The organism is Boudabousia marimammalium, from assembly GCF_001936115.1.
Classification (GTDB): Bacteria; Actinomycetota; Actinomycetes; order Actinomycetales; family Actinomycetaceae; genus Boudabousia; species Boudabousia marimammalium.
In genome coordinates this window covers 386-58,056 of the sequence record NZ_MPDM01000003.1, presented here as the reverse complement: position 1 = coordinate 58,056, position 57,671 = coordinate 386, and the positions used below count along the sequence as shown (strand labels likewise).

The following is a 57,671-nucleotide window of genomic DNA, read 5'->3' as shown; positions in this document are numbered from 1 at the left end:
TGCTAAAGGCCGGGTTATTCCGAAAGCCCTGATTCCACAGATGCACCTGACGTAAGTCTGCGTAACCACCTTGGGTAAAAGCCCGGATCAGGTTCAAAGAAGTAGCGGAGCGCTGATACATTTCCAGTAGTCGTCGTGGATCCGGCTGACGTGATTGATGCGTGAAGGCGAATCCATTTACTGCGTCACCACGATACGAAGGCAAAGTTATGCCGTCTTTAGATTCTTGTGGGGCCGACCGGGGTTTCGAATATTGTCCCGCTATCCTGCCCATCTTCACAATCGGCATGGACGCTCCATAGCTCATTACTAAGGACATTTGCAAGATTGTCTGGACTTTAGCGCGAATCTTATCTGCAGTGGAGTCAGCAAAAGTCTCCGCGCAGTCACCACCGGTCAACACGAAGGCTTGGCCAGCGGCAGCCGCTGCCAGCTTGCGGGTGAGTTGATCGACTTCACCTGCAAAAACTAGCGGGGGCCTAGTTCGCAAGTCTTCAGTGATTTCGCGCAGCAACCTTTTGTCGGCGTAGCTGGGTTGCTGTTGTGCCGGATAGTTACGCCACTCGTTTAGCTTTGCAAAGGTTTGCGCGTCCATTAGTTCTACTACCTCTTTAAATGGTTCTTCCCCTGGCCCAAGATGTGCCAGGGGAAGAACCTACGTTCAAAACTACCGATTAGTGACCGGCAACGGTCTCAGCAGGTTCAACGGTCTGGCCGATATTTGCCATCATGTCCTGGAACCAAGGTTCCATGATGTTGAAGGGCTTGCCACCGGCGATGCGCTCAAAGGGCACGGCCTTGAGTCGGTTGTTATCTTCCTCGTCATGTCCGACAACGCCGGAAGTGCGTTCAAATGCGCACTGCACGGCAAGGTCGGTCATAGACTTAATCAGGCGGAGGTCATCAGCGTTGGCACGAGCGGAACGGGAGAAATAACCGGACTTCTGTACCATGACCTTCTCCGCACCAATCAGTTCAGCGAACTGGTTAGCGAACCACTGTCCGGGATTAATCCTATCGAGCTTCACATGACCAAAGGGGTCACGCGGAACTTCCATACCGCTTTCTTCCATCTCAGCAATGATTTCAGGCACGCCCGCACCCTCAGACAGGAAGATGTTAACGTTGCCCTGTGCATCCATGATGGCGCGCAGACGGGCAGCCTCAGCATCAATATCAATCTTCATTTCGGGAACGAATACGGCGTGAATATCCCAGCGTTCGCGTGAAAGACCAATTGAAGGGACCCATTCCTGGGTATCCAGCCACTTGCGATAGGCAAGAGAGGAAGCAGCGGTCAACCAGCCGCAGTTACGTCCCATAACTTCATGCACGATGAGCATACGCGGATTCGAGCGATGCTCACCAATCACATTCTGCGCGAAAACGGATGCCTGCTCGGCAGCAGTCCAAGCACCGAGGGATTGACGAATCGGAACCACATCGTTGTCGATAGTCTTGGGTAGGCCGACAACAGTCAGGTTGTAGTTGTGCTCAGCCAAATAGGCGGCCAGATCTGCTGCTGTCGTGTTGGTGTCATCGCCACCAATGGTATGCAGAACGTCGACACCGTCCTTCTCTAGCTGTTTTGCCGCAACCTCAAGCGGATTATCGCCTTCCTGTACCAGGCCGCGCTTAATCAAGTCTTCGGCGTTGGTCAGCTTAACACGTGAGTTACCGATGCAAGAACCACCGAAACGGTGTAGCACATCAGCATGCTTGCGGGCAGTCTCATCTACAACAACAAAGTTGCCGGTAAGTAGACCGTGGTAGCCGTTCTGATACGCGATAATCTCAACTTCAGGAGCGATTTCAGTGTAGCGCTCAATCAATCCGCCAATAGCGGATGAGAGACAGGGAGCGAAACCGCCGGCAGTAAGTAGAGCAACACGACGAACCGTCATTATTATGCCTTCCATTTTGGTCAACAGTCTACGCTGTTGAAGTAGGTGGGTGAGTTCCTCAACTATTGTACAAGCTATTTACTTTTGCGTCGAAGAAGTCCTTAAGCAGCGCGCTTATGCGAAACATCACTCAGCAGAGCGATCGCCTTGAGAGTCCTGGTTTTCTTCCGCGATAGTTTCAGCAGTTCGTGGCACTGGGCCAGCAAATTTACCCTCAGCAGCTAGACGTGCTTTCACAACGGAAGCATACTCATCAGAGTATTCCTGCTTCGAAAGGTTCATCAACGCATACATGATTTCATCAGTAACTGCGCGTAGAACAAAACGATCTTGTTCTAAACCGCTGTAACGTGAGAAGTCCAATGGCTCACCAACGACAATACCAACCCGGTGCAGACGCGGAATCCTAGTGCCAATAGGCTGCGCCACATTAGTCTCAATCATCGCTACTGGAATTACCGGAGCACCCGAGCGCAAAGCCAACTTAGCAACGCCGGTGCGCCCTCGGTATAGCTTACCGTCGGGACTACGGGTACCCTCCGGATAAATACCAAAAAGCTCCCCTTCAGATAGTCGCGCCAGACCCGCGTTCAACGCGGCCTCGGCTGCCTTACCGCCGGTACGGTCAACTGGAATTGTGCCCACCATACGCATGAATTTGGCGATAAACTTTCCCTTCAAACCCTTACCGGTGAAATAGTCGCCCTTACCCATAAAAACAATTGATCGTTTAACCATCAAGGGTAAGAAAACGGAGTCAAACACAGCAAGGTGGTTGGAAGCCATGATGGCTGGGCCGTCTTCGGGGATGTTCTCAGCCCCCTCAATCCAAGGGCGATAAATCAGCTTGAGAAACGGGCCACCAATCAATTTAAGTAGCTTATAGAACACGAGTCCTCCTTGGCTTCGATGCATGGCCGAATAACTACTGATTATATGCCTAAAACTTCCCAACTGCTACGATACTGCTATGTGGTTTCGTAGAAATGGACACGAGCAAGAAGAAATCGACGCTGAATTTCGGCGTTTGGTCGAGAATACTGAGATCGATGCGACTCTGGGTGGGCCACGCGATTACTCACTGGCGGAAGATCCCGATGATGGCAAATTTATGGCCCCCGAACCAGACCCGCTACCCAAGCTGAATTCCCTAAGACAGGTCAGCATCTTCCTCTTAATAATCCTGATAGCAGGATGGGCAGGTCTAGGCATAGCCCAGATAGTCTTGCCAGTCTGGGCGCGCGTTAGTGTACTCGTCGCTGGGGCTGTACTTTTCGCTGTGACGTTACTTCCTCTTGGAGGCAAGCCCTTTAGGAAGCGTTAGGTGGCCACACTCGGCTCACCCCAGGCAAAGAGTTACCGCTTAAGGAGCTGAGCCACTTGTTCTTGTAAAAGAATCGGTTCGACCGGCTGAGTTAGAATCAAACTTGCATGCGCGCCTCTGGCCAACCATTCGTCCTGCTGGCGCGCGACGATGAACACAATCGGCGGGATGGAGTCCTCCGGCAAAGTATCGTGCACGGTGTGGGCTACTGACATTGCTCCGTCTTTTTGTACCTCTCCATCGAAGATGGCAAGGTCCACATGGTTTTCTTCCAGTATGCTTGTTACTCCGAATGAGGTAGCAGCATCATGGAAAGTTACTTGTGGAGAGCCCACGTAGGGATGTAAACCGATAGCAGCTTTAATTTCTTCCCGAAAACTGCTGTCGTCACTGAAAACCAAAATATTCAGATGGTCTTTGTTGGCCATTTTGTCCTCCCTGTGGATCTAGTTGACTAGATCTCTATCTCCCACGCCCATAATATCAATGATCTGCACCAGAGTACGACCATCCCCCATCTCCACAACGCGTAGCAGACGGGTACCCACCGTGTAGTTTAGATAGGCGGCAGCATTCGGATCATCCCCAACTAGGTAACCCAGCTCCTCACCAGTTTGAGCCGGCTCTTTGTTGCCCGCATAAGTGTAGGTTTGCCGCGCAAAGAAAATTTTATCCTTGGAAAGCTGCTCACCCTTTCCCTTCAGCAGGACGTAGAACTTGTCGGGCGCTTCGCTGACCACTGAGGCTTCGGCTTTCAAAGTGGGATTTCCCTGCTGATTGTTATCCGTGGTGACACCAGCAGGTAGGCTTACGTTCTGCTTTTCCGCAGCTGCGATAGCAGCATTGCCCTGTTCCTTAATCTTTGGCATCAATGCTTCCAGCTTAGCTTGCTTTTCAGCAGCTTTTGCCTGCTGTTCTTGCGCTTTTGCGTCCGCTTGTTCTTTCGACATAGCTTCAATAATGTCCACGACAAAGACCAGTGTCGCTTTCCCCGGAATCGTCGGAGGATTGCCTTGATCTCCATAACCAAGATCAGAAGGAATCACCAACAGCACGCGGTCACCGACGTGCTTTCCTGCCAATCCTTTAGTCCAGCCCGCAATAACACCAGAGAGTGAGAAAGTGGCAGGCTGTCCCCTATCGAAAGAGGAATCAAAGGGCTTACCATCCCACAACTGACCGGCATAATTCACGGTCAAAGTATCGGTCTCTTTAACTTCCGGCCCATCACCCTTAACTAGCACCTCAGAAACAAGCTCAGTCGGTTCTTTCCCCGTAGCCGGATGGATAATGGGCTTTTCCCCAAATCCACCTTCAACTACCGGCATATCACCATCTACTGGGGTAGCAACGCCAGACGCAGTGGGCTCCGGAGTCCCATTAACTGGGGCGGAGTTGGAGCATCCTGCCAGCCCGAGGGATAGTGTCAAAATGGTTGCAGCTACTACACTGGCTTTGCGCATACGCATGCGTTTTCTCCTTGCCCTGAGGCTGGTCTTAACAACCTGAGGAAGTTGATTTGTTAATTAGTTGAATGATTCGCCACAGGCGCAAGAGCCGGCTGCGTTCGGGTTGTCGATAGTGAATCCCTGCTTTGAGATGGTGTCAGCAAAGTCGATGGTGGCTCCGTTAAGATAGACTGCAGAAGTCTCATCGACAACGACTTCTACCCCACCAAAATCGCGGGTTAGGTCACCATCAGTAAGGTGTTCATCAAAATAAAGCTCGTAAATTAAACCGGAGCAACCACCGGGAGCAACTGCAATGCGGAGACGAAGGTCATCACGGCCTTCTTGTTCGAGCAAACTTTTCACTTTTGCTGCCGCAACATCAGTCAGGTTTACACCATGGGTGACTACAGTATTCTCGGTCATGATTATTTCCTTGCTTTGGGAACCTTTACTGTCTATGAAGATTATATGGCTTTTCAGGCTATTGCTCATTTTATTTGTCAGAGGTTACCCCAAGTGCGAGCTAACCGCCCAAAAGTCTTTGCGACATCTGGTTCCTGCCAACTCTTTAACAAATAGCGAGCCTGCAAACCCAGTTCAGACATTTCCATTCTGTTCAAAGAAGAATACCTACTAATCAAAATGCATGGTATTGCTCTTAGATTCGCTGCTTCTACAATCTCGCGATGCAACCAGTTGTCTAAAGTCCAGGTGTTGAGCTCATCAACCAGCGAAATCACCAAATCGGATTTGTCTAAGGCCGCCTGCACTCGGCGATCTGTTGCGAGATGCTCACTGAGCCTCCAGCAGGGTGAACCTAGCATCGCATGCACCGCAGCGATTCCGCCCCCAGCTGCAGGGAGTGTTCCGTAGGTATAGGGTTTAGCTCCGGCGCTATCTTTCAGCTCCAAGAAAGAACCGGAAGGCTCATTCTGCTTCCCATAAATCCGGTACAGTTCCCGCAGACTACTGCTTGCGCCAGTTTCCTGTTCTGAACCTCTAGAGACAGCTACTGGCGGCGGAGGCACCGACAAAGTACGGGAGGTGCCCAAGATAACGGTGATTGGGCTTCCGGCTCGACCATAGCGCGAACGTATCTGGTTCCATACCTCGGTCTGACTATTGGCCTCCGTAAAACCAAGGGACTGCGAAAGAGCATGCCAATAAACAGTAGAGACATCCACGCCATAGGTTTCATGGCAAATCAGTTTCAGTCTTTTCCCGCTAGCGATGACTTCTCCTACCTGCGCACCAAGCCGGGATGCACCCTCGTCATTAATCTCCGAAGTGACCTCGTAAGAGTCTGCGCCACCCGAAATTGCGGCCCACTCTGGGATTGCTGCACGGGGTGGAAAACCCAGAATATCAGAGATGGCACCGCCACCTAACTCCCACGCGAAAGCGCAGATATCGGCAATAGAAGAGGCATCACCCAGGGCGGATTCTGCCGGCGTGCGTGACCGCGGCGGAGTATGAAGAAGTAGAGCTCCAGACATTTAGAGCTGCCCGGCAGTTCTCGCCAGCAGTAGCGCTTCCGCAATCATGGCATGACGCAAATCGCTCAGGTCTTGTGATTCATTTTCAGAATGCGCATTCGTCTGGGGGTCTTCAACTCCCGTGACCAGCACAGCCGCATTTGGGAACATCTCTTGGAACTGAGAAATGAATGGGATAGAACCGCCGACCCCAATATCCACGGGATCGATACCCCACGACTCTTTCAGAGCCCAGCGCAGATCGGCGATAGCTGAGGTGGAAAGATCCGCTTGGTAGGCAGGCCCGCACTCCCCTTCTTCAATCGTCAGCTGAGCACCAAAAGGCGCATGGCTACGTAGATGCTGCTCAAGGGCTGCTTTTGCCGCCTCACTAGACTGACCTGGAGCAACGCGCATAGAGAGAACGAAACGGCAGCCAGAGGCAATCGTATTGGAAGCTTCAGCAACGGAGGTAACATCCATCCCAATCACAGAGATAGCGGGCTTAGTCCACATACGTGCAGCCAAATCACCTGTACCAGCCAGCTGCAATCCTGGCACCGCACCCACCTCTTGACGCAGGTTCTCTTCCGGGTATTCCACGTCTGCCTCAGGGCTAGCAACCAATCCAGCAACCGCAACGTCTCCTTGCTCATCATGCAAAGTAGCGATCAAGCGCGCTGCCAAAGTATTCGCGTCCAGAATCGGACCACCGAACATTCCCGAATGCACGGCATGGTCCAAAACCTTAAGCTGTACCGTAAGTTGCACAACGCCGCGCAAACTGGTGGTGATCGCAGGATGCCCGACCTTCCAGTTATCGGAATCAGTCACGATAATCAAATCTGCGGCCAGCTTAGACTGGTTCTGCGCAACGAACTGCTGAAATGAAGGCGAGCCTATTTCTTCTTCACCCTCAATGAAAACAGTTACGTTCACACCCAGTTCATCACCCAGTGCAGAAACCGAAGCCAGATGGACCAAGATGCCCGCTTTATCGTCTGAGCTACCGCGACCGTACAATCGACCGTCACGAATCTCGGGTTCGAAAGGCTTTCCCTGCCAGGCAGAAAGATCCCCTGCGGGTTGCACATCGTGATGAGCATAGAGCAAAACTGTCGGCGCCTCCGAGGATACGTGCTTCCTCGCGATTACGGCCGGGCGACCTTGCCATCCATTCGGACCGGAGGCGGAAAGAATCTCGGTTTCAAAACCTCGCTCAGCAAATAAGCCGGCCACTGTTTTCGCAGACTCATGCAAAGGCGTTAAATCATAGGATGAAGAAGAGATCGACGGAATCCGTACCAAACTGCTCAATATATCTGTGTATCGTGCGAAATCTTTATCAATCCGTGCGGTAATTTGTTGCGCGCTTATCATGCACTTATTCTAGCTAGTGTTAGACGAATGAGTCTAACGGGGTGCAAAAGGGAGAAAAATAGAATAGGTTTATGACTGTGTTTGGTAAAAAGAAGGAATCTGCCTCAGAGTCGCCAGTTGAGGAAACTCAAAGCAGTAAAGTAGGTAAGGGCCGGCCCACTCCGAAACGGAAGGAAGCCGAAGCTGCCCGACGACGTCCCGTCATTGTAGGGGACCCGAAACAGCGCCGGAAACTCTCCAAGGAAGAGCGAAAGCGCGAACGCGAACGCCGCGACGCTATTTATGCACGTCAGCAAGAAGCCATGCGCGTGGGCGATGAGCGTTACCTGCCTGCACGGGACAAGGGAAAGCCGCGCAGATTCATGCGCGACTTTGTTGACTCGCGTTACACCGTAGCTGAGTGGATGATTCCCGTTGCGGTGCTCTCGCTCTTTGCTTCAATGCTTTTGGTGAATCGCCAAAACATCCACTTGTACGTTGTATACGGCACCTACTTGGTTTTCCTGTTTGCGATCTTGGAGAGCATTTTATACTGGAGCCGGGCAAAGAAACAGATGGAGACTAACCATCCAAAGTGGGAGATTCCCCCACACTCTTGGTGGTACATGTTTTCACGCATGTTGATGCCTCGTCGTTGGCGGCGGCCAAACGCCCTAGCCAATCGGGGTGAGAAACCCGAGTAGGCACTGTCGAGACTCACCCAATCAAGCGTTGACGGGTGTGAGAAGACTTTTTACAGGTCTTCTCACACCCGTTTTATTTCTTGCTGGTTAGTCCCACCACAATCTCCAGCCGACACCTTGTGGGTGCTCGCTAGAGACCTCTGTCAATTCGTCAGGAGTGGAAATAATAGCTTCACTCCAGTCGCATTCTTCGACAATATAGTCCCACAGCTCATCACAGGAGCAGGATTCGTCATGAAACCGTTTGATTTCCAGATCTGAATGGCGGTGATAGAGCATTCCCTCCACGCTGATACGTTCATCCCCTCTCTGTGGCCCCACATAGTACCCAAATAAGCTCACGTCATCAGGGTTTTTCAGGCATGCCCGCAAAAAGTCCAATAAAAGCGGAGCTTCGTTTTGCCTGTCTGCCAGCGCCCTCCCTGGTAAGCGCTCAATCAGTTCAAGCACCGTTTCTGCGGTTAGGTTTTTGAATCGGGCAAAGTCAGGCGGGCTGTTATCCCCGGCCTGTTCCACTTCGGATTCAGATTGAACAAGCCTGGAAAACTGTAAAAAGTCCTTCAGCTGGTCAGGAGAGATACACGGTTCAATCAGATCAAATATTCCGCTTTCAACAGTCCACCCCGATTCCAGTTCAGGAGACTCAAAACGCCTGCGATATCTTTGTTCTGCGGCCTCTATCTGCGCTTCTACCCTAGTGGCCGGTAAGTCTAGCGGGAGTGTGCCTTTCTGATTACTTTTGCGGCTTGTTACTTCCATTGTTTCTCCAGTTCGGACCCCATCTTGGTTACTCTCCTAAAGTAGCCCCGCAGAAAATCCCATTACATCTCCCTAAGTCGTCCGTGGTGGATACCTACAAGTGGCAAAATCTGTGAATTGTTTGGCGCCGTGAGAAGATAGCGATTGTGTTAGTTCCGATTGTTGATTTAGATGATTCCCGGCTAGAGATATACACTCAGCTGAAGGATGTGGCTTTACGCCGTTACGCAGAACCCGACTGGGGTATTTTTATGGCCGAGTCGTTTAACGTGATGGAAAGAGCGATGACCTCTGGTTGTGCGCCTGTATCTTTCCTAGTTTCCCCTCGTTGGCTTGCTACTTTGCGCCCATTATTGGCTCGCTTTTTGGGGGATGACGAGGGCGGGCCTGTTCCGGTGTACGTCGGCGAAGAAGCAGTCCTTTCGGAGCTCACTGGCTTCCATCTGCATCGCGGCGCGATTGCGGCAATGAAACGACCAGAGCTACCCTCCGTGTCCGAGTTGATCGGTAACCCGGATGTGCATCGTGTATTGGTACTGGAGGACCTTGTAGATCACACTAACGTCGGTGCCTGTTTCCGCTCAGCGGCAGCACTTGGGGTTGATGCCGTACTGATTACCCCTTCCTGCGCTGATCCGCTTTACCGCCGCAGCGTTCGCGTCTCAATGGGCGGAGTTTTTCAAGTTCCATGGACTCGGCTCCCGGTGTGGCCGCGCACCCAGCTGCTCACTGAACAGGGCTTTCATACTGCAGCATTGGCGCTTTCAGACGACTCTGTCAGCCTGGAAGAGTTCGCCTCCTCACCGACAGTTACTGACCGCGAATCGAAAATTGCACTGATTATGGGTACAGAGGGCGATGGTCTAAAGCCCTCTACCGTTGCTCACTCCGACACTGTCGTTCGGATTGAGATGAGCCATGGGGTTGACTCTCTTAATGTAGCTGCTGCCTCCGCAGTTGCGTTATGGGCTACTCAACGCAGGGTGGCTCAGTAACAGGTAATCTAATATTGGTAATGATGTAAACCAACAACGTAGGTTGGTACACAAATGATTGAAGGGAAAATAGTTAATGGCAACACCGCATATTAAAGCAGAGATGGGCGATTTTGCCCCTGCTGTACTGATGCCTGGCGACCCCAAGCGTGCTGAACGCATCGCACATTTACTGATGGACGACGCCAAACTGGTCAACGATGTTCGCGGCATGCTTGGTTTTACCGGAACCTATCAGGGGAAGCCGCTTTCGGTGATGGGGTCAGGTATGGGCCAGCCGTCTATTTCAATCTATGCGACAGAACTGTTCTCTCAGTTCGGTGTAGAGAGAATCATCCGGGTAGGAACCTGTGGTGGTATCGCCCCTCAGGTGAAGGTTGGAGACGCCGTTATCGGCTTGGGAGCTCACACGGACTCCGCCATGAACACGTATCGAATTCCCGGCGTTCATTTCTCAGCTACGGCTAGCTATGAGCTTGTTCGCGCCGCAGTTGATGCAGCTCCGGAGGGCAAGCAAGTCCACGTTGGCACGATTATCTCACGCGATCATTTCTATCTGCCTACTCAAACTCCAATTGATGTGCTCTCAAAATATGGCGTCTTGGGTGTTGAGATGGAGGCTGCTGCCCTTTACGGTGTCGCAGCTGAATACGGTAAGCAGGCACTGGCTGTTCTCACCGTGTCTGATCATTTAATGGACCACTCGGCAGACATGTCTGCTGAAGAACGTGAAACTAACTTCCACACGGCTTTAGACATGGCGGTAGCGGCAGCCCTGTCCTAACGATTTAACCAAGAAAAAACCGCCCTTTCGTGCAACGAAAGGGCGGTTTTTTGGGCATAATTTCAGGGCTTTTCAAGGCATCTAGTACTTTAATCCTAGATTCTTTACGAAAGCATAAGTTTATGGTTACAGCCGCAAAATTTTGGATTACCTGTAGTGCTTGTCACAAGTCACGGTGCCAAAATGGAACTATAAGCACTATTGACTTAACGAGGAGCAAAAATGTTGCTAGAAATTCCCCCCGTCGATTACCCAACCTTGTTCTTCTTTGAACGCGGCGAGTGGTACGACTATCTAATGTTACTGGTTGTCACTTTCGGACTGGCCTTCTGCGCTTGGCTAATCCAGCGAAGCAAAGCCGCCATCATCGTGTTCTTGGTAGTGATTCCAGTTGCATTAAGCATCTTCTGGTGGCCCTACTCAACGCCCGGCACGAACTCCGCAGGCTGGTTCCCGATTGTTAAACAGTATTCTGCATTAGCCGGCTCCTTGTCTTTGGTCGCCTTGCAGTTCGTTCCCAAACTACAGAGACAGAACTGGTACCTGGCTATCCCGGCACTGATTCTGGCAGTGAACATTATTGAAGCTGTCATCCGTGACTTCCAGTGCTACTTCATTCACGGCGTAGACCCCTCACAGGGTATGGTCACATGGGGCGGACCTTGGAACATAATGAACGGAATCGCCGGCATCTTGAACCTCTTGATGATTTCCGGATGGGTTGGCATCTACGTTGCCAAGGGAAAGAACAAAGCCATCATTTGGGGAGACCTCACCATTTGGTGGATTATCGGCTACGACTTGTGGAATATCGCCTACGTCTACAATTGCTTGGCTGACCGTGCTTGGTACTCCGGCGTCGCGCTACTGGCATCTTGCACAATTCCCGTACTGTTCAAGTTCGGTCAGGGATCATGGATTCAGTACCGCGCTTACACCTTGACCCTCTGGTCACAGGTGGTGCTGACCTTCCCGCACTTCATGCAAGACTCTGCTTTCGCGCACCGGTCTGCACACAACAGCACCGCTATGTTTATCATCTCTTTCGCAGCTTTGGCCTTTAACCTCGGTTTGGCTGTCTACCATGTCCGTCGGATCGCTAAGACCCGCCGCAACCCGCTCACTCAGGAATTGTACGCCGACACTCCTAGCTACCAGAAGATGCTAGTTGAAACGGCCACTGCAGAGCAGATTGAGCTTGTTTCACAGCGCATCGGCAAGCCGGTACTCAGCGGCACGAATTTTAGTGTGAAAGAAACCCGTAGTCGCGTCTCGTAGACCATCTACACAAGCTTTTCAAAGCTAAACAAGGTTTTGGCCTGGTCACTTCGACCAGGCCAAAACCTTTTGTAGATGCATCCTTATCAAAGCCCAACTTCTCTACCTCTAAGAAATGTACCGGCCCCGCTATCAGTTCACTTCCGGGTCACTTACGCAGCGCCAGCCTTCCGTAGAGAGCACTCCTCTGCCGGCCCCGGCACCGCAAACTCCCTCGGCACCCTTTTCGATAGATCGTGGCGACAACAGGTGGCGGACCGCCGAACGCACGCAGCTAACAGCCAAATTCTAAAACCCCACCGCTGAAATCAAAGCGAACATACTGCAGGGCGGACCCTCACTGACCTGTGAGAGCCCGCCCTGCAGTGGTCTTAGGCTAAGTCCTAGTTACCTTCCTTACCCCAGTTTGGCAGGTAGGTCTTTTCCATCTTCTGGCGAATCTGCTCTTCCCAGCTAAACTTCGGCTCAGTCCAACCTTCGAAGTACTGGTCATCAACCACATCAGCCCAGGGGCTTTCCGGACCGGTCGGCGGCCACTCCGGGTTGTCCGTAACGGGCTGACGGAAAGCCGTCACGGCAGGCTTTTGACGGCCATAACGCATCCACTGAGTCTCAGTCTCCTCAAACAACGGTGTGCCATCCCAGCGGCCGGCTGGGGTGCCAGAATTGAAGAAACGGCCGCCCAATACGCCACGCATGAACTTGCCGCTCTTCTGTGGCTTCTTCCTGAATTCACACAGACGCTTCACGTAGAGGTTCTGCAGGTGGGCCATGCAACCGCCAACAAATTCAATGTTGATCCAGTTGATGGTGCGGGTCCAGAAATTGTCAGGCTCATAACCGACGCGCCAGTGGTTCAGTAGTCGCGTGCGCCCATCCTTTAACGGCACCACATAGAAGCACCAAGCTGCGGCGTAGTGTTTCATTCCGGGGAAACGGAATGCGTAGGAACCGGGAGCTGCTGGCGGGTTCTTCGTATCAACCCACTGGGTCAGGTACTTTCCGGGCACTACGTCAGTCCACTTTATGCTCATACCGTGGAAATCGAAGGCGGCGATATCGCCGGGCATCAAGGAGTCAGGCTGCTGCCATTCTTCCTGCATTTCGTAGGAGTTAAAGAAAGGCAGACGGGCGAAGGTACGCTCTAGGAACTCAGAGCTAAAAGATCCGGTCTTCTCGGCACCAATCTGTTTGAATACGCGCCAAACAGCGTAGGCAGGGGCATCGATGTCAATTGCGTAAGTTGATGAGATCCCATTGTCATAGTTCTCATCAATCAAGTCATCTGACGGATACACCCAGTTATTTTCTTCCTCAGTGGCTTTACCGCTCAACTGGCTGAAGCTATACATTGTGCCGAAGATGCCTAGGGCACCCACTCCACCCAATGCCAGCAAACGCCCACGGGTTGAACTAGGCAAGAAACTCATCATTCACACCTCATTTAATCTAGTAAGAGTCGCAACTTTGCGAGTCACTTAATCTTATAGTGATTCAAGTCGCTTTTCCCGAACTATATGCGCACTGAAAAAGGGTGCACCGATCCGTTTTTGCAATGGACATTCGCATAGGACTTTTGTCTGAGATTCGGCGGGAAAAAGCTCATTCTTCAAGGTTCCCCCTGAACACTTATTCACCGCCCAGTTCATTATGAGCGAAAGGAGTAAAGTCTTTGCTGTAACTTCGTAAGTTTCGATGCAGAAACAAAGGTGATTTTAATGAGTTCTCTCTTCTTGTGGGAAGCAGGACCCGCCCGTGTCTACCTCATCTGGTTGGTTGTATTGCTTGCGCAGATTGCTGTCGCAGAAATTAACCGCCGTTGGAACTGGACTATTTTCGTGTTCTGGACCGCTGGCGGTATTGCTATGATTCCCTACGCCTACATCTATGGCCTACCGATTGTGGGCTGGTTCCCCTTCGGCAAGTATCTACTGATGGTGGCAACAGCAACCATGACCGGCTGGCTGCTGGTGCTCGGCAAGAAAGACCCTGTTAAGTTCCGTCGTTGGGCAATCTGGATGGGCGCTTTGCTCTGGCTAGGCCTAGTCGCGAACATCATGGAAGCGAACGTAAGAGATATCACCATCTACTTCAATGCTGACCGTTACTACCAGTGCGCCGCCGACTGGCAATGTTTGCAGGGAATCGCAAATAGCCAGGCTGAAGATATGCTCTCCGGCCTGCCGGAAGCTCGCGGACTCACCGCAGTGGTGAACACCCCGGAATGGTTCCAAGCTCTAGCCGCTAACTTCGAAGCTAACCACGTTGGTATTGACCCCGACACTGGTTTCCGCACCATTGGCGGCTACTGGAATATCATGTCTGCTGTTGCTGGTCTTTTGAACTGCATCACCGTCACTGGCCTAGGCAAGATCATCGTTACCACCAACAAGAAAGAAAAGGTCAAGGGCCTAATCTGGGTTGACATGATTTGGCCTTGGGTTATTGCTTACGACTTGTGGAACCACGCATTCTTGTACAACTCGCTGGCTGACTACACCTGGTACTGCACTTTAGCTTTGCTGCTTGCCTGCACCATTCCCGCCTTCACTTGGGCAAAGGGTCAGTGGATTTGGTTCCGCTGCTTCACTTTGATGTTCTGGATTGCCTTCAACAACCTGCTGGCCGACATTGCGGTTCCCCCGGGCGCAATGACCAACTTTGCAACCATGGATCCCAACGCCAACATCGTCAGCTCTGGCGCAGCCCTGATTTGGAACGTTGTCCTGTTCATCTGGTGGCTGTATCTGATTATCAAGACGAAGCGAAACCCGATCACCAATGCTCTGTTCTTCAATACCAAGGCATTCGCTAAGGTTGTTAAACTACACGCTGATGACGCTGACAAGTACTTCTTGACCGATATGATTCCGGAGACCCCGGCTGAGTTGGGCTACGAGCCCGAGTCCCTCACTCCCCCGGTTGATGGATTCGTTGGCTATATGCCGTGGTGGGGCAAGGAAGATCGTCGTTACCCGAAACTACGCACACCTGTGAGCGCAGATCCTGTTCTGGCACAGAAGGGTGTGCAGGGCGACCCCAAGTGGGAAGTCACTTCAAATACCGCTAAAGAGAGTTAACGAACTACTTTGACTCTCTAGTCCTTTCTGAATGGTTGCGCCAGGTGGGTTTATCGACTCACCTGGCGCAACTGTTTGCGTAGCTCTCTAGCTTGGGGTTCATGCTTCTCCACCAGAGTCCAGAACTCCGCTCCGTGATTTGCGTGGCGCAAATGCGCAAGTTCATGGATAACTATGTAGCGTAAGAACTTTTCATCATATCGGGCTAGTTCGGAGTTCAAACAGATGCGACCTGTCCTCGGGTTACAAGAGCCCCAACGACTTTTCATCTTCCTGACAGCTAAGTTACCGGGTTTTACTGCTATCTCTTGGCTGAGGCGAGGAATGAGGAGCCCACCTGCTGACCTAACTTGGCCGTGATAGAAGCTGTCCACTAAGCGGTCAAGAGCATGAGCGTCTTCCGCCGGCCATCGGCTCAATTCCGGACCATTGGCTGATAGTAACGAGGATGGCAGCAACATGCTTAGTCCTCCCTCATCCAATTCCAGTTTGGCTTGTTGACGAGGGAGATTCCCTACCTCTTCAACAGCAAGGAGAAACTGCGCACCCCAAACCGGAAGCAGGCCCGTTTGCCGCCAGTTAAGTGCCTGTTTGAGACGCATTTTTGCAACCTTGTCATGCGTTTTACGGATCCAAGACTCATTCGTTACCAGAAAGGACTCAATCTGGGCGCGGGTTGACCGCAGAGGCACGGACGCCACAAACCTACCTGTACTACTTTGATAACGAAGGTTAAAGTTCTTGACCCGTTTTCGGGAGACCTCTACTTCAAAGCCCGCAATGGTGAAACTGAGCGTTCGCAAAACTACCAGCCGTTAGTCACGCTTATTCGAATCAAGTTCCCACAGGTTGTCTGGTAGCACCAGCTCGACATATTCTTCACCGTTTTGGGTGTATTCATGTTCGTAGCAGATGATCCCGGTGCCCTCCTCGCTGCGCGCTGACCAGTAGTAGGCTCGGTCACCCAGGATACCTTCAGCATCAACGAAATCAGGGTTTTCTAGCAGTCCATTTTTGTACTCGACCATGCGCATTGCATCGGCTTCTACCGATCCTGCTCTAACTGGAAGAACCAACACTGACCGTGGGCTGGGGATAGCAAAGAACACGCCCTCGTCCCCGTATTCAACCTGCGCCTCATCGAGAAGCTCAACCATGTCCAAGGCGCGGGCACTGAACTCCCTGCTAGACCCGAGAATGGCAACGATGTCGTCCTCAACTTCAATTACCTCTGATACCGGGAACTGGCTGGTAGCAGCAACCGCTGAATCCCAAAGTTTGGAGTCTGCGACGTTCATGCCTAAGACTAGCTGATCGTCTAGAAGTTTCCATCCACTACCAGTGTCGGTCAGAAGATAGGCATGAACATCTCCGCCAAGGTCCTTGGCATATGAGAACTCTTCCCCCTCTTCGATGGTGGGAAGCAAAGTCGCTACCACCGCGGAAAGCTCAGGAACGGGTATTTCCTCCCCCTCGTCAAGAAATAGCTCAGCTTCAGTTCGGTAAGCTACGACCTGATGCAACACAGAGCTGATGGCCTCGTCTTGCTCCGCCTCAGAAACTTCAGCCAGGTCACGGGCCATCTCAGTCAGATTGCCACGCATCTGGTCCTCAATCTCCACGTACAACTCCCCATCTTCGAGGGCGAGTTCTAGGTGCAAATCTTCCCTGCGCAAAGCCTCAAGAATCTTAGTGACTACCCGCTTATGCGTGTCGGGTATTGCCAAACCATTAACAAACTGTGTTTCATCCATGGATTGATGTTATCGGACAATCCCATATGCGCGCTGAAGATAACGCTTAGAGCATGTTGAGCTAACTCTGGTGATTGACCAAAGTGCGAACGTAATCTGTCGCTCCGTGGTTAGCAACCTCATCTGGGGTGTCATACTGCTCAATTGCGCCGTTCTTGAGCACCAGCACTTTGGAACCTAGCTTGAGTGCTTCCGCGGTGTCGTGGGTGACAAACAAGCAGGTAAGTCCTTCTTGCCCCACAATTTCTACTATCTCGTCCTGCAGGGCGCGCCGAGTAATCTCATCCACAGCACCGAAAGGCTCATCCATTAGTAGAATCCGGGGCCGTCCCGCGATTGAGCGCGCAATGCCAACTCTCTGTGCTTGACCGCCCGAAAGCTGCGCAGGCATGCGGTCGAGGAGATCCTCATCTAGGCCGGCAATCTTAATCGCTCTGTGCACGGCTTCTTTAATCTCTCCCTTCGATGCGCCAGATATCTTCGGTACATACCCAATATTTTGCGCCACACTCAGGTGCGGGAACAGGACTGAACCTTGAACAGCATATCCAACGGTCCGGCGTAGCTTCACCAGATCGCTCTCTGAAGGTGCCGGCGTAGCCACCTTTGTACCGTCAACCATGATAGTTCCACTATCGGGCGTGACGAGGCCATTAATCATTTTTAGCAAAGTAGATTTACCACTGCCTGATTCGCCAAGAATAGTTAGGAATTCTCCCCTAGAAACCTTGAGAGATAACGACTCAATGATGGTTTTGTCACCATAGCTCTTTTTTACACTATCGAGGCTAATCATGGTGTCTTCACTGCTTTTGGCTGGCTGCTCTGCACTCATTTTCCGTTGCCTTTCATTGAATCTAGGTTGGCGAGGAAGTCGCTCGCTACCTCGCTGGGGGTTTCGCCGCCGTTTTCCACGCGAGAGTTCATGTCAATCATGTGCGCCTCGTCGATAGTGCCGTCTAGGCTCTCCAAGATACCTTTGAGTTCAGGGTGCTTTCGCAAGATCTCGCCGCGAACAACGTTCATGCAGTCGTAGGCCGGATAGAAACCGAGGTTGTCGGTGAGGACGGTTAGTCCTGAACCCGCTAGCTCGCCATCAGTGGTGAAAATCGGCATTGCTTGAATTTGCTTTCCCCTGATGGCTTCATACTTCAGGCCAACGTCAATGTCTTTAGTACTTGCGAACTTCATTCGGTAGGCCTCCGTGAGCCCGTTGTATCCGTCTAGGCGTTCAAAGAAGTCTGGTTCTGCACCGAAAACAAGCTGGTCGGCGATAGGAACTAAATCCGAAATAGTCTTCAAGTTATACTGTTTTGCTAGCTCATCAGGGACGGCAATACCGTAGGTATTTTGGAACCCGTAGGAAGTTACCCATTCCATGTCATATTGGTCTCGGTATTGTTTTGCCAACTCAGAAAAATCCTGTTGCCCATAGGTGCTCTCGTTCTTGAGTACAGCAGCCCAACCAGTGCCGGTATATTCGGGGTAGATATCAAAACTGCCGTTTTCCATGGCCGGCTGAATATTTGAGGTACCACCGCCGACGCCTTGAGTGATTTCCACCTTCAAGTTGGTTTCAGACTCAATCTTTTGCTTCAAGATTTGACCTATAATGTATTGCTCGGTCATAGGTTTAGTAGCAATATGAATGGTTGGGCCACCCATGCTGGAAACCGAGACGATAATCGGAACTAGTACTGCGACCACAAACATGGTCGCGATCGCGTAGAGGCCACCTCGTTTGGCCTTAGATCCGGGAGCCAAGACTTTTCCAACCCAACCGATCAGAGCATCTGAAACTAACGCCAAAATTGCAATAAGCAAACTACCTGCAACTGTCATAGTGGTGTTATTTAGGGTAATTCCACGGTAGATGGCTACACCTAAACCACCCGCTCCAACGAAAGACGCAATACCGGCTAGTGCGATAGTCATGACCACCATATTGCGTAGACCCGAAATGATAACGGGCAAGGCTAAAGGCATCTTTATTTTCCATAACAATTGCTTACGGGTTGAGCCCATTCCCCGAGCTGCTTCGATCAATAAGGGATCCACGTTGGTGAGACCTGTATAGGTGGCTCTAACCATTGGAAGCAAACCGTAGATGGTGAGCGCAACAATGGCGGTAGTGTTACCGATTCCAGTAAGCGGAATCAAGAAACCCAGCATTGAAATGGAAGGAATCGTGTAAACAAAGTTAGCCGTACCCATTACGAAACCGCTAGCTTGCTTACGTTCAGCAGCCCCAATACCAAGGCTCACTCCGATAATACAGGCCATTACGATTGCTATTAGACAAATCAGTAGGTGCTGCACAAACAGCTCAAAGAAGAAGGATTGTCTGGTCCATAACAGTTGGAATAGTTCACTCACGAGCGTGGCCGCCCTTTCTGGAGTCTACTAGATTGTTTTGAATGCCTAAAGTATACGCCACTATAAAGAGAATATTTGACATGGCAACTACCTGTTAGCTGATGGAGATATTCGACCACAGTTAAATTCTGGTGAACGGATTCCAGAATCGACCAGAGTTTACCTGCCATAAAGCTACAGCTAGCAAAAAGATACCTAAGCTTAGACCGATCACTAACCAGTCAGCAGGTTTAAGTGCGCGTGCCGCATACCAGGTGCGGCGTTTGCCGCTGCTAAAACCGCGTAGCTCCATCGCTGCGGCAATCGTTTCAATCCGATCTAGGGATGATAATAATAGTGGCATCAGGATAGAGATCAGATTTCGTATCCTTACCCCCAGTTTCACGTTCTTTGAGGTGTCTAGTCCTCTGGCTTGCTGCGCCTGGTTGATGGTTGCAAACTCTCTTTGAATATCTGGGATATAGCGTAGTGCCAGCGAAACCGCGTATGCCATGCGATAGGGCACTCCAAGCCGGTTCAGTGAGGCAGCAAACTCTGGCGGCCTAGTGGTAGCAATAAACAGTAACACTGAGGGGAGAACCGCAAAGTACTTTAAAGTGACTAACAGCTGGTAGAACAGCTGCTCAGTGGTAAGGTTCCATCTCCCCACCCCTTTTAACAATATATGTTCAGTACCGAAGAGCTCAGTCCCGTATGCGGGCGCGAAGATGTAAATCAGTAGATTGTTTAGCACCATGAATACAAGGATTACCGAAAGGACTAACCAAAGGTCGTGTAACCGGATCCGGGAAAGTACCCAAAGAATAATATTTAGGAATGATAGGGCAGCCAGCAGGCGGGCATCGAAAGTAATCATGCCCGTGATCACGAGGGCTAAGACCAGCACAAGTTTCGAGGTTCCAGTTAGACGGTGTAAAACACCGTGCCTTTCCACATATCCAAGGACTGGGGCGCTCATGCTCCTCCCCCTCGGTTCCCCTGCTGTCGTCGTAGTTTTTGGTCAGCCTCAACGAACTTTTGTGCGAATCCAGAAATATTGTGAATCCCGCAAAGCTGAGCCAGAGCATGTAAGCCAGTCAGGGTTAGGTCTGCGGCTTTAGTAATCGCAGGATCGGTTAGTACTTTCGCCGGTGAATCATCGGCTAGGATCTCTCCCCCGCTGACCACTAGCACTCGTTGAGTGTATTCCAGGGCCAAATGCATATCGTGGGTAATCAGGACTACAGTGACACCTGACTGATTAATTTCTCTCAAGAAATCCATGAACTCTGCGTAGTGCGCAAAATCCTGTCCGGCAGTAGGCTCATCAAGAATCAAAATGCTGGGGCCGAGCGCCAAGATTGTCGCAATCGTGAGCCGTTTTTTCTGCCCATGACTGAGAGCAGAGATAGGCCAGTTGCGGTGCTGCCACAGACCACACACTCTAAGCGCCTTTTCACATCGCTCAGCTATTGTTTGGGCGTCTATTCCTTTCACTTTCAATCCCAGCTGGAGCTCATCCGTCACTAGCGGTGCTGAGAGCATCTGTGAGGGTGATTGCAAGACAAATCCGACTTCTTCTCCACGTTGCGCAAGCGACCAGCTGTTCGCCAAAGAACCGTTGATTTTAAGTACACCGGCGGTGATTGGCACGAATCCACAGATCGCCCCAGCGAGAGTTGACTTGCCAGCTCCGTTCGACCCGACAATCGCGACCATTGACCCGCTTTGTAAGGAGACTGACACCGCTTGGAAAACTGGCGGAGGTACCTCATCCCCTGCTGGCGGGTATGCTGCAGTTACCTCATCTAGTTCAATAACTGTTTCAGTTTGGACCTGAGTGGTGGTGCCTGTTGTCTCGATAGAGTCAGCCCAGGCTTTCACCTTCTGAATCTCTATAGGCGATAGCTTTAGCCGCTCCACATATGCCGCACACATTTGGGGGCATATCTTAATCCCAGCGTATTTCAGTGCGGCGACGTGAAGAGGCGGCCTAATCCCGTGCTCTTCCAATAATGTGGTGGCAACTAGTTCATTAGGTGGAAGATCCGCAACAATCTGCCCTTGATCCATCAAAATCACTCGGTCTACGTTTCGATGGAGCACGTCCTCCAAGCGGTGCTCAACAATCAGGATGGTCTTTCCATCCTGATTGAGCCGGTCTATCAAATCAATAGTTGCTCTACCGGAAGCCGGGTCTAGCATGGCTAAAGGCTCATCAAAGATGAGGATATCCACGTTTTCGACCAGCACGCCAGCCATTGCCACTCTCTGTTTTTGTCCACCAGACAGATCCTGCGGCGCCGCATCCAGCTTGCTTTCCATTCCAACAGTCTCAGCGGCAGCAGTCACCATGGCGGGCATTCCTGCTTGTGGGACAGCTCGGTTCTCTAGTGAAAACGCAATATCTTCGGCCACGGTCAAGCCCACAAACTGGCTCGACATATCTTGGAGCACAGTCCCGACATGCCTAGCAATTTCGACGATTGGGGCGTTTTGGGGATTTAGGCCGGCAATTTTGACTGTTCCCTTTGATTCACCCTGATAGTGATGCGGGATTAGTCCGTTGAGCACTGACACTAATGTGGATTTGCCACAACCAGAAGGTCCCACGATTGCGACCTTCTGTCCCTGGAAAACCTCTAGGTTAAGGTCACAAAGCGTGGGATTGGACTGCTCCCTGTATTGAAAGGAGAAATCCTTGAGGGAAATAATGGGATCAGAAATTTCTACTTCTCCAATGAGAGTGAACCTGATTTAGTGCGGGTCCGGGCGTATGCCAGCAAAATGATGGTACCCAAAACACAGGTAGTGACAGCGTTCGAAGCGAAAGCGAAGGCGCCTTGCACGAATACCTTGTTGGCTGGCTCAGAGTAGATCAATATGTCACCGAGGGGCGCGACCACCAGCCACGCAACCGCATGTGCAATTACGACTGCTAGATTGAACTTAACAAGATCTTTACCCGGGAGCACGCCCTCGCGGATTTTATTGTTTAGCATCACGAGGCCGAGGGTGAGCCCGAAAACTGCAGTGGCGATTTCCCATGAAGCCCAGATTCCGTAGCCGGTTGCGTCAACGAGCACGTGTCCGATAGCTCCAGCAGCTACCCCAACTAGGGGACCGAACAGTACAGCGAATACCGCCAAGACGGCATACTGAATACTGATTGAGGTATTGGGAATCGGCGAAGGAATCGAAAGGAAGCGTCCAAGGACAAAGAACAGTGCAGCGCCGATGCCAATGGCAACGACCTGAGTGATTGGATCAGTCTTCTTCATGGTTTGTCTCCTGCGTAGTTGGATTATTTGACAAGTTCGAGGGTGACTTTCCAGTCAGCACCTGGTCCGATATTGAATGCCCGTGCATAACTGCCGCGGTTAATAGCTACTGCGACTCGGTCTAGCGAGTTTATGTACAGGAGGGATTCACCTAACTCGACTGCCGCAAAGCTAGGCACATATTTCAGCTGGTTTGAATGGACAATCCGCCCATCATGGTAAATCCGCAACTGTACACGGTCACCAAATTTTATACCGAGCTGATGGAAAAGCTGGCGTGGCACGGAAGTCCATAACGACCCATACCTGACATCGAGGGCGTCAATTGTTCCTGAGACGAGGTCCCCTTCAATGTCCGGTGGATCCACCGGAAGCGCAATCACTTTAGCTACATCAATTTCTGGACCGACCTCGGTAAAATCGATCAGCCCGGCTGCTAGGCGAGCCCCAGTGTACGCATAGACATCACGTCCATGGAAGGTGTAGGAAGCTTCCGAACCGCCAAGCCGGTTCTTGGTCTCATCGATTTGGCGAACAGCTTCAATGCCGTAAATCAGTTTTACATGGGTTAGTGTTCCGTTATCTGGAGTAACGATGTAGTGCCCTTGCTTAGTTTTTGCAACTACAGATAGTCGTTCAGAGCCAACTCCAGGGTCAACCACTGACACAAAGACAGTGCCCGCAGGCCAATATGCTAGGGTTTGTGCCAACCTGTATGAGGCTTCCCAAATGTCATAGGGCGGGATATTGTGCGTCAAATCGCAGATTCTGAGTTTGTCGCACTGTCCAACTGCGACTCCGTACATGGCCGCTACTGCACCGTCTTGAAGACCGAAATCCGATTGTAATACTAAACTCTGCACCTGTTCATTCTCTCACAAGAGAAATAAAATCTCGAGTACCCAATCACACAAATCCGTGACAGACTCAGCCGGATTATCGGCTGAGCTGTCTGGCGGCTCGGACATTCTTCAGCTTAAGACAACTTCCTTTCGGCAATTTTCTGATTTGCTTTTCTGATTTGGCTTCGCATTTTAAGCCACATGGCAACCCAAATGCACAGATAGATTAGTGTCGTTACCTGAAGAAACCCTAATATCGACCAGCCCCATTCCACCCATTTGAGGAACAAGCCAGCGCCCGATAGTAAGAAGCTAACACCAAGGTAATGGAGCACAGTCGCTGACATGAGCGAGAAACGGTCGCTATCATACAAGCCAGAGAGCAGCTGCATACCAACACCTAGCATCATGTAGATCCCGCGAGACATGAGCACTGCCACGTTTTGGTTTCCGAAGCTATCGAGATAGCTGGGTAACCCTGCGGTGTACTGGTTGGAGATGGCAAACGAGAATACTAGCTCCAGTGTAACGCCAATCGCCAATCCGGTTAGAGCTCCCAGCATCAAGTTGAGTGGAGTGAAAGTCTTGTTGGGAGACATCATTCGGTCGGTTTTATGGGTATTCATGGGTTCTTCCTTTCTAGGATGGGATAGTTAGAGTTTTAGGGCAGACTTGAAGCGCTTGAGCGAGCGCCTAGAAACAAAACATTTAGTACCGTCAAGCAATGTCAAAGCAATCGTTCCGGAAAGAGATAAATCCATCCTAGAGACAAAGCTGAGATTGACTATCTCCCCTTGGTTAATGCGGATAAAGTCCTCCGCGGGAAGGGTTTCTTCAAGTTCTCTTAGACGCTGTTTCAGCCTCCAGCTCCCCTGCCTAGTATCTGCATAGATATTTCGGTCTTGAGTGCGGATTCGCATTATCTGAGAAGGTTTTATCAGCGTCGCATTTCCGCCGTCGATTCCCACCAGTCGCATTGATTCAACCTGGGTGCCCCCTTCATCCAGATCAAGCACGTAGCTTCGTAAGCTATCCAGCTCTGTGCTCCACTCCGGAGCAATCACCACCACTTCGGGCTCTCCTATGTCGGAGCGAATTTCCAGACTGAATTTCATGGTTTTCATCCTGTTCTTGGTTCTATTCGAAATCAGCTTTGAATTGCTTTCTAGTTCCAGTAAACCAGTCCTTCAGTCCCCCAACAAGCATATCTGCCTATCCGGTCCGCCCAGCTGCGTATGCGGAGCTGAATGCGACAAATTTGCTTTCACAAGGGGCACGCCTATGCGATCATTGTCTGCAAACCTATCGACTCTGGGCTATTGTTATAGTGTTTTAATGACACTTTCCACAAAGAGGTCTTAAATGGCTAGGTCTACTGTCCCAGAAGTCAATGGTTCTGAAGGAATTATCGTCGTCGCTTTAGGGTCTCCGCTCGAGCCCACAGAAGCGGCAATCCGCGATTTCTTGAGAGAGTTTCTATCAGATCCTCGGGTAGTGGATTTTCCGCGTTTACTTTGGTTACCTATTTTGCATGGCCCTTTGTTGCGGAAACGTCCTCGGGAAGTCCTATCCCAATACGAGGCGATTTGGACCAGCGAAGGATCCCCCTTGCGTGCTATTACCAGCAGTCAAGTCCAATATCTACGAAACTTGTTGCCGCATGCGCGAGTCGAAGAAGCCTACCAGTACGGCAGCCCAAATCTGGTCGATGTGTACCGTGAGCTGGCTTCTGAGTGTAACCACATTACGGTGCTCCCAACCTACCCTCAGTATGCACCGGTGACGGTCGAATCTGTTTTAGATCGGGTTAATTGGGGTGTCCAAGCCGCAAAATCGGAAGGAAACGATACCCCTCATTTGACTGCTCTCTCTTGGCCGACACTACCGTCTTATGTGAACTGGTACGTCGGAGAAATTAAGCGGGAGCTGGCAGAAGAGCCAGTTGACGCGGTAATTTTTTCATGGCACGGCGTCCCAAAGCGAAAAGCACACAATCCGATTGAATACCAAGGGCAATGCCATTCCACTGCTATAGCAATAATGGAAGAATTGCACAAGCAAGGTGTAGATGTTTACTGGGAAGAGACTTTCCAATCAAAGTTTGGACCAGGAAAGTGGCTGGAACCGGCAACTATTGACCGAATGGCACAGCTTCCGGCCGAAGGGAAACGAAAGATTCTGGTTGTGAACCCTGGTTTCTTTGCTGACTGCTTGGAGACCATCTATGAGATGGACTCTCTCAATGCTGAACAGTTCCATCAGGCAGGCGGAGAGGCTTTTAGGCGCTTAGCTCCCCCCGATGGACAGCAAGGGGCGCACATGCTCGCTGAGCTGTACGCCTCCTTGTGTCCTAAGGGTTGATTGGTTAGACGCTCCGCTTCCGGTTGGCGAGCAGTATCACTCCAAGCAACAGTAGCGACCAAGAGATCACCGAAACCAACATTCCATTCACACCGGTGGCGCTGAGTGCAGCAGCCGTGGGCACCTTAGCTTTACCGTCAGGTGTTGACACAGCAACGCTTTCTGCAGCGGCATCTTCCGTGCTAGCATCCGGTTCAGGGGTCTCAGGCGTCTCATTGGTTACCGAGCTATCAGGATTCTCTTGAGTCGGGTTCGGCTCAGGACTCTCCACCGTCTCCGGGCTTACCCCAGGCTCAGGACTCTCCACCGTCTCCGGGCTTACCCCAGGCTCAGGACTCTCCACCGTCTCCGGGCTTACCCCAGGCTCAGGACTCTCCACCGTCTCCGGGCTTACCCCAGGCTCAGGACTCTCCGGCGAGGCAACCGCGCTGACCTCAATCTCGAAAGATCCAACTACATTCGGGGCTGAAAGTGAAGTCGCGGAGATGGTAACAGTTCCAGCTTTAACTGCCGTAACCATACCACTAGCGTCGACGGCGGCGACCTCCGAATCCGAAGACACCCAAGTTACCGTCTTATCCGTGGCCGTTTCTGGGGATACCTCAACAGTGAGAGCTTGGGTTTCGCCTTCGTTCATTGCAGGCTTACCCGATACTGCAATTGCTGTTACCGGCACGACAGGAGGTTTTTCAGCAACTAGATAGTTAGCACCAGCAGTCGTGTTGAACACTAGGAGGGTCTCCCCTGCCGAATTAGTGACAGTTTTGTGAGGCACAGCTTCAGGGGCGAGCGCATTACGGAAAGAGCTACCGGAACCAGCAACCACCGGCAGCATCGTCACCTGGTATTCCTTGGATCCGCCCTCGGTAATCTTAATCGCAGCCTGATTTCCCTTTCCAGAGTGTAGAAGAATGCGCTCCGCTTCTCCAGCTTCCCAATCGATACCAACTGTGAAGGCCCCGCGAGCAACCAGTCCGCGTATCTTTCCATCTGCCCATTGGTCAGGCAAGGCAGGCAGGATATTGGTGTAGTTCTGGTACTTCTTCCCGTCGGTACCAACAAATGTGGAGTTCGACTGCATCAGCATTTCGTTGACGCCAGAGGTGTTTCCGAAGTTTCCATCGATCTGGAACGGAGGGTGTACATCAAAGAGGTTCGCGTACATCGCGTTCTTGAGCTGCTTTTCAATCAGTTGATACGCATGGTTGCCATCACCGGTGCGGGCCCACGCATTGATGCGCTGCCCAACTCCCCAACCGGTAGCATCATCACCACGATAGGTCATCGAGGTCTTGGCGGCATCCATGTAAGTGGGGTTATCAACTGTGATTAGGTCACCGGGGAATAGACCCAGCATATGGGACATATGCCGGTGGTTGACCTGATAGCTCGGAATCGGAGAGCCGTCAAGCTTCTTACCAAGCTCACCTTCGAAGTACCATTCTTTAATCTGTCCGCTAGCGCCTACCTCGATAGGTTTGAGCAGGTTCTGCGCACAAGACCATGATCGGTTTGCACTACCATCAATGAAACGACCGGAGTCGTCCTTCGCCCAGTTGTCAACGCTACAGTTTTCTAGGTTTCCAACTAGACTATCGTCTACGCCTAGCGCTTGAGCAGACTCGATTGCGTCGTTAAGCATCTGCCATACTAGGGAGCTTTCGTAGGCGTTTCCATCAGTGCCCTGCGGACCGTGCTCTGCCGAGTAAGCAACACCAGTCGTCAGCCGCGGGGTACCGTCAGAGGCTGGCAAGAATCCCTTGTGCAGCATGTAGTCAACGTAGAAGTTCGACTCTTCCTTAAGCAGCGGATAAATCTCTGATTCGAGCTGTCCCTTGTCGCCACTGTATTCGTATGCTTCGTACACGTTCTGCAGTAACCAAGGCATTGCGGCTGGACTCCAGCCCCATGAGAAGGCGGCACCGGGGGTCGTCCACCCGTAGGCAGTATTCTCCGTGTGAACCATGTAGCCTTGCCCTTCACCCACCGGCGTACCGGGGGCAGTATTCGCGCCAGCGTAAATCTTGGCAGTAACGCGTCCTGGTTCGACCAACCCGGTCGCATAGGAAATCAGGGGTTTAGCCAGCTCCGCAAGGTTGGCAGAGTAGGTCGGCCAGTAGTTCATCTGCAGATTGACATTCATGTGGAAGTCAGAGCCCCAAGGTGTGCGACCGTGTGCATTGTCGTCAGCCGTGGATGACCAGATGCCTTGCAGGTTAGCTGGCAATTGGCTGTTCTCACGGGAGGAGCCAATGGTCAGATAGCGGCCATACTGGTAGACCTTGGTTTCTAGTTCTCGCTTCTGTGCTGGTGTTGCGGTCCCCGCATTATAGACATCTAGCAGTTTCTCAGTGTTTAGTTCTTCGTTCGCTGCTAGTTTGCTTTGACCAAGGTCAAGGGAGACCCTGTGGTAGAGCGCTTCGTGGTCGGCCACATGCGCGTCACGAACCGCACCGTAGCCTTTGTTAGCTGCATCTTGGATATTCTTAGCAACCCGCAGGTCCACCTGCTCAGCATCTTCGCCGGTGCGGTAGTTGGGGTATACCTGTTTATAGTCAGTGGCCGCAGCAATGTAAAGGGTGACTACGCTGGCGCCGCTGACGGTCAGTGATTCACCATCCTTGCTTGCTCCTACGGTTCCCTGATCCACGATTGCTTTGATTTTGGAGTTGTAGATTAAGCCGTTGTTGCCCAAAGCACCCTTAACGGTAAGTATGTCGCCGTTGACTTTAGTGCTGGCATCGGTTTTAGAGAAGCCCGGGTTTGGGTTTAGGCTAATCTTCAGGTTGAGTTCGGCTCCGTCTTCTGCCTTCAGTCTTGAGACCATCACATTGTCGGGGTTAGAAGCAAAGTATTCGCGAGTGTACTTCTTGCCGTCGTGCTTGAACGAAACGCTGGCTATTCCCTTATCAAGGTTCAGGTCGCGGCGGTATTCACTGAATGTAGTGTTGTTTCCGAAACCGTAGTCAATGAAGATGTTTCCCCAGTTTTGGTAGGAACCTTGCTGCCGGGCATCTTCACCGCCGGTGAGCCCGTGCGGATTGACTGTGTCTGCTCCCGCGGCTAGTTGGCGGTTGAGGCTACGCAAAGTGAGGCCGTCTCTACCCTTGTTACGGTTGTTGCCGCCGTTGTAGTTAGAGGTGGTGCCGGGCCCACCAGTCCAGAGGGTTTCCTCATTAAAAGTGATTCGTTCAGTGCCGATTTCACCCCAAACTGTGCCGCCGATCTTTCCGTTACCGACAGGCAGTGTCGTCTGTTGCCATTGGTTGTTATCACCCTGTCCGATGCTACCTGCAGGCAGACGAAGTTTGGTTTGAGAGGCGGGTTTCAGGTACCAGAGGAAATTGTCTCGGCTAGTATCGAGGGCGTCTTCGGTGTCGTTTGCAACAACAGTGTAGATGAGGAAGGTTGCAGACAAAGCGTGGTCATCATTGGATGTCACGGTGATGGGATGCCCACCCACCTGATTGGTATCGTAGTCGGTTCCACTGAGGGTGTACTGGTTTTCAGTCAATACGGTTTCTGACCCGTCCGCTGTGTTTACCAGCCTTACGGTAAGTCCTGTGGGATCAAAGCTCTCCCCCGCTTGGTATCGCGTCTTGGTCGGAGCAGTGACACTGAGGTATTCACCCTTTGCTTTGGTAGTAACTGTGAGCTTGGGACCCATATCTTGGTTTGCTCCGCTAAGCGATCCAGCGCCTTCGGTACTAGCAAATCGAATATCGTAGTGCTTACTTTCGCCAATCACAAATGTGACCACTTTATGGTCTGGCCCTTTGGCAAATTCTTCAGCAATAATCGCGGTGACATCGAGGTCGACTGGCGTACTAGAGTGCACGACCATTGAGTCTGCGTAGCGGGTGGACCCGAACGCGAAAGGCTGAGACTCTGCTATCGCTCGCCCATCTTCACCAGAGAAGCGTGGGCGAGTCGCCCAGGTAGCTTGTCCCGTCGGGCAGGAGCTGGCGTTATTTGTGCAGCTGGTGTCATCAACTGCGATCACCTTGATTGTATTGGTGTCTGTGGCTGAAGGAACATGGCCGCCAGCCCAACCTAAATAGGAGAGTCGCAAGATTGCATTTTGTGGTGCTTCGTCAAAAGCCGACAGGTTGAATGTCACCATGCCAGTCTTGGCATCGGTGCCGTCACCAGTGTTGGTGGAGTCGAATTGTTCTCCGAAGTACCCATGCCCATTCGGTTGTAGCGCGGCCACGTAGGGCTTAGCATTCATGCTCTGGATTTTTTCACCCGCCCATGCCTGTAGCGTGGTGTCCGCTAAAGCATTCAGCACAGTTGTGATTGTCTGCGCATTCGGGTCAGGCTCCGCAACAGCGACATTCGGAATCATTGCTGCCGGGACTATGAGGGCGACGGTTGCCGCTCCCCAAGCAATTAACCGTGTCTTTTTCAGTATCCGGTATGCCATACCAAGCTCCTTTGCCTGCGGAAAACTATCCTCTGCGATAGTTCATATTTTCTACTACCTATAAGTTTAGCTGTTGATTCGGGATTTGATAAGAGATATTTAGAAGTTAGTTGATTAAAACTTGCTCAAATGCGCGACTATTATCAATCAACTAAGATAGACGTCTGGTCAGGTGTACAGACCAGAATTACCTGCGTAAAATAGCGCAATATGCGCTTTCTTAACGATATAACTCCCCCGTATGAACTGACATACGACGACATTTTCATGGTCCCTTCTCTTTCTGAAATCCCTTCACGTTTCGATGTAAATCTCAGCTCAGATGATGGTACCGGTACCACCATGCCAATCGTGGTAGCAAATATGACTGCAGTGGCTGGTAAACGAATGGCGGAAACCGTAGCACGCCGCGGCGGCCTAGTTTGTATTTCTCAAGATATTCCCGCCGATTACGTAGCCAGAACTGTCGGCAAGGTTAAAGCCGCCAGCACTGTCTATGACACTCCCGTAAAGGTAGATAAGTCTTGCACTGTGACTGCCGCATTGTCGCTAATACATAAACGTTCTCATCGAGCTGTGATTGTTGTGGATGCGGAAAATCATCCGATTGGTGTGGTTCCTGAATCCTCTTTACACAACGTAGACCACTTCGCACAACTCCACACTATTATGGATCCCAATCCACTAACGCTACCCGAAGGCATCTCTCCAGATGAGGCTTACGCAGAGCTAACCAAAGAGCGTCTAGGCGTCGCTGCTATCGTAGATAAAGAGAACCACCTAGTTGGGGTACTTACCTCTAAGGGTTGTGTTCGGTCGACTATCTATCAACCAAATGTGGATTCAGCAGGAAAGCTACGAATCGCCGCCGCTGTGGGCATCAACGGAGACGTGGCGGGTCGGGCGGAGCAGCTGGTCGCAGCTGGGGTTGATGTGCTAGTTGTTGATACTGCTCACGGACATCAAAGGAAAATGGTTGACGCTTTGCAGGCGATTAAAGCAAGCGGAATTACTGTTCCTATTGTGGCCGGTAATATCGTCACTGCAGATGCAGTTGATGACTTAGTCTCTGCAGGTGCAGATATCTTAAAGGTAGGTATTGGCCCGGGCGCAATGTGCACTACTCGTATGGCCACAGCGGTTGGCCGCCCTCAGTTCTCTGCTGTGCTGGAGTGCTCTCAGCGCGCTCATGCACTGGGCAAGCATGTCTGGGCTGATGGTGGGGTAAGGCACCCTCGAGATGTCGCCCTCGCGTTGGCTGCAGGTGCTTCAAATGTGATGGTTGGTTCATGGTTCGCAGGGACCTATGAGTCTCCGGGAGATATTGTCCTTGATGGTCAGGGCAAGCCGTACAAGGAAAACTATGGAATGGCTTCGCGTCGCGCTGTTACCAATAGGAACGCGCAAAGCGATAGCTTTGACCGCGCTCGGAAATTGCTTTTCGAGGAGGGAATTAGTACCTCGCGCATGTATTTGAGCCCTTCAGCTCCATCTGTGGAAGATATTATTGACCGGATTCTCGCTGGTGTACGTTCTTCTTTCACCTATGCCGGTTCGCGGAATCAAGCCGAGTTTCGAGAGCGAGCAATCGTGGGAGTTCAAAGTGCCGCTGGATACAAGGAAGGCGCACCGGTCAGCCAGTCCTGGTAAGTTATTGGCCCCGCTTTTGGTCGTTTTCTCTTGCCGCTATCGGATGAGAGGACAGAAGTTTTTGTGCCATCAATCTAACTTTCCACTCTCTCCTCGTGTCCTCTTCCCCACTGTTGGCGGCCGTAATCGCGTTTTGCCTAGACAGGCGTATCGAACCCTGCATGGCTTGAAATGTATCGATGGTGGTAGATGCCAACTCGGCACGACTTGCTAGCGGAGCTCTCTGAGCCGCCCGCAGCACGTGGGACGAGGGCGAGGGCGTGCTGGCAAGATCGGTGCGCAGCAGGAGAACGCGCATTACTTACCTAGCAAAGAACTAGTTTGGGGTCGGGGCCGGAAAGAATAACCCTTCCCACCCCGACCCCAAAGCCGGTAAATCAACGCACCTAGACAGACACTGAAACCCCTACTTAGCTGGCGCTAAATGATTATGCTTCAGCCGGTACAAGAACGCAGCCATCGCATCACGACGGATTGGCTCACCAGGATGGAACGTACCATCATCCCAACCAGTAGAAACCTTAGCCGCAGCCAACCAAGTAATCTCACGACCAAACTGACTCCCAGCCACATCCTTGAACACCTTAGCGTTAGAAACATCCAAAGTATCGGGATTAATAGCCGACGCACACTGATCAGGCATCTGGTCACAGAACCGGTACAAGAACGCTGCCATCGCCTCACGACTGACCGGCGCCAACGGACGATAAGTACCATCATCCCAGCCGGTGGAAATACCAGAAGCACGCATCCAAGCAATCTCCTTAAAGAACTGATTATTCTTCGGCACATCCTTAAACGCAGGCTTAGAAATATCAACGGCCGGGCTACCAGCCGCACGATACAAGAACGCAGCCATCGCATCACGATTAACCGACTTCAACGGACCATAAGTCCCATCCTTATAACCAGTACTAATATTCTCAGACGCCATCCAAGCAATCTCACCAGCAAACATCCGCGAAACAAACACATCCTTAAACGTGCTCTTTGCAGGAGCCGGCGCCTCGGCACGATGCAAAACCATTTCCACAGAAGGCTCAACACTCGGCTCCGGAGTACAGTTTTCTACTGTTGTTTTCACGATTTCGAAGGCCAACGGGTCTAGTTCCTTACCAGCAGCGTAGAAGCCACCCATGGGCTCCACTGCAGTATCGGTAAGGGTGACTGTTTTGAACGAAACCCGCTGATTCTCGATTACTGGCGCGGACAGATTCGCGAAGTCGATTCTCTTTGGAGCGGGAACTTCAGTGGCTCCCAATGGCTTTGAAGCAACCACCAAAGATAGTTTCCACTGCTCGTTCTGCTTCACAATCTGAGGATCTGAAACAGACAAATCTAGCTGCCCGTGATGACCAGTGAAGCGCACCTTACCGGTGAAGTTTACGGCAGAAAAATCATCCAAATCTATAGTTTGACCATCTGCAAGGGGGAAGACAAATTCTCCACTAGCGCCTTCTAGAAGCTCCCAAGCCCCGCGGGCAGGTCCCTTCTTGATGTAATCACGGAAAGATGATTTCAGTCCCCAATTAAGGTTGCCGCTATAGGTTGTCTGCGATTCGCACTTGCCCTGGTTAGGTGTTTCTGGTGCGGGGATATCAGCAAAAACTGCCGTGACTTTAACATGCTTTGCAGGCATCACAAAAGACGTTGAGGTGGCGGTCTTATCAGCAAAAGTCACACCTTCAGCCTCCCAGGTTTCGAAGACTTTGTCCTCACTGGGCGCGTCCGCGGTAAGGGAGACAGTCGCGCCTACAGGGTACTCTTGCGCATCCGCGGTACCACCCTCGATTTTCACTTCAAACTTGAGTACTTCTGGATTCATCTCCACTGGTTTTTTGACCCTGAGCTTACGGCCCAACCAATCGAATGCGCTCAAATCAGTATTCTTGTTGAAGTCTAGGCGCACCTGCTGCAGATTGTTTGCTTTGCCTTCCCAATTGGTGAGAGAGCTAAAGTCTTCAATAAAATTATGGCGTAAATCTACGCGTTCAATCACTCGCAGATTTGCCAGCGGTGATGGATCCACAATCCTGTTATGCGACAGATTAAGCCGACGCAGGTATGGGTCCTTTGCGAGAGCGGAAATATCATTAATCTTATTATGGTTAAGATCGACAGATTCCAGATTCTCTGAGTCTTCAGGAAGCCCGGAGATGTCAATAATCGCATTCTCGTAAGCATCAAGTTTCGTAAGCGAAGCAAGATTCTTCAGCCCATCAAGATTCGTCAACCGGTTGTTTTCAACGGCAAGGTTAGTTAGTTTCGGTGAATCCTCAAGTCCAGCCAAAGAGGTAAGTTCATTGTACCCTGCGTCAAGGTCTACGAGCTTCTTAAGGCCCTTCAGAGGAGAAAGATCCGAGATCTTATTACGGTTGACCCGCAGACGGGAAAGGTTTTTAGCATGTTGTAAACCTTCCAGAGATTTTACCTGCTCGGCTTCTGGCTTATTTGGATTAATGCATGTGAAAGCCTGCAGCATCTCCATGTGCTTGTTGACGATCGGGAGACCTTCTCGAAGGTTCACTTCCCCTTTAAGTTCATCAATAATACAGCGGCGTAAAACCGGATCAGGAACCTCAACTTCTTTAACCGGCTCATCAGGATCGGAAAGTAATGGCGCGTCATCGGAGGCGTATTCACCCGGGAAAATCTCAGCAAGTTCAGGTTCCGGGAGGCCAGCCCCGGACACATGCTCAGTAGCTTTGATCACCGCTACCAGTGGCTGCCTAATCTGTCCGCCGTAGAAACCGAAAGCTCTGGTAGCCAGATCGGTCAAAACCGGTTTCTTGGAGTGAACGACAAGGTACCCGTCCCGCTTTTCAATCTGCAGGTCATTCAGGTCCGCCAGTATTGCCTGGGTTTCACTAACCGGAGTTTCGTCGACCATCGTGCCTTGATTAGCGACGTCCACCAGTAGTTTCTTATTTGCTAGGTCAATAGTCGGGTTAGCTAGGGTTACGTCGAGGATGCCCCCATACTTTACCCAGTGAACTGTACCTGAGAACTTGATTTGAGAATCTGGCTCAGATACCTTGATAACGGCATTATCTGCCGACATTCCCCATAGCAGTTGATGTCCCTTAGCTAGAACATCCACTCCATCCTTGTCTTCACAGCCAGTAATCTTGGCGCTGTCATCAGTACAGGGAGTTCTTCCCACATAGTCGCGGAAACTGGTGACAAAGTCCCAGTTCATCGCTCCGGCAATGGGAGTGAAATCATCGTCAGCCGCTTGCGCTATCGCCGGTGTGGCAAAGCTCCCAAGGGCTAGTACTAATGCTGCCGCACCGGCAACTGAACGGAATCTCTTGAGCATATTTCCTCCGAGGTTTATAACACTGCCTCACCTGCATATATTAGGCGAGCCTCACCAACCCTAATGGAATCAGGTAAGACTCACAAGCAAGAAATACGACAGATTTGAAGCCTGTAGCAACAAGTTAAGAAGATAAGAATGGCGTATTTTCAGAACATATAAGAAGATTTATCTGACACTATCGCAAATTTATCTGACAGTATGAGATAACCCACAGCTGTGCAGATTTGGAGAAATATGCGCCTTTGGTCTGACATTAGCCGAATACTGTCACTTTAGTGAACGGCCCCTTCCTCGTCACTCAATCCCAAAAGCCAGCAACAGAATCAAGGCCAGATTCAAGGCGATAACTAATCCCGCAATCACCCGGGCAATCACGGTGAGCCTCTTTGGGTTCACGCACTCCCCCATGATTTCCCGGTTCACAGTCAGATTCACCAGTAGCACTAGAGCGAAAGGAATACCTACCGACGAAACACCTGACCAAGGCCCACGTCGAGTTTATCGCAATCTCAAAAGCTATCCCCACTACTGAGCCCAGAGCAGTCGCGATCTCCCGATGTGCACCCTAGATAGAGTCAGTTCCTGCAACCCCTGATAAGTTACCAGCAGCCAACAATAGCATTGCGATATTGACGGAACCGGCAATCACCAAAGAGACAAAAACATCCAGTCTGGTAGCACGAAGCAACCTTGGAGCAGTAACCTCAGTATTGACCTCATCGCGATTTGCAACTAATGCAGATTACGCATAAATCGCGTGAGGCATAACAGTAGCACCCAACATGGACGCAACCAGCAACTCGGGCCCTTCAGAACGTAGAACCAAACCTCTAGCGGTCGCTATCCAATCTGTGTCCCCATAGACAAGTCCCAGTACAAATCCAATGGTGATGATGATTAGCATAAATGTAATGGTCTGTCCGAAACGGCCTGCTCCAGAATAGTCACGGATTAAGAGCAGACCAATCAAAACTGCGTAAGTAATGAACCCAGAAAGCAGAAGCGGGATGTCAAAAAGCAGATAGCGGGCAAGTGCGCCACCAATAACCTCGGCAAGATAAGTGCCAATAGCAACCAGTTCGGCTTGGATCCAATACGCGATGCGAGGGCCTCCGGACATGTGCTCACCAAGAATATCGGGAAGCGATTTATTTGTCGCAATACCCAGTTCCGCCGACAAATACTGGAAAAGCATAGCCATGATATTCGCCGTCACCAACACCCACACCAGCAACTAACCGTATTGCAAACCAGCAGTTAGGTTTGCGGCAACGTTACTAGGGTCACCGTAGGCGACAGCGGCCACAAAGGCAGACGCCAGTAACCGAACTAAACTACGGTTCTTCGCTTCTATCCTCATCCACTACCCGCTTAAATATCTCCCTCCCTATTTGCTTCAGAACAGTGCTTCAAACGGCTACCAATTGCTACAAAACCGCTATATTTCAACAATACTGCTAGCGAGTTCGGGACAAGATCATGACGAAATAGGAAACGAGCCACCAAACAAATATATGCGCCCTTCGCGCTTAAGGACTCGAAAGCCACCAGGAAAGGTATCTCTAGCAAAAAATCCCCAATCTAGGAAAACCTAAATCAAGGGAGCTTATTATGGTGGAGCTAGGGGGAATCGAACCCCCGACCTCTTCCATGCCATGGAAGCGCGCTACCAACTGCGCTATAGCCCCGTGCAACCATCAGGTGCAACGAAAGAAAACTATACCCAATGTGTAGACTTGACTCAAACCGAACGAGGGTGTTGCGTCTCACAAGTCGAGTGAAGCCTCCGGAAGATCAAGCTGGACCTTTGGACAATCGGCCCAAAGTCGTTCCAAATCGTAGTGCTCACGGTCTTCGCTATTGAAAACATGCACCACACAATAGTCATAATCCATTAGAACCCAGCGGCCTTGTGCAGCACCCTCCCTACGCAAAGGACGAATCCCTTTCTCAACCATCGCATCATCGATAGCATCAGCTATCGCCCGCACTTGGCGCTCAGAGTCCCCGGAAACAATCAAGAAGATGTCAGTCAAAAAGACATGCCCGCCTACCTCTAAAGCAACCGGATCAACTCCACCTTTTTCGATAGCTGCTCGGGCAGCAGTCTGCGCCATCTCATAAGCCTTCTCAGAAACGCCCACGTTTTCCTCTCAAATACTTTAAGTGCGCACCGCGCATTCACAACAATAGAATTGTATCAGTTCAACAAAGAGAAAGACGCCTCCGTAGCTGTCAGACTAGGAGAATTCTTGTATAAGCGATACTTCATGATGTACTGCACCACCCCATCAGGAACCAAGTACCAGACCGGGTCACCGTGAGCTACACGCTCCCTACAATCAGTAGACGAAATGGCCATAGCCGGCACCTCTACCAGTGAAACGCGCTGCGCCACGCCCTCAGGCACTTCTAGAGTGTGTCCCGGACGGGTAACACCCACGAAATGAGCCATCTCCAACACCTTCTCAGCATCCTTCCAATCCAGAATGCGACGGAGCGCATCCGCACCTGTAATGAAGAAGGCTTCCACATCAGTACGGTCTCCAAATAGGTCCGTGAGAGTATCGATGGTGTAGGTAGTCCCACCCCGATCGATATCCACTCGAGAGACAGAAAACGATGGGTTGGATGCTGTCGCAATCACTGTCATCAAGTAGCGATGCTCAGCGGGGGTTACAGTTCGCCCATTCTTAAAAGGTTGCGCTGCAGTAGGAACGAAAATAACTTCGTCCAAATCGAAAGCCGACTGGACACCTGAGGCGGCGACCAAGTGTCCATGATGGATGGGATCAAAAGTTCCACCCATTACCCCGATTCTGCGCTTTCTCACAGGCTACCCTTCGTTCGTTAAGCTGTACATCTTCAGTAAACGGTACACCTCGTCGAACACCGCGGCATTACCAGCTTGGAAATACTTGCGCGGATCAACAACCTCAGAGTCTGCGGTCAGATATTCCCTAACCGCCTTAGTGAAGAGCACATTGAGGTGAGTTGAAACATTAATTTTGGTCATCCCAGACTCAATCGCGGAAATAATCCCGGCATCCGGCACCCCAGAAGATCCGTGGAGCACCAAGGGTACAGAGACCTTAGAAGCGATAGCGGCAATCAGCGCATTGTCTAGCTCTGCGCCGCGAGTAGTCATCGCATGCGAAGAACCCACCGCCACAGCCAACAAATCAACCCCAGTATCAGCAACGAACTTAGCGGCGTCATCAGGATCGGTACGAGCCGAAGGATCATGCACCCCGTTCTTTCCACCGACTTCGCCCAGCTCTGCCTCTACAGAAAGCCCAGCAGCATGACAGAAGTCGACCACCTTAGCCGTCGTGTCACGATTAAGCTGATCGGGGAGCTTCGAACCGTCATACATCACGGAGGTAAAACCAGCCGCGACGGCTTTGCGACACAAATCCACATCCTCGGCGTGATCCAAATGGGCCACCACCGGCACTGCAGCGCCACGCGCACAAGCTAAGATAGCATCAGCGATAGGCTCAAAAGCGCCATGGTATTTCACGGCATTCTCACTCAGCTGCAAAACTACCGGAAGCTCAGCGCGTTCCGCGGCGCGAACAAACTGTTCGGCATGATCTAGTAGCACCACATTGAAGGCACCAAGACCGACGCCCTGCTTCTGAGCCTGCTCAGAAACCGATTTCAAATCCACCAAACTCATCTTGAATCCCCTTAGTTATCACGATTTTCGCGCAATGCAGCCTGATATGCAATGCCTTTGGTTTGCGCCCAAGATCCCAGCTTGGCACCGATAATTTCCGGCTCAGGCAACACGCCAATACGGGCTCTCACCTTCATCCGAAGCGGATTAATCAGGTCCGGCCCAGCTTCTGCTAGTCCGCCACCAATCACAATACGAACACGACCCAGCAGAGCGACCGAGGCAACGATCGTATCTGCCAGAGCCTCACAGGCCTCATCGATTACCTGCTTCGCAACCGAGTTACCCTCCCTAGCTTTCTCAAAGACTTCACGCGCACCATCGATTTCATCATATGCAGTACGTTCCAGGAAACGGCGAGCAATCGAGCCAGCAGAAGCAATCTTCTCCACCGGCTGCCGCTGAGAGGGATTGAAAGGATCAGCAATAATATTCTGACCGACCTCACCGGCCCACCCTCGGCCTACCCGAGGACGACCGTCAATAATCACGCCAGCCGCAATGCCGGTACCAATCGCTAAGAAGACGGTGTCAGGACCAGCTTCGCCCCAGCGGGATTCGGCTAATGCTCCAGAACGCACATCATGACCCAAGACCACTGGACGACCGGTTGCTTCCTCCATCATCTGCGCCATGGGGACATTTTCCCAGCCCAGATTAACGGCGAGAACCGCCAAGCCGTGTTCCTCATCAACCACGCCGGGAACAGCGACGCCAATGGTTTCGTATACCTGAGAGGGAGTGATGACGCCGTCCGCGCCTGCAATGCGCCCGGCCTCAATCTCACCCTCATACCACCGCACGATACGACCCACCTGCGCGCAAAGACCTTCAGCACCATAAGGGGTAGGAGTCTGCAACTTCTGGTACAGTTCACCAGTTTCATCACAGAGAGCGGATTTAATGGTGGTTCCACCAACATCTATAGCTAAAACGTACATTCAGTACCTCTCCCGCGTAGAAGTAAAAGGGATGATTCAGCAGGACTCGAACCAACGCTGGTAACACACATAATCCCACCTTCACGCATCGTCTCAGTCACTTAGCACTCGAACAAGTTCTCTAGTATTCTGGTATCCGCACAGCTTCATTGTTCTACCATTATTGCACACGAACCGACGTTTGCTGACCAAAAGACTCCGTTTTGCACAATATAAAGCATCATTTCTAGGTTAGAATAGCCTGTGAGCAGTCAGGCACTACAAAGCAATGACGCTTTGTACTTCAGCATGAGGAAAGGTTAATATGAATCGCTCAGAAAGACTGGGACACCTGATCAACATGGTGGTTGAACAAGGTGCGGTAACAATTGACGAAATTGTGGACCAATTAGAAGTCTCAGGCGCTACTGCACGACGCGACCTAGACATGCTGGCTAAACAACAACTGCTAATCCGCACCCGTGGTGGAGCTAGGGCAAACTCCGCCACCGGAGATTTGCCATTGCGCTACCGGACATCGCGGCAGAGCGGAGAAAAGATTCGGCTGGCGAAGGCTGCAGTAGATTTAATCAAACCCGGTTCCACAATCTCATTAAATGGTGGCACTACAATGACGGAACTGGCTTTCGAACTAGGCATCCGCTCCGACCAAGATGAGCGATTCCAGCATGATCCCGTAACTGTTGTCACCAACGCTATTAATATCGCAAACGACCTCACTGTACGTGACAACATCCGTGTCGTTTGCACTGGCGGCGTTGCCCGCACCCGCTCATACGAGCTGGTGGGAACGCTAGCCTCACTAATTTTGCCTCGTATCAATATAGATTTGGCATTCTTCGGCTTTGATGGATTGAGCGCCCGCGACGGGTTCTTCACCCACAATGCTGAAGAAGCTGCTATTAACCAGTCCATGATTGTGCGAGCAAAACAAGTTGTAGCGGTAGGCGATCACACCAAGCTCGCCCAGACAGCTTTCGCCAAGATCTGCGATTTCAGCAAGGTAGACCATCTCCTCATCGGAGCTGGAGCCGCCCCTGAAATCTATGAAACGCTACAGCGCAATGGTATGGCAACCACCGTAATTTTAGATAACAAGGAGTAAAAGATGACTTCAACTGGGCGCGTTACCCTACCCATTGAGGTGGGAATGGATGAGCAAATTATTGAACTCATCCAGCGCTTGGGCGCAGACGCAGTTCGCAATTCGGACGGCACTGACCTGCCCGCTATCGCCGCTGATTTGGCTGTAAAAATCTACGCCACCTATTTCCCTGCCAGAGGCGATAATGAATGGGCGCAGACGCATACCAATGAGTCAACCCACTTCTACCTGATGTCGCCTAGAGTCACCTCTTTGCGGGGCGGAGATTTGACTATCGACATCATGGACGGCTACTACGAGCAGCAGGTTTCTCCCGATACGGATGTTGATGTGCGCCGTATGTGGCAGGTCCATGACCGTACTACCAATACGGAAGTTCCGGTGGAACAGTGGGATCACGAAGGCCGTCTGGTTACTGTACATAACACCATCCCAGGCCACGTTTACACGGTCAACTTCTTCGCCCGTCAGCTGTGGGACTCCACCCAAATGTACAACTACATCACTAACGACTGGCATCTTGATCCTGCCCGCCAGAAGCAAGCCCCTTATGACGTGCGCGGGACAGAAACTTGGGAGTATATGAAGCACACCATGAACTCCTGGTGTGAAGAAAACCCTGAGATCGATGTGGTTCGTTTTACCACTTTCTTCTACCATTTCACCTTGGTGTTCAATACCTTGGGCAAGGAGAAATTCGTTGACTGGTTTGGTTACTCAGCTTCAGTTAGCGTCGCTGGCCTTGACGCCTTCGAAGAGGAATACGGTTACCGTTTAACCGCTGAAGACTTCATTGATCAGGGTTATTACAACAACCCTTTCCGTTCCCCGTCGCCGCGTTTCAAGGACTGGATGGACTTCCAGCACCGCTTCGTTACTTCCCGCGCCAAGGAACTGGTTGATATCACCCACGCCCACGGCAAGGAAGCCATGATGTTCTTGGGCGACAACTGGATTGGTATGGAACCCTACGGCGAGCACTTCCCCGAGGTCGGTCTGGATGCAGTCGTTGGTTCCGTGGGTTCTGCAGCGACCTGCCGCATGATTTCTGATATTCCGGGAGTGAAGTACACTGAGGGACGTTTCCTACCCTACTTCTTCCCTGATGTTTTCAACAACGAGGGAGACCCGATTGGTGAAGCCAACCAGTCCTGGTTGAACGCCCGCCGTGCAATCGTTCGTTATCCCTTGGATCGCATGGGCTATGGTGGCTACCTCTCCTTGGCTGTACAGTTCCCCGCTTTTGTTGACCGCGTGGAAGAGATTTGTGCAGAGTTCCGTCAGATTCACGAAGAGTCGCAAGGAACCCGTCCGCAGAACGCTCCTTTCACGGTCGGCATTTTGAATGCTTGGGGCAAGGTGCGTTCTTGGCAGACCAATATGGTTGCTCATGCCTTGTGGTACAAGCAGATTTACAGCTACGTTGGGGTAATCGAGAGCCTAGCGGGCCTTCCCTTCGACGTAAAGTTCTACAGCTTTAATGACCTCCGCGATGGAGTTCCAGAAGAAGTTGGCGTACTTTTGAACGCTGGTCCGGCCGGTACCGCTTTCTCTGGTGACGTGGCTTGGGATGACCCAGAACTGGCTGCCACGATTCGCACTTGGGTTGCCGAGGGCGGCGCTTTCATAGGTATCGGTGAACCTTCTGCGTATCCTAAGGGAGGTGCTTTCATGCAGCTCTCGGACGTTATGGGTGTCGAGCGCGAAGTTGGCTTGACCTTGAACACTGATAAGTATGATGAGCCCCAAGGCGAGCACTTCATCACCACCGATCTCTCTGAAGAGTTCTACGACGGGGAGGGTGCCGGAGACGTGTATTCCATCGCCCCTGACACTCAGGTGCTGCGGATGAAAGATGGTTCCGTCCAGCTCGCTACCCATGAGTATGGCCGAGGACGCGCCGTGTACATGTCTGGTCTACCGTACTCTACTGAGAATTCTCGTCTTCTCCATCGGGCGCTCTTCTGGGTTACCGGACGTGAACATGATTTCTCTCGTTTCTGGTACTGCGAGAACCCTGAACTCGAAGTAGCTTACTATCCGAATGTTCGTAAGTTCTTGGTTTACAACAACTCGGAAGAAACACAGTCCTCTGTTGTCCACGGTTTGGGTAGGGAGTGGCCAGTCCACCTGTCCCCCGTTGGTTTCCTTTGGATGGACCTGACTGATTAAAACATATGAAAGGCGGCGCTGGGAAACCGGCGCCGCCTTTCATATAGCTCAAGTGAGCAGAAGCTAGATTAATCTTCTGGATCAGTCCAGATGCCTTCTTCACGTTCAGTCCACAACTGCTCGCGTGCAGCAGCTTTTGCGTCCATTCGCTCATAGTATTCTTTGCGCTTTTCACCGCGCGTCTTACGGTCGCTGGTCTCAAGACGCAAGTCAGTGCCCCGACGACCAAGCAGTTCCGCTCCAGTCACCATGGTGGGCTCCCAGTCGAAGATTACACCACCATCTAGGTCTCCGATAACCACCGTATCACCTGGTTTTGCGCCCGCTCTGAAGAGTTGGTCTTCAACACCGGCACGCGCCAAGCGGTCTGCTAGATAGCCGACTGCCTCGTCGTTACCGAAATCAGTCTGGGCAACCCAGCGTTCCGGCCGGGAACCGCGAACCTGATAAATATCCTCACCGTTGGCGTGCACCATGCGAACTATTATCTCAGTCTGGTCTTCACTCCGGGGACGAATCATAACAGGTGTTTGCTCATCAATAACAGGTAGTGAAGCGCGGTGCGCTAGCACCATTTCGGCTAGCGCAAAGTTCAGTTCCTTCAAACCAAGGTGCGCTAGAGCAGATACTTCGTAAACGGGGTATCCAAGATCTGCCAGTTCGGCGTGAACCATGCTGGCCAACTCCTGGCCATCAGGGACATCAATCTTGTTTAGAACTACCAGACGGGGACGCTCCATTAACGGCACGTACCCTTCGATTTCTCCCAAATCACCCTCATAGGCTCCTAGCTCACGCTCTATCGCACGCAAGTCAGTCAAGGGATCACGGTCAGTTTCCAAAGCGGCAGTATCGATGACGTGGACAATCACTGCACAGCGTTCAATATGACGTAAAAACTCGTGCCCAAGACCTTTACCTTCTGATGCTCCCGGAATCAGACCGGGAACATCAGCAATCGTGTACCTGGTAGATCCAGCTTGAACGACACCCAGATTGGGAATCAAAGTCGTAAAAGGATAGTCAGCAATCTTGGGACGGGCGGCAGACATTGCCGCGATGAGAGATGATTTGCCGGCTGAAGGGAAGCCCACTAAGGCAACATCTGCCACCGATTTGAGTTCCACCCGGTAAGAAATCTCTTCGCCAGGTTCGCCCAACAGTGCGAAGCCTGGGGCTTTACGACGTTTAGAGGCCAAGGCGGCATTACCCAGCCCTCCGCGACCACCAGCTGCCAGCACAAACCTGCTACCTTCGCCAGTAAGGTCAGCTATTAGATTGCCCTGCAAATCTTTTACCACAGTTCCAGATGGAACTGGAAGAATTAGGTCCTCACCGTTCTTACCTTCACGGTGGTCACCCATGCCAGGCTGCCCGTTCTCTGCGCGCCGATGCGGTGAACGGTGGTAGTTCAGCAGCGTAGTTACCTGTGAGTCCACTTCCAAAATCACATCGCCACCGTTGCCACCGTTGCCACCATCGGGGCCACCGAGTGGCTTAAATTTCTCACGATGAACAGAGGTGCAACCGTGTCCTCCATTGCCACCTTGGGCGTGGATAGTTACGGCGTCAACAAAGGATGCCATTGCTTACTCCTTGCTCGATTTACGTGAAGATACACATCGGGGGCGTACGGCAGAAACCGTAACGCCCCCGATGGTGATAAGTTTGCTCAGGCTGAAACCACGTTCACGACGCGGCGGCCACGGCGAGTACCAAACTCGACCGAACCAGCGGCGGTTGCGAACAGGGTGTCATCCTTACCACGACCGACATTGTTGCCGGGGTGGAAATGGGTGCCGCGCTGACGAACAATGATTTCGCCTGCGTTAACCAGCTGACCACCGAAACGCTTTACGCCGAGGCGCTGCGCGTTGGAGTCACGACCGTTCTTGGAAGAACCAAGACCCTTCTTATGTGCCATGGGAAACTACCTTCCTATTCTAGAAGATCACGCAATGCTGGTGATCTTGACCTTCGTTAGCTTCTGGCGGTGTCCCATACGCTTACGGTAGCCGGTCTTATTCTTGTACTTAACAATCGAAATCTTCGGACCCTTGGCCGGGGCTAGGACCTCAGCGGTAACCTTGACCTTTTCAAGCTCTTCCGCACCGGTGGTAACTTTGTCACCATCGATCAACATTAGGGGCTGGAAATCGACGGTATCGCCAACTTCGGCAACCAGCTTGTCGACGATGACAACATCACCGACGGACACCTTTTCCTGTCGGCCGCCGGCCTTGACAATCGCGTGGACCACGTTACTGCTCATCTCTTTTACTAAACGGATACTGACAAATCATGCTAATCAATCGATTAGCACCAAGGCTCTAATTTACTCTAAAAACGCTATCCAAGCAAACCGTCACATGCGGTGTCGGACACAGAGCCAAGGAGTGTTTCACTGCTGAAATCCTATCAGCTAGATTCCCCCGCTGCACACGCAAAAGACCCGGATTTGGCGCATTTGCATAGTGCAATAGCTAACACACTATGCTCCCGGAGTAACCACTCCGGTAGTTGCCGCCCGCCGTCTCTTGCGCGCCGCTGGGACTCTGACCCGAGGGGCTTCAGCACCGGCTAGTCGCGTCGCAGCACCTGACGGAGCAGAACGCTGTTCCGGTTTCTGGCTCTTCGCGGCAGCTCCAGCTGATGCGGAGCTCTCCGAATTACTAGCGGTCGCAGTCACTACTCCGTCGGTAGCGGCACGGCGACGCCCTCGCCCTCGAACCTTAGGAGTCGAGGTTTCTTCCTTCTTCTCAGAAGCCGGAGCCTCGGTTTCAGATGTCACTGTGGACACACTAACAGAAGCCTTAGCTTCCCTACGTCCCCGCTTTTGCGGAGCTTTCTTCCCAGAACTGTTCTTGCCTTGCTGCTTGGATCGCTCAGCTCTCTCCAGCTCAGGCTTCACGATATCTTCAAGTTCAGCTTCGCTCCGCTGAGTCACTTTCGCGATAGCAGTAATAGCTGCAGCCACCTTGGCATGCTCTTCTTCCTGTTTTTCCTGCGCTTTCTGAGCAGCCTGCTCCGCATTCTTTGACGGCGTCGAATTACGTTCAGAACTATTCCTCCGCCCCTTACGGCCTTTGGGGAAGGCATCCAAAACATCGTCAGCTTCACGTTCAATCGGAGCGTCATGGACAATGAACCCGCGCCCTCGACACGCCTCACACTCAGTTGAGAAAGCCTCAACCAATCCCTGCCCGACGCGTTTACGGGTCATCTGAACCAGTCCCAGAGCGGTAACTTCACTGACCTGATGACGTGTACGGTCCCGGCCTAAGCACTCCACTAGACGACGCAAAACCAAGTCACGGTTAGATTCAAGTACCATATCGACAAAGTCAATCACAATGATTCCGCCGATATCGCGCAGCCGCAACTGACGAACAATCTCCTCCGCTGCCTCAAGGTTATTCTTCGTGACAGTCTCTTCCAAAGTACCGCCCGCGCCAGTGTAGCGACCGGTATTGACATCAATCACTGTCATGGCCTCGGTGCGGTCAATTACCAAAGAACCGCCGGAAGGCAACCATGCTTTACGATCCATCGCCTTAGCCAGCTGCTGGTCGACACGGTAGGCTTCGAAGACATCCTTTTCCCCCTTGTAATGTTCCAAGCGGTCAGAAAGCTCTGGGGCCAGCTCCTTCACATATGCCTTAATGGTCTTCCAAGAGCTGTCACCAGAAACAATCAGCTTATTGAAATCCTCGTTGAAGATGTCACGAACCACGCGCACAGCCAGTTCAGGCTCCGAACGAACAATGAATGGTGCCACCTTCTTCTGTTTCTGCTTCTTCTCAATCTGCTCCCACTGAACAGTCAGGCGCTCAATATCGTCACGAATCTGTTCTTCGGAGGCGCCTTCCGCTGCGGTACGAACAATCACACCACAGCCCTTAGGCACTGCATGGCGAAGAATCTTCTTCAAGCGCTGACGCTCTTTTTCCGGCAGCTTACGGGAGATACCCGTCATAGAACCACTGGGCACCAGTACCAAGTATCGTCCCGCCAAAGTTACCTGAGAGGTCAGTCGGGCGCCTTTATGCCCAATCGGATCCTTGGTTACCTGCACCAGGACCGAATCGCCCGGAGAAAGGGCCTTCTCAATCCGGCGCTGTTTACCTACCACATCTGTGGCATCCCAGTTAACTTCACCGGCATACAGAACACCGTTACGCCCCTCGCCAATATCAACGAAGGCTGCTTCCATCGAAGGCAGCACATTCTGAATCTTACCCACGTAGACATTGCCAACTTTAGAAGTCTGCGCGTGGCGAGCCACATAGTGCTCCACTAGCAGCCCATCCTCAATCACAGCAATCTGGTTTAAGCCATCACGCTCACGCACTACCATTAGACGATCAACTGATTCGCGACGAGCCAAGAACTCAGCCTCGGTGACAATGGCTTTCTTGCGAGTGTCCTTGCGCCCTTCTCTGCGACGCTGACGCTTCGCCTCTAGACGGGTAGAGCCTTTAAGTGCTGTAACTTCCTCTTTCGGGTCATAGTTAGGGTCGTAATTGGGTTCATCGGGCTCTGTCTGATCCGAAGTCCGTGAGCGGCGGCGACGCCGACGTCGAGTTTCAGTTAGATACTCTTCCTCTTCTTCATCGCGGGGTTTGCGTTCACGGGTACGAGACGACCCTTTGCTGTCTTCATCCCGCTCGCCCCGTTGTCGCTTTTTCGATTGGCGCGAGGGAGAGTCCTCACGGTCCTTAGACTTTCGCGGCTTACGCGAAGGAGCGTCCAAATCAAAGTCTGACACCGGAGGGACCAATGCTGGGTCCGGTGCTTGAAAGATGGGCATCAGAGAAATTGATGCAACTGGCTTCTGCGTTTTCTTCGCGGCTGTTTCGCCAGAGGCAACTCCGTTGCTCAGGCTGAACAAGTCTTCAGTCATAGTATGTAATATCTCCACATAGGTGGTTGCGGGCATCTACGCAACACAGCCGCCGTTTTTCAGACGACAAAATCTTTGAGGTGTATTCACCAGCTTTATCGAAATAGCTTAGGCTGCCCTTCGATTTACGCGATACCATACGTTTCTTAATATCATATCAGTCTTCACTGAAAAAGATGTTCCGTTCAATCACGCCACCTCGCGTGTAGCGTTGCAATTACAGCGAAAAATAGATATTTATGACAGTGAACGATGGTGTTCACAAGGTTTTATGCACACGGTGACAGAAAACCCGCTACGATAAAACAGAATTATCAGTTCTCTACATACACGAAAGGTGGGACAGAGATGTTTATGCCTACTGCCCTAGACGCGCTTGAAATCGCGCGCTGGCAATTTGGTATCACGACTGTGTATCACTTCGTGCTTGTGCCCTTAACGATTGGTCTCTCCCCCATGGTTGCCTTAATGGAAACCCTCTGGCTGAAGACTCAAAAAGAGCACTGGCTTAAAGCTACTCGGTTCTTTGGAAAACTCTTCCTCATTAACATGGCACTCGGTGTCGCAACCGGTATCGTGCAGGAGTTCCAGTTCGGCATGAACTGGTCACAGTACTCCTTGATGGTCGGCGATATTTTCGGCGCACCCCTTGCGATTGAAGCTCTCCTAGCCTTCTTTATGGAATCTACCTTCATTGGACTGTGGATTTTCGGCTGGGGCAAGCTATCCAAGCGCACTCACGCTCTGATGATCTGGCTGGTTGCCATTGGTGTCAACTTCTCAGCTCTTTGGATCCTCGGAGCAAACTCTTGGATGCAGCACCCAGTTGGCGCTGAGCTCAATCCCGCTACTGGACGTTTTGAACTCACCGGCACACATGGTTTCCTTGATGTTGTCGCTAATCCTAAGTTATGGATTACATTCACTCACGTTCTTTTCTCCTCCTGGATGGTTGCTGGCGCATTCATTGCCGGCCTAGCCGTCTGGTGGATGGTACGCGCACAGCGTGCCGGCGAAGCCGGTGAAGTGCAAGCCCGCGAGATTTGGCGTCCGATTTCTAAGTTTGGTCTGGTTGTCCTTTTGATTGGTTCCATCGGTACTGTTATCACTGGCGATCTTCAGGGTGTCTACCTAACCAAAGAACAGCCTGGCAAGATGGCTGCAGCCGAAGCTCTGTGTGAGACTCAGGCGCAGGCCCCCTTCACCGTGGCTGGCTGGGGTGACTGCCTCAGCGAAGATGGATTCACCCATATCATTCAGATTCCCGGGATGTTCTCCTTGCTGGCAACGCATGACATGAACGCTGAGGTTACTGGTGTGAAGAACTTCCAAGAAGAATCTGTCAAGATGTGGAACCAGAATGAGACCTTTGTTAAGCAGTACGGAGATGCCTCTCAGTACCAGTTCACGCCAAACAATAATGTCACTTTCTGGACTTTCCGCCTGATGATTTACGTTGGCATGCTGTCTGCTATCTTCGCGCTAATCGCTCTTTGGCTGATGCGTAAGGGTCGCGTACCGAACCAGAAGTGGCTCGGGACTATTGGTTTGCTTGCCATTCCAACTCCTTTCCTTGGCGCATCTTTCGGCTGGATCTTCACCGAAATGGGCCGTCAGCCTTGGATCGTTGTACCGAACTTCGGTACCGGCGGCGACCCCGTCGGGGATGTGTTCATGATGACGCAAGCTGGTGTATCCGGTTCCGTCTCTGCAGGAGCTATGCTCACCACTCTTATTATTTTCACTCTCCTCTACGCTGCTTTAGGTGTGGTTTGGTTCTGGCTGATTCGGCGCTACGCGCTAGAAGGTATCTCCACCACAAAGCACTCGACGGAAGAGAGCCACGAGCTCTCCTTCTCGTACTGAGATAGGAAAGGAAAAACATCATGTATTCATTCCTACAGGTTCTCTGGTTCGTACTTATCGCTGTACTGTGGACCGGCTATCTAACTCTTGAAGGATTTGGGCTGGGTTCTGGCATGTTGTTGCGCCGTGTGGCGCGCACTGACAAGGAGCGCGGAGCAATCTCAAAGGCAATTGGCCCCCACTGGGACGGAAACGAAGTTTGGCTACTCACCGCTGGTGGCGCCACCTTCGCAGCCTTCCCCGAGTGGTACGCAACTATGTTCTCAGGCATGTACCTTGCTTTGGCTCTCATTCTGATTGCTCTGATTGTTCGTATCTGCGCGATTGAATGGCGCAAGATGGTGAACTCCACCAAGTGGCGCAACGTCTGGGATTGGGCTCATACGGTCTCCTCATGGCTAGTTCCCCTGCTGTTCGGTGTTGCTTTTGCAAACCTTGTACAGGGCATGGCCATTGAGGTCGTTGATCCCTCCAATCCGATGACTGGTGTTGGGCCTGAGAATGTAGACCTTTCAGTTCACGTTCATAACCTGACCGGCGGCTTCTTCTCGCTGCTCACCCCGTTCACGCTACTGGGCGGCGTAATGCTCACCGCCATCTTCTTGAGCCATGGTTCTTTGTTCTTGGCCATGAAGTTGACTGATGAAATGCGTGAGCGCGCTACCAAGATGGCTACTAACACCTCTATTGTGTCCACCGGCCTAACCGCCATTTGGGCTCTATGGGCGCAGTTCGCTTTCGGAGGTAGCCAGCCCTTGGCATGGATTCCACTTGCGATTGCAGCCATCCTGCTAATCGTTTCTACCGCCATGACTTTGACCGGACGCGTCCGTAGCGCCTTCTTCGCTTCCTTCCTAGGGATCGCCGCCGCTGTCGCTTTCATCTTTACTGTCATGGCCCCGAACGTAATGAAGTCCTCCATCCATCCGGCATATTCACTGACACTTTGGGATGCATCATCAAGCTATGCTACTTTGTCGATCATGACGGTAGTAGCCATCATCTTGGTGCCCATAGTTTTGGCGTACACGGTCTGGGCATACTATGTCTTCCGTGCACGTATCTCCGTAGAAGATGTAACCCCCTCTGGGTTGCTTCCCTACAAGATTCGCGCCGGCGAGAACTTCCTTACTGCTAACTAAACTAGTTAGCTAGTTATCCGCCTATAAATGGAATGGCGGGTTGGGATCATTTAGATTCCAACCCGCCATTTTTCTACCCGCGCTCTGCCCTATGCGAATCTTTTGACCATTCTGGGCTCTATCAGCGCACAATACTGGAAAATTTGGGAAGATGGACAAGTGAAACCTCTCGATCCACGTTTAATCCGATATGTCAGCTCGGCCCGTAGGTACATTATCGCGGTGGCCGCGATGGGTGTGCTGGCGGCCATCCTCGTCCTGATTCAAACAATCGCAATATCTACCATCATTAGCCCGATTATTAACGAGACTTCAACTTGGCAGGATTTACTGCTCAGTCCGCTACCTCTAATCGTCCTCGGCGTTGTGGTAGTAGCTAGAGTTGGCGCGATCTACGCTAGGGAGACTATTGGCCATTCCTCGGCAAACCGAATCATCACTGACTTACGGGCGCAATTACTCGATGCTGCGTCACGGCTGGGACCGCGTTGGTTGGCACAAAATGCAACGGATACCGCGACCTTGAGCACCCGCGGACTAGATGCTCTAGTCCCCTATTTTGTCCGCTATTTGCCGCAGCTTCTGCTGTCCATGACAGTCACCCCGATGGCCTTGGTAGTCATGCTCTGGTTCGACTGGTGGTCTGCACTTATTGCAGTAGGTTCAATCCCATTGATTCCAATATTTATGATCCTGGTCGGCAAGTTGACCCAACAATTTTCTGACAAAAAGATCGCCGTCATGGAAAACCTCGGCTCACAGGTACTCGATCTCCTATCAGGCTTAGTCACGATGAAGGCACTCGGGCGGGAAAAGGGCCCGGAGAAAACCATCAAGACCTTGGGTGACCGCTACAATGAATCAACTATGGCGACGTTGCGCTTGGCTTTCCTTTCAGGCGCTATTTTAGAGTTCATAGCCACGTTGTCTGTTGCTCTGGTAGCGGTTGAGGTCGGCATGCGCTTGGTCTTTGGATCGATTGATCTCTATGCTGGGCTGATTGTGATTATGCTAGCTCCGGAGGTCTACAATCCTCTCCGGAACGTGGGAGTCCAATTCCATGCTTCATCAGACGGCGTTGCTGCGGTTAATCAAGCTTTTGAAGTGATTGAAGCTGGACGCCAAATGCCTGGCCTAGTTTCCTCTCCTAGTCTTACCGATGCCAGTTTTGTCATTTCCGGCGCCTCTGTCAAGGCGCGCGGAAGAATGAGCCCAGACAATGTTAATGCAACTATCGCACCTCATTCGATTACCGCTCTAAAGGGGCCCTCGGGGATTGGTAAAACTACTTTAGCGATGGCTTTGATGGGATTCCAGAAGCTCGACAAAGGTAGCATTACGATCCGTAACGGCTCTGAGACTGTAGATTTATCTTCTATTGACCCGACCAGCCTGCAAGAGCAGATAATGTGGGTGCCCCAGATTCCTGTCATCCTGCCTGGCACTGTACTTGAGTCTTTGCTTCCAGAGGCTACCGAGCCCAGCGAAGAATTACTGGCTGCAGCGGCCGCCACCGGATTTGATGAGATAGTAAATACTATGCCCAATCAGTGGCACACTGTTTTAGGCCACAATGCAGTCGGCCTGTCTGTGGGACAGAGACAACGACTGGCTCTCACCCGCGCGCTTTTGCAGCATCGGCCCGTAGTAATCCTTGATGAACCTACTGCACACCTAGACTCCTTGAGCGAACGACAGATTATCGCAGTAATCAAAAAGCTTCACAGCATGGGATCAACAATCATCGTAATTGCCCACCGGGAAGCCGTGGTTGAGCTAGCAGACAATCACATTACATTGAAATCGCGTGTTCTTGAAAAAGCTGAGATTGCTTCAGAAGAGGTAGCTTTAACGGCTGTGGACAACGGAGTAACTGACGAAATTGATACCTTCTTTACGCAAGGAGACGCCAAATGAGTCCACTATTAACCAAAGATGAATGGAGTGCACTGAAGCAAATCTGGCCGCTCCTGAAAATTCGTTGGCAGCAGCTGGTCTGGTCAGTATTCTTGGGGTCTCTTGCGCTTGGTTCTTCGGTTGGTCTAGCGAGTGTTTCTGCTTGGCTGATTGCAAGAGCCAGCCAGATGCCACCCATCCTGTATCTCAATTTGGCAGTCACTTCAGTGCGAGCCTTGGGAATTTCAAAAGCTTTGTTCAGGTACATTGAGAGGCTTGTCTCTCACCGCATTGCTTTGACTGGCGTGGTTGAACTGCGCACTAGTTTCTACGCGCGCCTCGCGAGTCTCCGTTCGGATGCGGTAGCTTCAATGCACCGTGGCGCTTTGCTCTCACGTGCCACAGCCGATGTGGATGCGGTCGGAGATTTAGTGGTCCGCAGCATCCAACCGATGCTAGTGACTCTAGTGGTTTCCGTGTTTACGGTCTTTGGCTTGTCATTCTTGCATGTGGGCGCGGCTCTTTGGCTGGGCCTTTGTCTGTTGTTCTCCATTTTGGCTGGTTTACGTCTATCAGCTCGTTCAACCCGGATGTCTCAGCAGGCACAGCGCAAACATGAGCAGGAGCTTTCTAAGCTCACCGTAGATAGCCTTGAGAATAGCGCTGAGATTCGTGTTCTCGGCCAGTCTGCCCGCTACGCGAAGAGTATCGGAGCAGTGGAGTCCGGACTGATTACTGCTCGAAAGAAGGCCGCACAAGCAGCTGGTTTAGCTTCTGCCGTGGACACTTTGGCTTTAGGGCTAGCTTTGGTGGGGAACAGCATCCTCGGCACCATGGCGGTTTCCGCTGGGGAACTTTCCCAAGTTGGTCTAGCAGTGATAGTTTTAACCCCATTAGCTTCCTTCGAGGGCACCGCAATGCTCGGCCAGGCGGCAGCGCAACTGGTTCGTTCAGCTGCCGCAGCTGAGGCACTAGTAGAGCTGATTGATGCCGAACAGGATTTGCCTGAGGCGCAATTGCCTGGTCCTTCCCAAACTACTCCATCTCTTGTGGCGCAAAACCTAACCGTCGCTTGGCCACAGGGACCGGAGGTATTGAACAACGTCAATCTAAGTGTTTCACCCGGGTCCAAGATAGCGATTGTGGGACCCTCCGGGATTGGCAAAACTACGCTTTTACTCACCCTCGCGGGCATGCTTCCCCCTCGGGAGGGGACGGCGTTGATTCGGGGGGTTTCCGCTTGGAATCTGTCGCGCCAAGATGCTGCTTCCGTGGTTTCTTTAACTTTGGAGGATGCGCACATTTTCGCTGCTTCCGTCTATGAGAATTTGCGGGTAGCTCGGGCTGATTTGGACGAGGACGAGGCGAGGGAGCTACTTAACAAGGTCCATCTAGAAAACTGGTTCTCCGCTCTTCCAATTGGCTTGAATACCAAGCTCGCTGCCGGAGGTAAGACCGTTTCCGGTGGAGAACGGAGACGTATTCTGGTCGCCCGGGCCTTAGCTTCGCAGGCGGAAGTCTTGCTTCTGGATGAGCCAGCTGAGCACCTAGATAACCAGGTCGGTAGAGCTCTAGTGCGCGATATTTTTGCTCTCGCTGATCAGGGTAAGAGCATCGTTTTGGTGACTCACCATACTGAAGCTTTAGAGTATGCGGATCAGGTTCTGGTGATTGACCAATCCCCTGCTGGACATGCAGTTATCACCTATCAGGGCGCGCCCGCAGATATACCCGCAACTTTGCAGGCAGATTGGTCTAGACTTGAGCAACCGGCAGACCCAACTATGACGATTGTCCAGGAGTAAATGATGAGAAGTACCGGAGAAGACTTAGCTAGAGAATCTCTATTTGATGCTTCACTCAAGCTGGCTGCGACGCTCGATGTTTCTGAGATTTTAAGCGAATTTGTCAAGACCGCGTGCCGATTTTCTGAAGCATCTTTTGGCGCTCTCTGCGTGGTTAATCCTCGGGGAGACACGGTTGCTTTTGTGGAAGAAAATGTTCCAGATTGGGCACGGGAGCAACTTCTGGATCCGCAGGTGCAAACCTCTATGCTGGAAGGCTTACCGGCCAGCCATCCTTTGGTGGAGAATCATCCAGAGCCGAATAGGCCGTTTTCTTTGCGTAACAATTCCGAACATGGGATAGATAACTACATTGGTCTTCCTTTAACGGTGAGAAACCGGATCTTCGGCTGGTTGTATGTTTTCAACCGGTCTAAAGGCTTTTCAGATAATCACTCTGAATTGCTGTCAGCTCTGTCTTCAGCGGCTGCAGTAGCGGTTGAGAACGCCCGTTTGTATGGTGAAGCTCGTACGCGGGAGCATTGGATTCGTGCTTCCCAGGACTTGACTACGATGCTTCTATCGGGTGCTTCCGAGGAAGAAGCCTTGGCTGCAACCGCGTATTCGATTCGGGACGTGGCGGATGCTGAGGCTGCGTTGATTATTCTTCCCTCTGTGGGAGACACCTGGGCCTGTGAGTTTGTTGATGGGGATTCGGCTAGTCATCTTTTGGGCACTGTGTTCCCCAGTAACGGCAGAGCTATGACAGTGGCACGAACGGGACAGGGTGTGGTGATTGATTCGCTGGCTCAAACCTTGCACTTGAAAGTCCCTGCTCTAAAGAGCTATGGCCCGGCGCTGTATGTTCCGATGCGTTCTCGTGGTGAATCAACTGGCGTTATTTTGGTTCTGCGTTCGCGCGATGCTAGGGAGTTCACTCATTCAGATTTAGCTATCGCACAATCGGTAGCTGCCCACGCGGCGCTGGCCTTGGAGCTTGCTGACGCTAAGCATAAGGCCGCTGTAGCTACCTTGCAGGCGGAGCGCGAACAGATTGGCCGAGATTTGCACGATTTAGCTATTCAGCAGCTATTTGCTACCGGGATGCAGTTATCTTCTTTGAAGGATGCCTTTGTGGCTGCCACAAAGCAACTTGAGGAGACTGATTTGTTGCAAGTTGCTGGTATTGATGAGAAGAATTTGATGCATCAGTTGGAAAGCGCGCTGGCCAGTATTGGGGATTCTGCTCAACAGATTAGAGCTATTGTGAGTTCATTGCGGAAGGAAAAGAATCTTCCGTATTCTGATAGTTCTTTGCTTACTAGGCTTCAGCATGAGGCCTCTTTGGGCCGCTCTTCTTTGGGGTTTGCTCCCACCTTCATCGTTGAGTTGGACAAACATGTCCTAGATGTGCTGGAGGAAGGTTACGAAGCTAACTCTGACGCGATTGATGAGTTGCTTCCCCAAAGTGTTGCTGAGCATTTAATCGCAGTGATCCGTGAGTCTTTGTCAAATATTAGTAAGCATGCTCATGCCACTTTGGTAAAGGTCCATTTGGAAATCAAAGCTGACGAGAAGCAAGTTACTTTGACCGTGACGGATAACGGGGTTGGCCTACCAGAGCGTCCAACACGTAACTCTGGTTTGGCGAATATGCGTTCACGCGCTTTGAATGTGGATGGTTCTTTCGATGCCGCTGCGCAGGCCGAAGGAGGCACAAAACTAGTTTGGTCCGCGCCTCTCTGACCCATACTTCTTTCTGGATAGAGCAAGCGGGCAGCCGATTCTTCGGTTCCCCGTTTGGTCTATAGGGATGTTATTCAGGAAGCTTCATGTCGCCCGGCTTAATCCAGCCGGCTTTACGCATACCTTCAGAAATCAACCAGCTAAGGAGTGCGGGAGCAAGGAACAGCATCACTGCGATGAGGATAAAGAGGGTAACCGGGTTGCTACTCGGGCCCATTGTGTTCCACATCATGAGCGGACCGACCAGTCCGGAGGTACCCATTCCGGATCCGGCAGCGTTGTTCTCTAATGCCAGGACAACAGTCGAAATCGGGCCGAGAAAGGCGGACGCGATAATCGCAGGCAGCCAGATCTGTGGCCGTCGCAAAATATTTGGCATTTGCAGCATTGATGTGCCGAGGCCTTGGGCGATTAGTCCGCTAAATCCGTTGTCACGGTAGGAAGCTACCGCGAAGCCAACCATTTGTGCAGCACAACCAACGGTTGCCGCACCGGCAGCAATTCCGGACAGGCCGAGGATGATTCCCAGTGCGGCTGATGAGATAGGCAGTGTCAGACAGATACCCATAATTACTGCGACGATAATGCCCATCAGGAGTGGCTGCCGTTGTGTGCCCCAGTTAATGATGGCCCCGAGTTCGGTCATGAAGGCGGAGATTCCGGGCCCCACCAAAAGGCCGATGATTGATCCACTGATTACGGTGACGAAAGGTGTCACCAGAATGTCGATTGGGGTCTTGCCTGAAACCAGAACACCGATTTCGACTGCAACAAATGATGCGATGAAGGCGCCCAAGGGTTCTCCCGGGCCGGCGATATGGAAGCTGAGGCCATCCACCACACCAGGTGTCATAACCTTACCAGCGTGGGCTCCAACCATACCAGCTACGCCAGTTCCGACGATAACGTAGGTGGAGGCAGATAGCTTATGTGCGACGCCGATACCGATACCTAAACCGGTGAGCACCGAGGCTATTGAGCCAATAAGAATGAGGAATCCCGATACTGGTTCAGGTAGCAGTTTGCCAATCTGTACCATAATGGTGCCGATGATCAGGGTGGCGAATAGGCCGTGGGCCATACCAGTCAGGCCGTCGATGAAGAATCTGTGCGCCCATGCGCGAATGGTTGTATTCATGGGCAATATTATATAGATACACAATCAGGGTAAACGAGGGCCTGGGTGGCTTTGTTACTAAAACTTACCCATAGTGCGCTAACGCACATAGCGACAACTATGCGAACAGTAACCTGCGTAGGAGTTTGTTTTTGTGGGGAATTGTTTTAGGGGATAAACACGGTGTTGTTCGTGTTTATCCCCTAAAACTGT

General features: G+C 51.7%; 48 protein-coding genes and 1 tRNA gene (1 of these 49 cut by a window edge). 14 read left to right on the top strand and 35 right to left on the bottom strand.

Annotated features, from left to right (window positions below; all coding sequences use genetic code 11):
• From BM477_RS03295 to BM477_RS03255, 8 genes are all read right to left on the bottom strand, one after another.
• Positions 1 to 595, bottom strand: partial view of a class II 3-deoxy-7-phosphoheptulonate synthase gene (locus BM477_RS03295; RefSeq protein WP_075361260.1) — the start only. Its footprint begins 743 nt before the window's first position; the window shows 595 of its 1,338 coding nt (coding positions 1-595); its start codon is at positions 593 to 595; its stop codon lies off the left edge, out of view.
• Positions 596 to 674: 79 nt separating this feature from the next.
• Positions 675 to 1,904, bottom strand: a complete 1,230-nt coding sequence (locus tag BM477_RS03290; protein ID WP_075361259.1) for a pyrophosphate--fructose-6-phosphate 1-phosphotransferase — start codon at positions 1,902 to 1,904, stop codon at positions 675 to 677.
• 126 nt (positions 1,905 to 2,030) lie between these two features.
• The gene (locus BM477_RS03285; RefSeq protein WP_075361258.1) at positions 2,031 to 2,819 is read right to left on the bottom strand and encodes a lysophospholipid acyltransferase family protein; all 789 of its coding nucleotides are present in this window, start codon (positions 2,817 to 2,819) and stop codon (positions 2,031 to 2,033) included.
• Positions 2,820 to 3,260: 441 nt separating this feature from the next.
• A complete protein-coding gene (locus BM477_RS03275) occupies positions 3,261 to 3,656 on the bottom strand; it encodes a hypothetical protein (protein ID WP_075361256.1) in 396 nt (131 codons plus the stop codon).
• A gap of 18 nt (positions 3,657 to 3,674) precedes the next feature.
• The gene (locus tag BM477_RS03270) at positions 3,675 to 4,697 is read right to left on the bottom strand and encodes an FKBP-type peptidyl-prolyl cis-trans isomerase (protein ID WP_075361255.1); all 1,023 of its coding nucleotides are present in this window, start codon (positions 4,695 to 4,697) and stop codon (positions 3,675 to 3,677) included.
• Positions 4,698 to 4,754: 57 nt separating this feature from the next.
• Positions 4,755 to 5,102 (bottom strand): HesB/IscA family protein, encoded by a 348-nt coding sequence (locus BM477_RS03265; RefSeq protein WP_075361254.1) that lies wholly within the window; start codon positions 5,100 to 5,102, stop codon positions 4,755 to 4,757.
• A gap of 77 nt (positions 5,103 to 5,179) precedes the next feature.
• On the bottom strand, positions 5,180 to 6,175 hold the full coding sequence (locus BM477_RS03260) for a hypothetical protein (protein ID WP_075361253.1): 996 nt from the start codon (positions 6,173 to 6,175) through the stop codon (positions 5,180 to 5,182).
• Positions 6,176 to 7,534: a dipeptidase gene (locus BM477_RS03255; RefSeq protein WP_075361252.1), complete on the bottom strand. Its 1,359-nt coding sequence runs from the start codon at positions 7,532 to 7,534 to the stop codon at positions 6,176 to 6,178.
• Between the two features lie 71 nt (positions 7,535 to 7,605).
• Here BM477_RS03255 and BM477_RS03250 point away from each other — a divergent pair, with 71 nt between their 5' ends.
• Positions 7,606 to 8,217 (top strand): DUF3043 domain-containing protein, encoded by a 612-nt coding sequence (locus BM477_RS03250; RefSeq protein WP_075361251.1) that lies wholly within the window; start codon positions 7,606 to 7,608, stop codon positions 8,215 to 8,217.
• An 87-nt stretch (positions 8,218 to 8,304) separates the two neighbouring features.
• Here BM477_RS03250 and BM477_RS03245 read toward each other — a convergent pair whose 3' ends face one another.
• Positions 8,305 to 8,976: a hypothetical protein gene (locus BM477_RS03245; protein WP_075361250.1), complete on the bottom strand. Its 672-nt coding sequence runs from the start codon at positions 8,974 to 8,976 to the stop codon at positions 8,305 to 8,307.
• A 146-nt stretch (positions 8,977 to 9,122) separates the two neighbouring features.
• On the opposite strand from BM477_RS03245, the gene BM477_RS03240 reads away from it, so the two are divergent.
• The 3 genes from BM477_RS03240 (at position 9,123) to BM477_RS03230 (ending at position 12,033) form a co-directional block, all read left to right on the top strand.
• A complete protein-coding gene (locus tag BM477_RS03240) occupies positions 9,123 to 9,971 on the top strand; it encodes a TrmH family RNA methyltransferase (RefSeq protein ID WP_075361249.1) in 849 nt (282 codons plus the stop codon).
• A gap of 76 nt (positions 9,972 to 10,047) precedes the next feature.
• Positions 10,048 to 10,755 (top strand): purine-nucleoside phosphorylase, encoded by a 708-nt coding sequence (deoD, locus tag BM477_RS03235; RefSeq protein WP_075361248.1) that lies wholly within the window; start codon positions 10,048 to 10,050, stop codon positions 10,753 to 10,755.
• Between the two features lie 222 nt (positions 10,756 to 10,977).
• On the top strand, positions 10,978 to 12,033 hold the full coding sequence (locus BM477_RS03230) for a DUF5692 family protein (RefSeq protein ID WP_075361247.1): 1,056 nt from the start codon (positions 10,978 to 10,980) through the stop codon (positions 12,031 to 12,033).
• Between the two features lie 383 nt (positions 12,034 to 12,416).
• Here the strand turns inward: BM477_RS03230 and BM477_RS03225 are convergent, their stop codons facing one another.
• Positions 12,417 to 13,463 (bottom strand): hypothetical protein, encoded by a 1,047-nt coding sequence (locus BM477_RS03225; RefSeq protein WP_075361418.1) that lies wholly within the window; start codon positions 13,461 to 13,463, stop codon positions 12,417 to 12,419.
• Between the two features lie 288 nt (positions 13,464 to 13,751).
• Here BM477_RS03225 and BM477_RS03220 point away from each other — a divergent pair, with 288 nt between their 5' ends.
• Entirely contained in the window at positions 13,752 to 15,113 is a 1,362-nt protein-coding gene (locus BM477_RS03220) for a DUF5692 family protein (protein WP_084543682.1), read from the top strand.
• 50 nt (positions 15,114 to 15,163) lie between these two features.
• Here BM477_RS03220 and BM477_RS03215 read toward each other — a convergent pair whose 3' ends face one another.
• The 10 genes from BM477_RS03215 to BM477_RS03170 all read right to left on the bottom strand — a co-directional run bounded on the left by BM477_RS03215 (position 15,164) and on the right by BM477_RS03170 (position 24,460).
• A complete protein-coding gene (locus BM477_RS03215; protein WP_075361246.1) occupies positions 15,164 to 15,916 on the bottom strand; it encodes a M48 family metallopeptidase in 753 nt (250 codons plus the stop codon).
• 12 nt (positions 15,917 to 15,928) lie between these two features.
• Complete coding sequence (locus tag BM477_RS03210; RefSeq protein ID WP_075361245.1) at positions 15,929 to 16,867, bottom strand: hypothetical protein; 939 nt, start codon at positions 16,865 to 16,867, stop codon at positions 15,929 to 15,931.
• 61 nt (positions 16,868 to 16,928) lie between these two features.
• The gene (locus BM477_RS03205) at positions 16,929 to 17,702 is read right to left on the bottom strand and encodes an ATP-binding cassette domain-containing protein (RefSeq protein ID WP_222842274.1); all 774 of its coding nucleotides are present in this window, start codon (positions 17,700 to 17,702) and stop codon (positions 16,929 to 16,931) included.
• A complete protein-coding gene (locus BM477_RS03200; protein WP_222842273.1) occupies positions 17,699 to 19,150 on the bottom strand; it encodes an ABC transporter permease/substrate-binding protein in 1,452 nt (483 codons plus the stop codon). Before BM477_RS03200 ends, BM477_RS03205 begins: the two co-directional genes overlap by 4 nt.
• A gap of 214 nt (positions 19,151 to 19,364) precedes the next feature.
• Positions 19,365 to 20,201 carry an energy-coupling factor transporter transmembrane component T family protein gene (locus tag BM477_RS03195; RefSeq protein WP_075361243.1) on the bottom strand — a complete coding sequence of 279 codons (837 nt, stop codon included), beginning with the start codon at positions 20,199 to 20,201 and terminating at the stop codon, positions 19,365 to 19,367.
• Positions 20,198 to 21,934, bottom strand: coding sequence for an ABC transporter ATP-binding protein (locus BM477_RS03190; RefSeq protein WP_245792864.1), 1,737 nt, complete (start codon positions 21,932 to 21,934; stop codon positions 20,198 to 20,200). The genes BM477_RS03195 and BM477_RS03190 overlap by 4 nt, the downstream gene beginning before the upstream one ends.
• 17 nt (positions 21,935 to 21,951) lie before the next feature.
• A complete protein-coding gene (locus BM477_RS03185) occupies positions 21,952 to 22,503 on the bottom strand; it encodes an ECF-type riboflavin transporter substrate-binding protein (protein WP_075361241.1) in 552 nt (183 codons plus the stop codon).
• A 23-nt stretch (positions 22,504 to 22,526) separates the two neighbouring features.
• Positions 22,527 to 23,366: an SAM hydrolase/SAM-dependent halogenase family protein gene (locus tag BM477_RS03180; protein ID WP_075361240.1), complete on the bottom strand. Its 840-nt coding sequence runs from the start codon at positions 23,364 to 23,366 to the stop codon at positions 22,527 to 22,529.
• A 113-nt stretch (positions 23,367 to 23,479) separates the two neighbouring features.
• On the bottom strand, positions 23,480 to 23,971 hold the full coding sequence (locus tag BM477_RS03175; protein WP_075361239.1) for a DUF3021 domain-containing protein: 492 nt from the start codon (positions 23,969 to 23,971) through the stop codon (positions 23,480 to 23,482).
• 27 nt (positions 23,972 to 23,998) lie between these two features.
• Complete coding sequence (locus tag BM477_RS03170; RefSeq protein ID WP_158024343.1) at positions 23,999 to 24,460, bottom strand: LytTR family DNA-binding domain-containing protein; 462 nt, start codon at positions 24,458 to 24,460, stop codon at positions 23,999 to 24,001.
• Between the two features lie 247 nt (positions 24,461 to 24,707).
• Here BM477_RS03170 and hemH point away from each other — a divergent pair, with 247 nt between their 5' ends.
• A complete protein-coding gene (gene hemH, locus BM477_RS03165) occupies positions 24,708 to 25,706 on the top strand; it encodes a ferrochelatase (RefSeq protein ID WP_075361237.1) in 999 nt (332 codons plus the stop codon).
• 4 nt (positions 25,707 to 25,710) lie between these two features.
• On the opposite strand, the gene BM477_RS03160 is transcribed toward hemH, so the two are convergent.
• Entirely contained in the window at positions 25,711 to 30,132 is a 4,422-nt protein-coding gene (locus BM477_RS03160; protein WP_075361236.1) for a glycosyl hydrolase family 95 catalytic domain-containing protein, read from the bottom strand.
• A gap of 210 nt (positions 30,133 to 30,342) precedes the next feature.
• On the opposite strand from BM477_RS03160, the gene BM477_RS03155 reads away from it, so the two are divergent.
• On the top strand, positions 30,343 to 31,782 hold the full coding sequence (locus tag BM477_RS03155; protein ID WP_075361235.1) for a GuaB1 family IMP dehydrogenase-related protein: 1,440 nt from the start codon (positions 30,343 to 30,345) through the stop codon (positions 31,780 to 31,782).
• A 1-nt stretch (position 31,783) separates the two neighbouring features.
• Here the strand turns inward: BM477_RS03155 and BM477_RS03150 are convergent, their stop codons facing one another.
• From BM477_RS03150 to BM477_RS03115, 9 genes are all read right to left on the bottom strand, one after another.
• Positions 31,784 to 32,080, bottom strand: a complete 297-nt coding sequence (locus tag BM477_RS03150; protein WP_075361234.1) for a hypothetical protein — start codon at positions 32,078 to 32,080, stop codon at positions 31,784 to 31,786.
• A gap of 108 nt (positions 32,081 to 32,188) precedes the next feature.
• Positions 32,189 to 35,101 carry an HtaA domain-containing protein gene (locus tag BM477_RS03145; protein ID WP_075361233.1) on the bottom strand — a complete coding sequence of 971 codons (2,913 nt, stop codon included), beginning with the start codon at positions 35,099 to 35,101 and terminating at the stop codon, positions 32,189 to 32,191.
• 297 nt (positions 35,102 to 35,398) lie between these two features.
• The gene (locus tag BM477_RS08580; RefSeq protein WP_342741777.1) at positions 35,399 to 35,539 is read right to left on the bottom strand and encodes a hypothetical protein; all 141 of its coding nucleotides are present in this window, start codon (positions 35,537 to 35,539) and stop codon (positions 35,399 to 35,401) included.
• A gap of 307 nt (positions 35,540 to 35,846) precedes the next feature.
• The gene (locus tag BM477_RS08575; protein ID WP_342741776.1) at positions 35,847 to 36,305 is read right to left on the bottom strand and encodes an Nramp family divalent metal transporter; all 459 of its coding nucleotides are present in this window, start codon (positions 36,303 to 36,305) and stop codon (positions 35,847 to 35,849) included.
• Positions 36,306 to 36,716: 411 nt separating this feature from the next.
• Positions 36,717 to 36,792, bottom strand: a tRNA-Ala gene (locus BM477_RS03135).
• 78 nt (positions 36,793 to 36,870) lie between these two features.
• Complete coding sequence (rsfS, locus tag BM477_RS03130; RefSeq protein ID WP_143230189.1) at positions 36,871 to 37,248, bottom strand: ribosome silencing factor; 378 nt, start codon at positions 37,246 to 37,248, stop codon at positions 36,871 to 36,873.
• Between the two features lie 56 nt (positions 37,249 to 37,304).
• Positions 37,305 to 37,937, bottom strand: a complete 633-nt coding sequence (gene nadD / locus BM477_RS03125) for a nicotinate-nucleotide adenylyltransferase (protein WP_075361232.1) — start codon at positions 37,935 to 37,937, stop codon at positions 37,305 to 37,307.
• A gap of 3 nt (positions 37,938 to 37,940) precedes the next feature.
• A complete protein-coding gene (locus BM477_RS03120; protein WP_075361231.1) occupies positions 37,941 to 38,786 on the bottom strand; it encodes a class II fructose-bisphosphate aldolase in 846 nt (281 codons plus the stop codon).
• A gap of 11 nt (positions 38,787 to 38,797) precedes the next feature.
• Positions 38,798 to 39,727 carry an ROK family protein gene (locus BM477_RS03115; protein ID WP_075361230.1) on the bottom strand — a complete coding sequence of 310 codons (930 nt, stop codon included), beginning with the start codon at positions 39,725 to 39,727 and terminating at the stop codon, positions 38,798 to 38,800.
• Between the two features lie 304 nt (positions 39,728 to 40,031).
• On the opposite strand from BM477_RS03115, the gene BM477_RS03110 reads away from it, so the two are divergent.
• Together BM477_RS03110 and gnpA are read left to right on the top strand one after the other, a co-directional pair.
• Positions 40,032 to 40,832 carry a DeoR/GlpR family DNA-binding transcription regulator gene (locus BM477_RS03110; protein WP_075361229.1) on the top strand — a complete coding sequence of 267 codons (801 nt, stop codon included), beginning with the start codon at positions 40,032 to 40,034 and terminating at the stop codon, positions 40,830 to 40,832.
• Between the two features lie 3 nt (positions 40,833 to 40,835).
• Complete coding sequence (gnpA, locus tag BM477_RS03105; RefSeq protein WP_075361228.1) at positions 40,836 to 43,004, top strand: 1,3-beta-galactosyl-N-acetylhexosamine phosphorylase; 2,169 nt, start codon at positions 40,836 to 40,838, stop codon at positions 43,002 to 43,004.
• 68 nt (positions 43,005 to 43,072) lie between these two features.
• Here the strand turns inward: gnpA and obgE are convergent, their stop codons facing one another.
• The 4 genes from obgE to BM477_RS03085 all read right to left on the bottom strand — a co-directional run bounded on the left by obgE (position 43,073) and on the right by BM477_RS03085 (position 47,907).
• Positions 43,073 to 44,590 carry a GTPase ObgE gene (gene obgE, locus BM477_RS03100; protein ID WP_075361227.1) on the bottom strand — a complete coding sequence of 506 codons (1,518 nt, stop codon included), beginning with the start codon at positions 44,588 to 44,590 and terminating at the stop codon, positions 43,073 to 43,075.
• A gap of 86 nt (positions 44,591 to 44,676) precedes the next feature.
• Complete coding sequence (rpmA, locus tag BM477_RS03095) at positions 44,677 to 44,928, bottom strand: 50S ribosomal protein L27 (protein ID WP_075361226.1); 252 nt, start codon at positions 44,926 to 44,928, stop codon at positions 44,677 to 44,679.
• Positions 44,929 to 44,955: 27 nt separating this feature from the next.
• Complete coding sequence (rplU, locus tag BM477_RS03090; RefSeq protein ID WP_075361225.1) at positions 44,956 to 45,276, bottom strand: 50S ribosomal protein L21; 321 nt, start codon at positions 45,274 to 45,276, stop codon at positions 44,956 to 44,958.
• Between the two features lie 219 nt (positions 45,277 to 45,495).
• Positions 45,496 to 47,907 (bottom strand): Rne/Rng family ribonuclease, encoded by a 2,412-nt coding sequence (locus BM477_RS03085; RefSeq protein WP_425425738.1) that lies wholly within the window; start codon positions 47,905 to 47,907, stop codon positions 45,496 to 45,498.
• A gap of 348 nt (positions 47,908 to 48,255) precedes the next feature.
• Here BM477_RS03085 and BM477_RS03080 point away from each other — a divergent pair, with 348 nt between their 5' ends.
• The 5 genes from BM477_RS03080 to BM477_RS03060 all read left to right on the top strand — a co-directional run bounded on the left by BM477_RS03080 (position 48,256) and on the right by BM477_RS03060 (position 56,341).
• Entirely contained in the window at positions 48,256 to 49,773 is a 1,518-nt protein-coding gene (locus tag BM477_RS03080; protein ID WP_075361224.1) for a cytochrome ubiquinol oxidase subunit I, read from the top strand.
• Positions 49,774 to 49,793: 20 nt separating this feature from the next.
• Positions 49,794 to 50,915: a cytochrome d ubiquinol oxidase subunit II gene (gene cydB / locus BM477_RS03075; RefSeq protein WP_075361223.1), complete on the top strand. Its 1,122-nt coding sequence runs from the start codon at positions 49,794 to 49,796 to the stop codon at positions 50,913 to 50,915.
• Between the two features lie 159 nt (positions 50,916 to 51,074).
• Positions 51,075 to 52,832: a thiol reductant ABC exporter subunit CydD gene (gene cydD, locus BM477_RS03070; RefSeq protein ID WP_075361413.1), complete on the top strand. Its 1,758-nt coding sequence runs from the start codon at positions 51,075 to 51,077 to the stop codon at positions 52,830 to 52,832.
• Positions 52,829 to 54,616 (top strand): thiol reductant ABC exporter subunit CydC, encoded by a 1,788-nt coding sequence (gene cydC, locus BM477_RS03065; protein WP_075361222.1) that lies wholly within the window; start codon positions 52,829 to 52,831, stop codon positions 54,614 to 54,616. The genes cydD and cydC overlap by 4 nt, the downstream gene beginning before the upstream one ends.
• Positions 54,617 to 56,341 (top strand): GAF domain-containing sensor histidine kinase, encoded by a 1,725-nt coding sequence (locus tag BM477_RS03060; RefSeq protein ID WP_084543678.1) that lies wholly within the window; start codon positions 54,617 to 54,619, stop codon positions 56,339 to 56,341.
• Between the two features lie 70 nt (positions 56,342 to 56,411).
• Here the strand turns inward: BM477_RS03060 and BM477_RS03055 are convergent, their stop codons facing one another.
• A complete protein-coding gene (locus tag BM477_RS03055) occupies positions 56,412 to 57,479 on the bottom strand; it encodes a PTS sugar transporter subunit IIC (protein ID WP_075361221.1) in 1,068 nt (355 codons plus the stop codon).
• Positions 57,480 to 57,671 lie beyond the last annotated feature (192 nt).

Excerpts from the sequence above, each read along its gene's own strand:
- BM477_RS03120 (WP_075361231.1), bottom strand. The coding sequence starts at position 38,786 with ATGAGTTTGGTGGATTTGAAATCGGTTTCTGAGCAGGCTCAGAAGCAG.
- BM477_RS03210 (WP_075361245.1), bottom strand. The coding sequence starts at position 16,867 with ATGGATGAAACACAGTTTGTTAATGGTTTGGCAATACCCGACACGCAT.
- BM477_RS03185 (WP_075361241.1), bottom strand. The coding sequence starts at position 22,503 with ATGAAGAAGACTGATCCAATCACTCAGGTCGTTGCCATTGGCATCGGC.
- BM477_RS03260 (WP_075361253.1), bottom strand. The coding sequence starts at position 6,175 with ATGTCTGGAGCTCTACTTCTTCATACTCCGCCGCGGTCACGCACGCCG.
- BM477_RS03230 (WP_075361247.1), top strand. The coding sequence starts at position 10,978 with ATGTTGCTAGAAATTCCCCCCGTCGATTACCCAACCTTGTTCTTCTTT.
- rpmA (WP_075361226.1), bottom strand. The coding sequence starts at position 44,928 with ATGGCACATAAGAAGGGTCTTGGTTCTTCCAAGAACGGTCGTGACTCC.
- obgE (WP_075361227.1), bottom strand. The coding sequence starts at position 44,590 with ATGGCATCCTTTGTTGACGCCGTAACTATCCACGCCCAAGGTGGCAAT.
- cydC (WP_075361222.1), top strand. The coding sequence starts at position 52,829 with ATGAGTCCACTATTAACCAAAGATGAATGGAGTGCACTGAAGCAAATC.
- BM477_RS03205 (WP_222842274.1), bottom strand. The coding sequence starts at position 17,702 with ATGAGTGCAGAGCAGCCAGCCAAAAGCAGTGAAGACACCATGATTAGC.
- BM477_RS03285 (WP_075361258.1), bottom strand. The coding sequence starts at position 2,819 with ATGCATCGAAGCCAAGGAGGACTCGTGTTCTATAAGCTACTTAAATTG.
- BM477_RS03175 (WP_075361239.1), bottom strand. The coding sequence starts at position 23,971 with ATGAATACCCATAAAACCGACCGAATGATGTCTCCCAACAAGACTTTC.
- BM477_RS03150 (WP_075361234.1), bottom strand. The coding sequence starts at position 32,080 with ATGCGCGTTCTCCTGCTGCGCACCGATCTTGCCAGCACGCCCTCGCCC.
- deoD (WP_075361248.1), top strand. The coding sequence starts at position 10,048 with ATGGCAACACCGCATATTAAAGCAGAGATGGGCGATTTTGCCCCTGCT.
- BM477_RS08575 (WP_342741776.1), bottom strand. The coding sequence starts at position 36,305 with ATGGCTATGCTTTTCCAGTATTTGTCGGCGGAACTGGGTATTGCGACA.
- BM477_RS03255 (WP_075361252.1), bottom strand. The coding sequence starts at position 7,534 with ATGATAAGCGCGCAACAAATTACCGCACGGATTGATAAAGATTTCGCA.
- BM477_RS03110 (WP_075361229.1), top strand. The coding sequence starts at position 40,032 with ATGAATCGCTCAGAAAGACTGGGACACCTGATCAACATGGTGGTTGAA.
- BM477_RS03115 (WP_075361230.1), bottom strand. The coding sequence starts at position 39,727 with ATGTACGTTTTAGCTATAGATGTTGGTGGAACCACCATTAAATCCGCT.
- BM477_RS03270 (WP_075361255.1), bottom strand. The coding sequence starts at position 4,697 with ATGCGTATGCGCAAAGCCAGTGTAGTAGCTGCAACCATTTTGACACTA.
- BM477_RS03290 (WP_075361259.1), bottom strand. The coding sequence starts at position 1,904 with ATGACGGTTCGTCGTGTTGCTCTACTTACTGCCGGCGGTTTCGCTCCC.
- BM477_RS03265 (WP_075361254.1), bottom strand. The coding sequence starts at position 5,102 with ATGACCGAGAATACTGTAGTCACCCATGGTGTAAACCTGACTGATGTT.
- BM477_RS03160 (WP_075361236.1), bottom strand. The coding sequence starts at position 30,132 with ATGGCATACCGGATACTGAAAAAGACACGGTTAATTGCTTGGGGAGCG.
- BM477_RS03085 (WP_425425738.1), bottom strand. The coding sequence starts at position 47,907 with ATGACTGAAGACTTGTTCAGCCTGAGCAACGGAGTTGCCTCTGGCGAA.
- BM477_RS03220 (WP_084543682.1), top strand. The coding sequence starts at position 13,752 with ATGAGTTCTCTCTTCTTGTGGGAAGCAGGACCCGCCCGTGTCTACCTC.
- BM477_RS03250 (WP_075361251.1), top strand. The coding sequence starts at position 7,606 with ATGACTGTGTTTGGTAAAAAGAAGGAATCTGCCTCAGAGTCGCCAGTT.
- hemH (WP_075361237.1), top strand. The coding sequence starts at position 24,708 with ATGGCTAGGTCTACTGTCCCAGAAGTCAATGGTTCTGAAGGAATTATC.
- BM477_RS03060 (WP_084543678.1), top strand. The coding sequence starts at position 54,617 with ATGATGAGAAGTACCGGAGAAGACTTAGCTAGAGAATCTCTATTTGAT.
- BM477_RS03080 (WP_075361224.1), top strand. The coding sequence starts at position 48,256 with ATGTTTATGCCTACTGCCCTAGACGCGCTTGAAATCGCGCGCTGGCAA.
- gnpA (WP_075361228.1), top strand. The coding sequence starts at position 40,836 with ATGACTTCAACTGGGCGCGTTACCCTACCCATTGAGGTGGGAATGGAT.
- BM477_RS03245 (WP_075361250.1), bottom strand. The coding sequence starts at position 8,976 with ATGGAAGTAACAAGCCGCAAAAGTAATCAGAAAGGCACACTCCCGCTA.
- rplU (WP_075361225.1), bottom strand. The coding sequence starts at position 45,276 with ATGAGCAGTAACGTGGTCCACGCGATTGTCAAGGCCGGCGGCCGACAG.
- BM477_RS03055 (WP_075361221.1), bottom strand. The coding sequence starts at position 57,479 with ATGAATACAACCATTCGCGCATGGGCGCACAGATTCTTCATCGACGGC.
- BM477_RS03195 (WP_075361243.1), bottom strand. The coding sequence starts at position 20,201 with ATGAGCGCCCCAGTCCTTGGATATGTGGAAAGGCACGGTGTTTTACAC.
- BM477_RS03275 (WP_075361256.1), bottom strand. The coding sequence starts at position 3,656 with ATGGCCAACAAAGACCATCTGAATATTTTGGTTTTCAGTGACGACAGC.
- BM477_RS03155 (WP_075361235.1), top strand. The coding sequence starts at position 30,343 with ATGCGCTTTCTTAACGATATAACTCCCCCGTATGAACTGACATACGAC.
- BM477_RS03225 (WP_075361418.1), bottom strand. The coding sequence starts at position 13,463 with ATGAGTTTCTTGCCTAGTTCAACCCGTGGGCGTTTGCTGGCATTGGGT.
- cydB (WP_075361223.1), top strand. The coding sequence starts at position 49,794 with ATGTATTCATTCCTACAGGTTCTCTGGTTCGTACTTATCGCTGTACTG.
- BM477_RS03200 (WP_222842273.1), bottom strand. The coding sequence starts at position 19,150 with ATGGCCTGTATTATCGGAGTGAGCCTTGGTATTGGGGCTGCTGAACGT.
- BM477_RS03170 (WP_158024343.1), bottom strand. The coding sequence starts at position 24,460 with ATGAAATTCAGTCTGGAAATTCGCTCCGACATAGGAGAGCCCGAAGTG.
- BM477_RS03145 (WP_075361233.1), bottom strand. The coding sequence starts at position 35,101 with ATGCTCAAGAGATTCCGTTCAGTTGCCGGTGCGGCAGCATTAGTACTA.